The following is a 57,671-nucleotide window of genomic DNA, read 5'->3' on the forward strand; positions in this document are numbered from 1 at the left end:
GCCCCGGACACCGCGTCCGGGGCCTCGCCCGGCCCGTCGGCCGCGCGGATCAGGCGGGCTGCTTCACACAGGTGCCGACGACGTAGCCGGTGACGCCGTGCTTGGTGACCTTGACCCAGCGCGTGCTGTTGATACCGCACTTCTCGTACGCGCCGCCGTAGTACATCCTGCAGGGCGACGACGCCCTCTCCCCCTTGTTCAGCTGGGCGAGGGCCGTTCCGTTGAGGTTCGTCCGGTCGCGTATCACCACGGTCTCCAGGGCCAGTGCCGTGCAGCTCGCCGCGGACGCGTTCGTCTGGGCGACAGCCGGGCTGCCGACGACGAGCGTGGTCCCGAGCAGGGCGGCCGACATCATGGACGCGCCAAGGATCCGGCGTGCGCGCATATCTGATTCTCCCGTTGTCGATGGACGCGGGCATGCTGCCCGCGGTGTGGGCTCAGCCTAGATCCTCTGGCGCGCGTGCATCATGCGCACCATGAACATCAAACGCCCCACTGACACCGCATGCTGAGTCAGCGTCAGCAACCCTGGCGCCGCATCCGCTTGGCCGCTCGACGCGCTGATCCCCCGGCTGGCCGCCGCTTACGGCGAGCCGCGACTGCTCAGGTTCCACTTGGACGACGTCGGGTCCGCCGCGGGCCGCGCCGCCGAACTCGCCCGCGAAGACCTCCTGGACGACGTGTCGCGCGATGTCCGCCATCACAGGGTTGGTCTCCTGGTAGTAGCGCAGTTCGTCGAGAGCGATCGACAGCGCCCAGCCACGCCCTCGAGCCCACGTCGCGTCGTCGACCTCCAGAGCGGAACGGAAGACCCCACGAGCCGCGGCCGGGAGCACGTACCACGCCACGATCAGGTCCACGGCGGGATCGCCCACGCCGAAGCATCCGAAGTCGATGACGGCGCTGAGCCGCTCGTCCGCGATCAGCAGATTTCCCGGCTGCAGGTCCGCATGGAGCCAGACCGCCGTGCTGGGCTGCGCTGAGGCGTGCAGAGCCGCCTCCCATACGGCGATCGCCATGTCGGCGTCGACGATGCCGCTCAGTTCCTCGATCGCCGTGCGTGTGCTGGCGTCTCGCGTCGTCAAGGGCCCGCTGCGGTAGGAGGCGGGTCCGTCAGCGGGGTCGATACGGCGCAACGCGGCGATGAACTCCGCCAGGTCCCCGGCGAGCCTGTCGGGTTCCGCGATGCGCCCGACAGCCGGGTTCTCGCCCTCGAGCCAGCCGTAGACGGACCAGCGGAAGGGATAGCCCTCAGCAGGCTCCCCCTGGCCCAGCGGCGTGGGAACGGCAGCGGGCAGCGACTGGGCCAGGCGCGGAAGCCACCGGTGCTCCTTCTCCACATCCTCGGCGGCGCCCGCGACCCGGGGCAGTCGCACCACCATGTCCTCGCCGAGGCGGTACATGGCGTTGGACGTGCCGGCGGAGTCGACCTGCGCCAGGGGAAGGTCCGCCCACTGGGGGAACTGCGCGGCGATCAGCCGATGTACGAGGGGCACATCGAGGTCCACCTCGTCGGGATGCATCTTTCCAGCGGGCATGAGCACCTTTCCAGGCTGTGGGGGTCGTCGCTCGACGGCGATCCGTACGTCAGGGGCTTCGCCCGTCCGCCTCAGCTGTCCTCGTCCGTGGCTGTGTCCCAGGTCGGCAGAGCCTTTCCGGCGCCGGTCGTGATCTGGAGCACCTCGCAGCCCATGAGCCGGACGGCGGCGAAGAGGTTTTGCCGGACCTGCTGCTTGTCCTCGGGCGGGAAGCCGACGCGGATCTGGTGGGGGCGGGACATGTCGTAGGTGAGCAGCCAGTCGGCGGGCACGGTCGCGAAATGGTCCTGCCCTGCTTCGCCGTCCTCCGAGCGCCACGCTCCGCGGTCCGCGGTCGGGCCCATAGCCTCGCGGAGAGTCCGCAGGCGCTCGGGGTGGGCGAGCGGGCCTTCGGAGAGGCGCAGACAGCGGTGGGTGCGGGGCCGGAAGGCGTTGAACCAGGGGGCGAGGTCCGGCTCCATGTCGCCGAGCAGTCGGGAGCCGACTCGTCCGGTGGACCAGCCCTCGACGAAGTCGGTCGCGCTCATGGGCAGCGTCTCGTACCAGTTCTCGCGGCTGCACACCACGACGGGCCAGCTCTCGGGCGTCCCGGCGGTGAGCCAGCACAGGCGGTCGGTGTCCATGGTGGCGCCCCAGACGAGCAGCCCGCCCGGATCGGGGTGCAGCGGATACGGATAGCGCTCCGCGTCCCTCTCCGGCGAGCCCGACAGATGTGCGCGCTGCCATTCGAGGCCGTTGTACTGGCTCGTGCCGAACGGCGTACGGAGGTAGAGGTAGTCGCAGAACTCACCCCAGCCGTACGTCTGCGCCAACTGCTTGTAGTCGTCGGGCAGCCGCACGCCGAGCGCGGACTCCACATGGGTCCAGTCGCCACGGGCGTCGACGGGCGCAGGCGGCGGAGGTATGAGCCGCGTCAGACCGTCGTACGTCTCCTCATGAGGCATCCGGCCAGGTTAGGCGGCGCCGGGCCACGCGATCGAGGGGATTTCGGCGGCGATGGAGTTGCTCAAGGTCCGGCTGCGGCGCCCGCAGGGTTCTGGTCGACGGGGAGCGGCAGCGGTCCTGCCCGTGGAATGGCCGGGACGTCTTCGTGGGTCACAGTCCGCACTCCTTGTGGCACCACGTGAAGAGAGCCCTCGCGTCCTCGACCCACTGGTCCGCCATCGTCTGGAACGCGGGCTGCGTCATCTCGCAGGCCAGCGGCATCGTGCGGACACCGGCCAGATACGGGCGCGCGGTGCCGCCGAGGTTGCAGACCGAGAGCATGGGGACCAGCCGTTCGACGTTCCAGGCGTTGGCGGCGGCCGCTGCCAGGGCGATCTGGTCGTCCGCCAGATAGCGGTCGTCCGTGGCCAGCAGGAGCAGCAGCCCGTTGCTGGTGGTGGTGAAGGTCAGCGTGATGTCGCGCTGTGCCGCCGGGTGGGCGACGTCGACGGTCAGGGAGGCCGTGTCGGCCTCGAAGGGCCGGTGGTGGCCTGAGGCCCACTTGCCGACGAGCCGTCGCCAGTCGCTGGACAGGGCGAGCCCGTTCTGTCTCGATTGATCAGGTGTGGGCACGGCGTACCGCCTCCAGCACCATGCGGTCGGTCAGCCCCGCGTCCAGCAGGGCCCGGACACCGGCCGGCAGCGTGGCCGTCTGCCGTTGCCTCAGCCCCTCCCCCGGCGCGGGCGTGGTGTGCGGGGAGAGCGCGCCCGCCGCCAGCCAGGCGGCGCCGGTGGCCACCGCCAGCTCCGGCTCCGACACGTCCAGCACCGCCAGCCCCGAGCGGTCGGCCAGCACCTCGCCGACCATGGGGAGCCGGGAGCTGCCGCCCACCGGGACGATGAGGTCGAGGTCGCCCCAGCTCAGCCCATGGGACCCCAGGACTCGTTCGCACTCAGCGACGGTGTCCGTCAGCAGCGGGCGGATCGCCTCCCGCAGGTCCGCCTGCGTCAGCGTGACCTCGACCGGCGGGTCCAGCATGGTCAGCATGTCGGAGTGCTCGGAGGAGACGGACAGCTGCTGCTTGAAGGTGGTGCACGTCTCCGCGAGCTGCGTCCTGCGGCGCAGCGCCCTCGCGTCGTCGCCGGCTGAGCCGAGGGGGCGCAGGCAGTCGAGCGCGTCGGGGCAGCGGTCCCGTATCAACGACAGCACGGCCTGGTCGATGGCCAGTCCGCCGACGTCGGGCAGGCCCCCGGGGGAGCCGAGGACGGTGAAGCCGTCTCTGGTGCCCTTGGCGATGGCGAGGTCGAAGGTGCCGCCGCCGAGGTCGTAGACCAGGATGGTCCGGTCCCGGTCCATGCCGTGGTCGTGCAGGGCGTACACGGCGGCGGCCACCGGCTCGGGGTGGATCTCGACGGTCTCGGGACGGATGCCCGCGGCCTCCGCGGCGCCGAGCATGAGTTCTCTTCGGGCGCTCTCCCAGGTGGCCGGTACGGTGATGACCACCCGGTCGGGTTCGGCGCTGACGGCCCGTCGCGCCTGCTCCACGAGGAATCCGAGGACTCTGGCGGTCAACTCCTCCGTGCGGAAATGCTGTTCGCCGAGCCGGTGCGGGAGGGGTTCGCCGAACTCCCGCTTGAACTCGGAGCGGAAGCGCTCCGGGCGCTGCAGCCGCGAGTTCTGAGCGGCCTGCCCGACGACCATCGATCCGTCGGGGAGCAGGCAGACGGCGCTGCGCACGGAGGTCGCCCCGAGGGCGCTGACGGGATCGCGCACGGGCATCGGGGGCTGGCCCCGGCGCAGGATCACCAGGGCGGAGGTCCAGGTGCCGAAGTCGATGCCGTAGACCATGTCGCGCGTACGCGCCTCGGGGCCGGTCATGGCGTGTCGAACTGGTCGGGGTCGAAGGAGGCGCCGAGGGCCTGGTCGGGATCCACGGCGGGGCCGACGTCCGGCGGCTCCGGTGGGGCGTCGACCGCGGGGGCGGCGCTCACGACGAGGGGCTCGGGGTCGGAGTCCATGGGCTGGGGCGTCAGGCTGTCCGGGCCGGCGGCGTTCACGGCGCCGCCGGTGGCGGTGCTCTGGAGCGCCGCGTTGAGGGCGAGATCGACGGCCACGTCCGCGCCCAGAGCGGCGGCCGCCCCTGCCGCCGCGGCGGCCTTGGAGCGTGAAGGCGCACCCGTGTGCGGTGGCGCGCCGTGCGGCGGGGCGCCCGGTGTGCGCGTCGTCGTGCCGGGCTGGGGCGTGGGGCGCCGCTGGGCGAGGCGGTCCACCCGGGAGCGCAGCCGGTCGAGCTCTCCCTGGAGCCTGCGGTAGCTCTGCTGGCGGGCGAGCAGCTCGCCGCGCCTGCGGTGGAGGGCCTCCTTGCTCTGGCGGCCGGCGTCCTGGAGCCTGCGGCCGGACTCGGCGAGGGACTCCTGCTGGGCGGCGAGCTGGTCGTTCAGCTCCTTGATCAGGGACTGTGCGATGTCGCCGAACGCCTGGTTGAAGGACTCCGAGGCCTGGCGGCGGTTGGCGGCGATCTCCTGGCCGACCAGTTGGATCATGCGGGCGTCGCGTTCCTTCTGCGCCCGTTCACGCAGATCCTGCCGGTGGTTGCGGGCGCCGTGGATAAAGCCGGTGATCCCGAGGCCGATGGCCACGGCCGCGCCGCTGAACGGTTCGACGAACCCGACGACGGAGCCCATCCCGAAGCCCGCCGCCGCGGTGGCCCAGCTGGCGCGGAGCACGTCGAACCCACGGGAGGGGCGGACGTTGAGCGGCACCGTGGGCACCGCGATGGAGGGCGTGAAGGGCGGTCGGGGCGCCGTGGGCGAGGTGAGCTGGAGGCTGGTGCGCCGGGCGAACTCCTCCATGATGGCCACCGCCACGGCGGCCAGCTGCTCATGGGCCTCGGTGAGCGCCTGGTGCATGCCGGAGGCTGCCTCCCCGACCAGCTCGTCCGACCCGGGGTCGCCGCCCCCGGTCGCCTTCTCCTGGTACTGGCGCAGCGTCGCGTCGAACGCGCCCTGCAGAGCGGCGCGCGTGGCGCGGGTGTCGACTTCGAAGCGCTGGCGCAGCTCGGTGCGCCACTCCGCGCCCCCGGCGGACAGTCGTCCGAGCCGGGCGGTGGTCTCGGCGATCTCGACGCGAATCCGCTGCGCCGACTCGTCCGACTCCAGGGCGGCCAGCTCGTTGACCAGCGGCGAGCCGGCGGTGGCGATGGCGTCGGCGAGGCCGTCCAGGGCTCGGCGCAGCTGGAGGGCGCCGCCGCTGGCGGCCAGCCCCTCCCAGAGCTCGCGGTCGAGCTCCAGGAAGCCGGAGTCGGCGAGCAGTCGGTCGTCGGCTCGGTCCCGCAGCCATTTGAGCTTGCGGAAGGAGGAGACGGGCACGATCACCAGGCTGTCGGCCGCGCGGCCGGTGCGAGCGGCGATCTTCTCCCGGGCGCCGGCGACGACCGGGCGGGCGTCGCGGACCTTGTCGGTCTTGGTGACGGCGGTGATGACCACCTCGCACTTCTTCAGGGCCTGGCTGAGGAAGTCCAGTTCGTACGTGGCCAGCGGCTCGATCGCGTCGCAGACGAAGACCAGCCCGTCGGCCCGCTCGAGGAAGGCGTGGGTGGCGGCGGTGTGCGCCGGGTTGACGCTGCCGACGCCGGGGGTGTCGACGACCACCACTCCGCCCTGCAGCTGCGGCACCGGCGCCTGGATCTCGACCAGCCGGACGTCCTTGCGGTTGCCGGGGTTGCCTTGCTCGGAGACGTACTGGGGCAGGTCGGCGAGGGAGATCTCCTGCTGCCGGACGGCGCCGGAGCCGGGGTCCCCGAGGTGTACTACGGCGCGCTCCCGATCGCCCCAGGCGAGGGTGGAGACCACGCAGGTGGCGACGTCGACGTCGACCGGGAAGCAGCCGTGCCGTTCCACCAGCGCGTTGAGCAGCGACGACTTTCCCCGCTTGAACTCGCCGACGACGACCACATGACAGGTCCCGGCTTCCAGGCGCCTCCTGGACTGGACGAGCAGTTCGCGCTGCCGGGGGCCGAGTTCGTCGGCGAGCTCGGCGACGACCGCCGGGAAGGCTGCCAGGACGTCGCTGCGCAGACGGCTGAAGGCGTTGTCGCGCATGGTGGTTCACCCTTCGTCGGTCGGTCGGCTGGCGGGCAGGTATCTCTGGAGGAACTTGGGGGCGAGCCGCCGGTAGCAGGGGATCAGGCCGGGCTCCAGCAGTCTGCCCAGGTGGTCCGAGAACGCGGCGGCCGTCGCGTCGTCGGGCGCTCGCCCGTGCGACAGATCGGCGAAGAGGTCGTCGTAGAGGGTGAAGAGCCGGGTGCGCTGCGCTCGGTACTGGGCGGCGGTCAGCCCCTCGACCGCGGCGTGGGGGAAGCGGCCGGCGGGGTGCGACCACTCCTCCCGGGAGCGGTGCGGCTCCTTGAAGCGCAGATCGGTGTACTCGACGAGGCGCCGCGTGGACCAGTCGAGGGCAGCCGTCGCGAACGGCGGGAACAGGTCGGCGCCGCCGGCCGGGTCGGCGCGCAGTACGTACAGCGGCAGCCGTACGTAGAGGCGGGGCTCGCCGTCCTGGAGCACGGGGATCGGCACCGGCCAGCCGACGGCGCACTCCATGGGGGCGACTTCGCGGAAGGCACGGGAGCCCCGGAACGACTTCGCGAGGGCCTCGGATCGCGGCACGCCCAGCTCGGTGTCAGTCATGGCACGCTCCCCTGTTCGCTTCGCCCATCTCGCCGCCCATCTCGCCGGCCATCTCGCCGGCCATCTCGCCGGCCATCTCGCCGCCGCGCTCTTCGTCGCGCACGTCGCCGTTGTCGTCGCCGTAGTCTTCGCCGCGACCGTCCGGCGGCTCCGCTCGCGGATGGACCGTGGGCGCGGGGCGTATGTAGGCGATGACCTCCTGCGGGCGCAGCAGTCCCCCGTCCCAGCGGTAGCCGGGCCGGACGGTCTCCGCGATGCAGTCGCTCAGCGGGGCGCCGGGGGCTTGTTCGCGCGTGGCCACGACGTTGTGCCGGGCGGGGTCCACCGGGCCCGTGTCCTCGATCGGCGTGACGCCGAGCGCGGCGAGCGCCGCGAGGACGCTGCGGCGCACCCAGTCCAGCACCTGGCCGTCGGGCTGTGCGCCCGCGTCGGCCAGGCCCGCCAGCCGGTCCAGCAGCCCGATCAGCGGCGCCGCGGCCTGTGGCGTCGGCGGTGCGGGCGGCGGGAGCGGCGCCCGGACGGCATCCGCTGCGCGCTCGGCCTCCGACGCGCCGTCGGCTCCGGCTTGGGCTTCCGCATCCGCTTCAGGTGCGCGGTCGGCGAGGCGGCGCGCGTGCTGGGCGCGCAGGTCCTCGTCGATGCGGTCCCGCTCCGCCATGAGCCAGGCGGCGCACTGATCGGCGAGGTCGGCCAGCCGTGCGTCCGGCCTCGCCCGAGCGTCCTCGTCCAGCCGTCCGGCGCTCATCGCGCCGCCGTCCCGGCGCCGCCGGCCGACACCAGCAGGTTGCCGGAGTCCTGCCAGGCGCCCATGAACTCGTCCAGCGGCACGGCGAGGCCCTGACCGTCGGGGTGGCCCGAGTCGTTGAGAATCACCATCGGGTGAGCCGGGTCGCTGTTGTCGAAGCCGGTGACCCACACGGCGTGGTCGGCGTCCTGGCCCGCGACCCCCGGCACCATGCCGACGGGCTCGTCCGACGGGTCGTGCCCGGCGGTCCAGATCTCGCTGGAGTCGACGCCCACGATGGCGGCTCCGCCGCCCGCGACCACCTGCTGCAGCTGCTCGAGGGACGCGCCCTCCACATGCTCGACCGGGACGCCGTGGTACTCCAGCAGATTGCCGACGTCGTCGGGCGAGGTGCCGGACGACACGTCGAACCAGCCCATGCTCGCCGCCTCCTGGGTGAGCTGCTCCTCGCTGAACTCCTGGCCGGTGAGGTACTCGAGGACCATGCCCTGCGCACCGATGGCGCAGGCGTTGTCGCCCGTGTGCTGCTGCCATGTCTCCATCGCCCCGCCGGGGTCGCCGAGGACGGCGGAGGGGTCGCTCAGCGCCGGGTCGAAGTTCGGCAGGTCGGGGACGCCGTCGAGCGACGGATCGACGTACGGCTCCGCGCCCGTGCCGTCGTAGGGGTCCCCCGTGCCGTCGTAGGGGTCCGCCAGACCGGTTGGGTCCGTCGGATCGCCCACCAGCGCCTGATCCGTCGGATCGACCGGCGACGACGGGTCCGTGTACTGCGTGAGATCGATGTCGGACCCCGGGTCGAATCCGGTGTCCACGCCCGGATCGTACGATTCCCAGCTCACTGGCTCGTCCCTTCGTCGTCGTCTCCGTACAGCAGGTCCCGCGCCCGCCCGATCTGGTCGGCCACCCGCTCGTAGGAACGGAGCACCACGCGCGCCACGGCGGACGTGGGCCGGTCCAGGAGCGGGTCGGAGCAGATGCCGGCCCACTGGTCGGCGCGGCGGCGGGCCGTCGTCAGCAGTAGGTCGACGGGGGCGTCGGCGGGCAGGCCGAGCCGGGCGACGCAGCTGGCGCCCCGCTCGCCCGTGACCGCCAGCAGCTGGGCCTCCTGCTCCCCCGTCAGGTGGATGCGGCCGTTGTAGTACGCGCCCAGCGCGGCGAGTTCCGACGGGCCCGGGTCGGTGACCCGCATCCGCTCCAGCAGTCCGGCGACCCGGTCCGCGGCGGCCGGCGCGGGACGGCCGGCGAGCAGTGCCGCGGCGCGCAGCCGGGACACCTCGGCGGCGATCTCGCGCTGGCCGTGGTCGAGCTTGATCAGCGCGGCCCTGTTGCCGAAGTGCCGCGTGATCAGATCCCGGAGCGCGGGCACGCCGCTGCGCTCCAGCAGGGCCTGGCGTACCGCGTCCTCGCCCATCCCGTCGCGCAGCAGGCCGCAGGCCAGGAACACCCCCCACGCCCCCATCCGCTCGACCAGATCGGCGCGGACGGCGGCCGGGACCAGGAGGCCGGGGTACTCGCGTTCGCAGAAGAGGTTGACGTCCTCCATGAGGTCCGCGAGCCGCCGGGGCTCCGTCTTGGCCAGGTCCGCCAGCGGGTCGAAGGCGTTCGACGGCATGCACTGGGCGGCGACGCCGAGCAGGCCCGCGACGGGCACGACGGTGCGGAACACCCTTCGTACGGCGGGTCGCTCCATGTACGACTCGGCGATGCGGCGCGCTCTGGTCATCGGGTCGTAGTCGAGGGGGTCGGCGGGCATCCCGTCGGGGCCGGTCTCCTCGACCGGAGGCCAGTACTGGTCGCTGCGGGAGAGCACCCCGAACGCCTTCAGCGGGCTCACCACCGCCCCGTACGCCCCGGCGAAGCTGTCGACGGCCTGCTGGTCGGCGCGGCCCAGTCCGCGGCTGAAGACGAAGACGACGGCGTCCGCCCGGTCCATCTCGGCCGCGCTCTGGGCGTGTACGGACTGGGCGTCCTCGCCGAGTTCCGCCAGCACCCGGACGGCGTCCTCGCGCTCCACCGGGTCGGCGATGCCGAGGAAGGACAGGGTGTTGTCGGCGTCGGTTCCGTGCACGCTGCCGAGACCGGGGGTGTCCACGATCCGGAAGCGGCGCAGCAGCGGGCTGGGGCGGCCCACTTCGAGCTTGCGGATCGTGCGCAGGCGTCGCAGTCCTTGGCCGCCGCGCACGGCGAGCCGGGACAGGGCGTCGGCCGGCCACTCCTCGGCCGGCCGGCCGTCCTTGAAGTGGACCAGCAGCCTCGGGTGCTCCGCGTGGTGGAACTCGCAGACGTTGAAGGTCAGCTCCAGCTGCCCGGTGTCGGCGACCTCCGCACCGAGGAGCGCGTTGACCAGCGTCGACTTGCCGCGCTTGATCTGGCCGGCCACGGCCACCCGCATCGGCTGCGCCATGCGGGCGCGGGCGGCGTCCACGATGGCGGGGAGGTCTCCGGCCGCCGGGTCCGTGGGGCCCAGCTCCCGGGCCAGCTGGGCGAACACGCCGCTGTGGGCGCCGGCTGAGGTCGCGCGGTCCAGTGAGTCCGTCATGCCGTCACCACTGGCTGATCCAGTAGCGCACGATGAACAGCAGCAGCAGGCCGCATCCCACCATGACGATCTCCTTGACCGCCTCGAAGCACCTCTTGACCGTCTCCGCCAGCTTCGGCCAGGGGTCGGGCAGCGACGGCGGCGGCGTCTGCGGAGGGCGCGGCAGCACCCGCCCCTGCGACGGCGGAACGACGGGCACGGGCGGCGCACCGGGCGGCGGGGGCAGCTCGGGGCCCGGCGGCTCTGGCGGCGGCAGCGGGTCCGGCGCCGGCGGCGCGTTGAAGGCGTCGTGCCCGGTCGCCTCGGCCCGGTCGCACCAAGGGCACTGCGTCAGATGCGACCCGTAGGCGTGCCGGGCTCTGCGCGGGCAGACGGTGATCGCGCCCTCGGCCCGCGCCTCCTCGAGCGCCTCAAGCCACTGCAAGGACGTCGGACGCTGCGCCGCGTCCTCCACACCGGGTCCGAACGCCTGCCGGGCGAGGGCCAGCAGGGCGGGCGGGAGCACGGTCGGGTCGAGCATGCCCCGGGGTATGACCACCGACTCGGGCCGCACCACGAACGAGCGGCTGGCGGTGATGTTGTCCGAGATCTGGACGTCGTCCTCGCTGTCCCGGGGCACCCCGCCGAAGGGGTGGTATCCGGCGGTGAGCACCTGGTAGATGAGCACGGCCAGCGCGAAGTCGTCGCTCTGGACGGTTCCTGGGCCGCCGCGCAGCCGCTCCGGCGCGGCGTAGTCGGGGGTGTGCAGCGTGGCCAGGAACGGCTCGCGGGTGTCGGGATCGGTGAAGCCGATCGAGTCGCAGTCGAGGAAGGTGGCGAACCCCCGCTGGTCGACGACCACGTTCTTCGCCGAGAAGTCGCCGATGACCAGGCCCTTGTGGTGCAGCCGGGCGGTCATGAACGACAGGTTCCAGCAGATGCCGAGCAGGAACCGCCAGTCGGCGTCGGGCGGGAACCGGCGCAGTCGCTGGTCCCGGCTGAACAGGCCGGTGAGCTGGATGTGCGCGGGATCGGCGAAACGCGACATGCCGTACCCGAGGAACGCGCCGTCCTGCCCGTGCACGAGGCCGACGGGCCAGGCCAGTTCGGGCGGCTGGCCGCCGTCCACCGGCTGCCCGGCCAGCGGATCGAGTGCGAGCATCCGCTGCAGCCGGCGCTCGCGGGCGTCGTCGGGCTGGTAGTACACCTTCACCACCAGGTCGTCGGCCCCCTCCACCGGGTGGACCCCCGCCTCCAGACCGGTGCCCAGGGGCGGGTCCAGGAGGACGACCGGCTTCCCGTCGAGCAGTACGCTCCGCCCCGTCATCGCCGATCGCCTCCTTCCGCGGGTCCCGCCGTGCGCACCGCGCGCACCAGGGTCTTGTCGTCGCCGTTCAGCGCGGTGAGCCGGTCCGACAGCAGCAGCGCCTCCAACTCCCGTGCGTCGGCCCGTGGGTCGGGGCCGGGACGGTCCAGCGCGCGCAGCACCGAGGAGGCGAAGGAGCGGTTGGCCGTCGGCGCCGGGCCGTGGGCGCGGGACAGGGCGGCCTGCGCCAGCCCGTCCGTGGACAGCAGCACGCCGTCGATGCCGTCGTCGCGTACGCAGGCGACTCTCACCCGCAGGGAGGCGTCCGCCGAGCTGAGGAACGTCGTCTCGTTGCCGTACTCCCCCGCCTGCTCCGGCTGCGGCAGCAGATGGAACTGCCGTTCCCCGTCCGCCTCGCCGGCCCGGAGCACGACGAAGCCGTCGCCCAGCGAGGTGTAGCCCAGCCAGCCGGGGGCCAGCGCCACCACGGTGAGCGTGGTGGCGAAGTCGGCCGGGCCGCCGCTCGCGCCCCCGCCGCCGCCTCGGTGCCCGGCGGGAGCGCCGGCCAGCGCCCAGGTCTTGTCGAGGAACTTGTCCAGCACCTCCTCGAAGGCCTCGCGCTGGAGGGCGCGGAGGTCTTCCGCGTCGCCCTGCCACCCGCTCTGCCAGCCGCCCAGGCGCGCGCCGAAGACCGATGTGGCCAGCTTGACCGCTAGTTGCGCCCCCTCCTGGGAGCGCGGTCTGCTGCCCGCTCCGTCGGCCACGGCCAGCACGATCACCCGGGCGTCGGCCGGACCGGTGTGCAGCTGACCCCAGGCGTCCTGACACGGCAGCCCGTTCTGGGCGTGCCGGTACCCCTGCACGCTCACTCCGTGCACCCGCCACGCCCAGCTCTGGACGTGTCCGCTCTCCACAGCCCCCGCCACGTCGCTCTCCCCCGCCGCTCAGGAGTCCCACGCGGGACGCTGCGTCTTGAACCGGTTGAACAGCTGCTCGAAGGTCTCTTCCTCCGCGCCCCGCTGTTCGGCGCTCGCGCTCGCGGACATGGTCTGGAGCAGGTCGCGGAAGGGGAATCCCTTGAGCGTGGCGTGGTACTTGGGCGCCAGCTCGCGCAGCACCTGCTGTCCGCGGTCGCTGATGCCGCCGATTCCGAAGGCGTAGAAGCGGAAGCGCTTGGCCTTCTGCTCGGCGGTGAGCGCGGGGATCAGCCGTTGCCAGGCGTCCGTGGCGTGCCCTCGCTCGTCCGTCGGCAGACCGTCGGTCACCAGGCAGATCTGCGGGCGGTAGTACTGCAGGCCCAAGCGGCGCAGCTCCGCCTTCCGGGCGGCCACGAGGCTCATCGACGTCTCCACGGCCTCGGTGAGCAGGGTGACGCCGGAGGCCTGGAGCCGCGGCGGCTGGAATCGGCGGGCGGACACGAAGGGGCTGGCCTTCGTGTGCGGGTCGAGGAGATGCGGGCCCTGCCAGACGCCGATGCCCTGGCCGCCGAAGGTGACCAGGGCGATCTCGACGCTGTAGCTGAGGGCCAGGTCCTCCTGGATCTCGCGCCCCCAGCCGGACAGCGCCTCGTTGAGCAGTCGTATGGGATTGCCCGCCATGGAGCTGGAGATGTCCAGGCACAGCAGCAGCGGCAGTCGCTGGGCGTTGTTCTCGAAGTCGATGTCGGCGTAGGCGGTGGGCACGTCCTGCTGTGGTGTGACCGGCCAGTCCTGATGTCCTGGATTCATGGGATCCAGACCCCCCTGTTCTGTTTCCGTGCGTGTCGTCGTGCGGTGGCTGCGCGGCGCCGCCGCCGGGTGGGCGGGGTCCGGGAGCCGGTGTGCGAGAGGTGTGCGGGCGTCTGTGTACGCAGGAGCCGCCGTCCGTCAGTCGGCGGGCTGGTCCGTGTAGGCGGCTTCGTCGGCGAGGGCGTGGGGCGCGTAGGCGAGCAGGTCGTGGGCCGGGCGTCCGGCGACGTCGACCCTCTCGCCGGGGCCGGGCGGCTCCAGGTGCGGTTCGGCCCAGCTGGCCCGGTAGAGCCAGCCGTCCAGCTCGACGTATCCCTGTGGGTGGAGCCGGGTGCACACGGTCGCCGGGCGGACGGGGCCGCTGGGCCGGGTGCGCGGGGCGGTCCGCGGTCGGTGCGGCGGCCGTGGGGGCGGCAGGGCGGCGCCGGTGGGCGCGGTGTACGAGGTGTGCGGCGTGCGCGGGGTGTGCGAGGTGTGTGGGGCGGGTGCGGTGTGTCCGACGAACCCGCCGAGCCCGCCGTGGTCGGGACCGGGGCCGACGCGCCTGCCGGGGCCGCCGGTTGCCAGGGGTGCGGTGGCGACGGCGGGCACGGTCCGGTTCCTGGTCAGCAGGACGGCCAGGGCGAACAGCACGGTGCCGGCCGCGAAGACGGTCAGCAGGATCCCGCCCACTCCGAAGCCGGAGTCGTCCGATCCGGGCGAGCCGCCCTCCGGCAGCTGGAGCCGTCGTGGTTCGGCGCCCTTCAGATGGCCCACCCTGTCGAGCGCCGCCGCCTCGTCGTCCGCCCTCCCGGGAAGGCCGGACGCCTTCGCCGCCTGCTTCTTCCCCTGCCCGTCCAGCTGCTGGCACAGAAGTCGCCGGTCCCCGGCGCAGAGCCTCAGTTCGCGTGCGGCTTGGATGATCTCAGGAGCCAGCGGGCCGACCGCGCCGTCCTTCGGCGCCGTCCACGCGTCGGCGAGCAGCAGGAGCACGGCGCCGGTCTCGCCGCTGCCGCGATCCTTCAGGACGACGACCAACCGGCTGCCGGGAGCATCCTTCTGTACGTCGGCGACCTGCCGCAGACCTTGTCGTACATCGCCCTTGCCGAGGCGCGACGGTTTCGTCACGGTGACCACGAGGGTCCCCTTGCCCTTCAGGGCCGAGATGCCGCTGGCTGTGTCGGCCAGCTCCGCAGGAGCGCCCGGGCCGCTCGGCGACGCACCCGCCAGGGTCGTCACCAAGAAGAGCACCGCCGTCAGTGCGGCCAGGGCATGGGCGACTCTCCCCGTTCGACCTATCGCTGACGCTGTCGCCGCAGGCTGCCCGCACATGTCTCTCCCCCGCCATGCAGTGTTTCGACGCCGCCCCCGGGCGTAATCCCACCCCTTGCCCTTCGGCCCGACCAGAGTGGCAGGGCGGAGACGACCGCGGGACTGATTGCTGAATACCTGGCCGTCACTCGGGTGGGTGAGGCGCACAGTGGGGGCGCGCGGGATTTGCATTGTGCGCCGGGGCGACGCCCGACCGCAGAACCGTTGCAGCCACCCACAAGCTCCCCACTTGCTGGGACGGGGCGAACATGCCACCGTCCCGCAGCGGACAACCAGTCACATTGCGGGATCGACACGCGGGGTTGTGCGGTATCCACGTTGTCGTGTGGAGTCACCGGCTCGTCATGGGTGCATGCGTGACGGAAGTTCACCTTGATAAACCACAGAACCAATGACCGAGGTGCACCTTTGGCGAGCACAAATATCGCCGAGACGCGTCAGCTAATGACCGATCACTGATGAATATCTTCCAGGAGATGCCTGGGAACTCCACCGGCGTGGCTCATTCAGCAGATACGCCGCTACGGTCGCACCCGGCGTTCCGCCCGGCGCGGAATTCCAGGAAGAGGGGGAAACCGTGGCTGACACCAGCCCAGGGGCGGTGGCCGGAGCCGGAGGCTGCGAGCAGCTGATCGATCTGCTCCTCGTCGAGCGGCGGGGAACCGACCCCGCGGCGTGGCGCTCCGGGACACCGGACGCCCCGGACGCGCAGACGGAGGCCTGGCATGAGACGGCGGCGGCCCTCGCCGCCGGCGAGCCCAAACGCGCACTCGCCGTTCTGGACGCCTCGCCCGCGCCGAGCCCCGGGCCCGCCGCCCATCGGGGAACGCACGATCAGACAGGGCTCGCAGTGGCTCTGCGGACCGCCGCCCTCGCCATGGACACCCACTGGCAACCCGGCCTGACGCCCGTCCGCCTCCAGACGAGCAGCACAGGCAGCACAGGCAGCTCGGGCACACCGAAGGGCGCCCCCACGTCGGACGGAGCCGGTCCGGGATCCGAGCCCACCCTCGCATCGGCCGCCGACCCGGCCCTGCGGCTCTGCACGCACCTCGCAGGACACCTCGTCCCCACGCTGCTCCGCGTCCGTATGACGCTCGGCCACGGCGGGACCTCGATCGCCGCCCTGGCGGACGCGGTACGACACGGCGCCCAAGTCCCATGGTCCGAGGAGGAGCTGGCCGCGGATCTCCAGGCGCCGCTGGAGTGGTTCGACGCGCTCTACGAGAAGCTCATGGACGCCGGCCACCCGGACGCCCTGGCCTACCACCTGCTGCTCGCGGCGGACCTGCGCTTCCGGGTCGGCGACCCTCAGACGGGGAGAGCCCTGCTCCGGCAGGCACGGCAGTACGCCGTCGGTCGCCCCGCCACCGCCGGCTTCGCCGCACTCCTCGCGGGCGACTGGCGGCTCAGCCCTCTGGGAGCGGCGGAGCAGTGCGGCGCCCTCGCGGAGACGCCGGACATCCGACCGCTGTCCCTGGCGGCCCAGCACTACGCGCGAGCCGAGGCGGCGTACGCCTCGGCACACTCCCAGGCCGGGCGGGCGGCCGCTCTGCTGCGCATCGCGCACATCCGTCGGCTGGAGGGCAGCGCTGCCGAATGCCGTGACCTGCTCGGCCTCGCCCTCGAGGCCGCCGTCTGTGCCGGGGACGGCGGATGCACGGCGCTGATCCGAGTCCACTCGGCGCTCGACCTCATCGAGGCGGGCGAGGCCAAGGACGTGGAAGGGGAGACGGCCGAAGCCGTCGTGAGCTGGGCCACGTCCGTGGGAAGCGCCTCGTGGCTGCGGGGACTGCACCGACTCGTCGTGGACCGCGCCCAGTTCTGGAGCGGGCAGGGATACACCGTCGAGTCCGGACGGGCCTCACGGCTCGCGTCCCTGCTGTCCGCGGACGCGGACGGCGGGCCCGGACACCCCGCGCCCGGCCCGGCGGCGGTCGACCGTCACCGGGCTAGCCATCGACTGGCCGCGCTCGTCCAGACGGACCTGGAGCACCAGGAGCACCTCGACCGCGTCCAGCAGTGCGTCGTGCGCGGCGAGCCGCCGGCACGGGCCGACTGCCTGGGAGTGGTCGAGAGCGCCAAGGTCCTGCACGACCAGGCCTCCCTGCTGCGGGACCCGGATCTGATGGCCGCCTCGCTCTCCTCGACCCGGGCGGCACTCCGCATCGGGGCGAGGCTGCTGACGGACTGGGGCACAGGTACAAGTACAGGGACAGGCGTCGACGCGGCACCGGTGCGGATCGTGCTCGGCATGATCGAGTCCGACCTCGCGTCCTGCCGTCCTCAGGAGCTGCTGTTCCGTTCCCGGCGCGCCCGATCGGCGGGCTTGGAGACGGAGGCCGACCTCCTGGCCCAGGAGGCCCTGGAACAGGCGGAGTCGATTGCGGACCCGCTCTTCCAGCGCCTCGTGCGGCGCACGGCGTACGCGGACCTGCGCCGCATGGACGAGGCCAGAGCGGAGGCGACGGCGGTCGAGCCGCATATGACGGCCATTCAGGCCGCTTCGCTGTGGCTGCGCGTGGGCGAGCCCGAGCGGGCGGCGCCGCATGTGCGGCGCATCGGCGTCGACGGCCCCGGCCCGGCGCAACCGTGGGAGCTGCCCGCGATCCTCGCCGATCTGGAGCTGGCCCGCGGCGCCCACGCCGAGGCCGCGGACCACGCACTGCACGGACTGGCCGCGTTCGAGAAGCACCGCGTCCGGCTGGCCCGCGACGGGCTGCGCGCCTCTTTTGCCGACGACCCGGTGGTAGCCGGTCTCCACCACGCCGCTGTGCTGTCCCTGCTGGAACTCGGCTCGTCCGCGGCCGCGTTCGACCAGGCCGAGCGCAGCCGCGCCGGATTCCTCGACGCCGTCCGCGCCCTCGACTCCGCCGGCGAGGACCAGGACACGCGGACCGCGGTCAGGACCTGGCTGGCCGCCGAGGTGCGGTGGTCCGCGGAGTACGAGGAGCAGGCGGCGGCCCTCCGCCGCGCAGCCGGACCGCGCCGGACGGACGGCCGACGGCGAACTGTTCTGGCCCAGCAGCGCAGACGACGGATCGCCGAGGTGGAACAGGGTCTGGACGCGGCCGAGTCGGCGGTACGAAGGCTCGCTCCCGCCGCGCTCAGCGCCTCGTACGGCCCCGAGCTGCCCGACGCCGACGCGGTCGCCGCCGCCCTGCCCCCGGACGCCGTTCTGCTCACCTACCACCTCTACGACGACGACCTCGTCGCCTGGGCGATGACCCGCCGGACGCTCTGCGCCCAACGCCACAGCCGGTGGGCGCACAGCGTGGTGGCGAGCGCACGCCGCTTCCGCGACTGGTGCGCCGGCAGGGACGGCGGCGACGGGGAAGCCGACGGACACGCACTGGCAGAGCTGCTGCTCGGCGACTTCCGCCGTGAACTCGGCGAGCACAGGCGGGTGATCGTCGTCCCCCCGGCCGGACTCGCGCAGCTGCCCTTCCACGCGCTGCCGTGGTGCGGCGACGTCCTGGCCGCCGGCCACGAGGTGTCGTATCTCCCCGCCGCCTCGCTCCTCACCCGGCTCCGCGGGCTGCCGCCGGAGCGGCCCTGGACAGATCTCCAGGCGCTCCTCGTGGGCTCGCCCGCCACCCACCCCCGTCACAGCATGCCGGACCTGCCGGGCACCGCCGCCGAGGCCGTGGAGCTCGCCCGGCTGCTGCCGCGCAGCCGACTGCTGACCGGCGCCGACGCCACCCTCGCCAACGTGCTGGAGGCGGCGGGGAACTGCGAGCTCCTCCACTTCGCGACCCACGGCGTGATCGACGATCTCGCTCCGCACCGCAGCCGCCTCCCCCTCGCGGGCGACGACCGACTCGGCCTCGCCGACCTGCTGGTCGCGGGCCGCGCCCCGCAGCTGCTCACCCTGTCGGCGTGCGACACCGGGCGCGGCGCCGCCACAGCGGGCGGCGACGTCCTGGGGCTGACGCGGGCGGCGCTGATCGCCGGGGCACGGCACGCCATCGTCTCGCTCTGGCCGGTCCGCGACAGCACCGGCTGCCTCGTCGTCGCCAGGACCTACCGCCGCCTCGCCGCGGACGCGACGGCCTCGGTGGGCACGGCGCTCGTCAGCGCGCAGCGGGAGGTGCGCGAGATGTCCCGCGCGGAGCGGAACGAGGAGTTCCGTGCGCTCACCGCCCAGGCCGGTCTGCGACCGGCCCCTGACGGCCGGGACCAGGCCCGGTCCTGGTCCCAGTCCCCGTCCCGGGACAGCGAGCAGCTGCGTTGCGAGCACGACGACGACCGGCACCCGTACCACTGGGCGCCCTTCATCCACGTAGGGGTATGACATGACGCTGCGCGCGGTGCTGATCGGCGCCCAGACCTTCGGCCTGACGGGAGTGCACACCGATATCGATGTGATGCAGGGAGTCCTGGCGAGGCGCGGCTTCACCGACGTCCGGGTCCTCGTGGAGGACGGGGCCGGCTACGCGGGCATCAAGCAGGCGTTGCGGCAGCTCCGCCGGGACGCCCGCTCCGACGACGGCGTCGTCGTGTACTTCTCCGGACACGGGTCGCTCAGCGGCGATCTCCAGTATCTGGTGCCCGTCGACATCGCGCGCAGCACGCCCTCCGACTTCCGGGGCTATCTCGCCGCGGAGCTGACCGCCGAGATGCGGGCGCTTGCCTCCATCACCCCGAACGTCACCTGCGTCCTCGACTGCTGCCACTCCGGCGGCGCGGTGCGCGAGGCCGCGTACGAGTCGGGCCGCTGGCGGCTCAAGTCGGTGGAGCTGCCGAGAGTCCCGCCGCAGGACGGGCTCGCCCGTGCGGCGGAGCTCGCCCGCCCGGCGCACCCGCTGGTCCAGGACGTCGTCCGGCTGGCGGCATGCCAGCAGGACGGCTCGGCGTACGAGACCGAGATCCGGACCGGCGCCGGCCGCCAGGGAGTGTTCACCGCGGCGCTGGCCGAGCTGCTGGAGGGGCCCGCGGCGCTCTCCATGACCTGGTCGACGCTGATCGCCCGGGTGCGCGACCGCGTCAAGCAGCAGCAGGTGCGGCAGCGGCCGGACGCGGGCGGGCCCTCCGGGCGGCTGACGTTCCGTCTGGAGGAGCCCGCGGAGCCGGAGCGGCTTCCGCTGGAACGGCGGGACGGCCGGTTCGTCGTGCCTGGCGGCGCGGTGTTCGGCCTCGGCGTCGAGGACCGTGTGCGGATGGTGTTCCCCTCCGACTGCCCACAGGAGACTGGACCCGAGACAGGGCGGGAGGCAGGTCAGGAGAGCGTGTCGGCCACCGTGGCGGCGATGGCCGCGGGAGACGCCCTGCTGAGCCCGTCGCCTCCTGCCCACGAGGGCGGTTCGTCCCCAGCGGGATCGCTCCTGGCCGACCTGGCCACGGCGGAGCTGCCGCCGGGCTCGTACGCGCTGCCGCTCCAGGTCCACGACCGGCGCCTCGTGCGCATCGACGGCCAAGGCCCCTTCGTCGACGAACTCCGCAGGAAGCTCGCCGACTCCCCCAGGCTCGCAGAGACCGAGGCCGAGGCCGAGCCGCTCACCGAATCCGGGACTGCGGCCGGGACTGGAACCGAATGCGGGACGGGGGCCGAGACCAGGCCCAGGACCGGGACGTGGACAGCGGCCCCGGCCGGCTCGCTCTTCGCCACGGTTTGCGTGCACAACGGCGAAGCCACTGTGCTGAACCCCGACGGTCTGCCCTTCCGCGAGTCGCTCGAAGCGACGCCCGCGCACGCGTCCCGCCTCCACGCCCTGCTGGAGGAACTGGCCCGGGGCGAGCGTGTGCGCAGCCTCGACAGCCCTGTAGGCGAAGGCCTCCTCCAGGCAGAGGTGGACGTACGGTTCGAGGTCGAGGACCCGGCCGGCGAAGGCTCATGGCGCGTACTGCGACCCTCGCACGACAGCCTGTACGACGGGGATCGCTACCGCGTCAGCGTCGCCAACCACTCCGGGGAGCCCCTGTACTTCTGGGTGCTCGGCGTCGGCCTGAGCGGCCGGAGCGCTCTGGTGACCAACGACCAGCCCAGCGGCTACCGGCTGGAGCCCGCCGGCGCGCCCTTCCGCAGTACGCGTACGACCCCCTCGATCAGGATCCGGTGGCCCAAGGACGTACCCGGCGATGGCCCTCGGCTCGAGACGGTCCATCTCCTCGTGGGCGATCGCATGATGGACCTGAGCGGGCTGACCTCCCGCGAGGCCCGCGACCGGGACGCGCGCGGACCCGACCGGGCCCTCGGGTCGCTGCTTCAGGAGGTGTGGGACGGGGTGCGCGATCAAGAACAGGAGAAGGCCGAGGAGTTCCGCTACCGCCTCTGGACCGTGCACGCCGACGCGTTCGCGAGTCCCCGGCCGGGTCGCCCGTGATGCTGCCGCCGCCGGGCGGAGCGCTGACCGCGGGCGGACGAGGCTCAGGCTCTCGCCGCCTGCGTCCAGGGTGCAGGGGACCCGGTCTCGGCGAGCAACGACGGGGACCCGGTTGCCGCCTCCGACCGGGTCCCCGTCCGCCTCCCCCGGCGCAGCGAGCATGCACCTTCGATTCCGCGTCATGTCCGCAGCAGTGCGGAATGTTCAACTTCCTTGTGGAAACCGGACGTTCGCGGTCGAGTGCGCGCGTTACGATGCCGTACAACACACGTGTCGGGCAGGGCACGGGGCTTGGGGAGGTGCCGTGACGCCGGAGAGGTACGCGGAGAGCCCCGAGCCGGCGGACCGCTGGCCGCCGGGCACCTTCCTGGCTGAGCTGTCCGGTGCCCGCGAGGCCGCGAAGGTCCTGCTGTCGCTGGGAACGCACCGGACGTATGAGGCCGACGAGATCCTTCTTGCCGAGGGCGGGCGCGAGACGTTCGTCCTGCTGCTGCTGAGCGGCGTAGCCAAGGTCACGGCCATCTCGGAGGACGGCGACACCGCGCTCCTGGCGGTACGGCTGGGCGGCGATCTGGTGGGCGAGTTCGCGGCGCTCGACAACCAGCCGCGGTCGGCGACGGTCACCGCCGCCGGGCCGGTGAGCGTCCGGCGCATCGGGCAGCATGAGTTCCTCGGCTGTCTGGACGGCTATCCCCCGGCCGCTCTGGCCGTCAGCCGCATGCTGGTACGCAAGAACCGCTGGTCGGTGCGGCGCCGGGGCGACTTCGGCAGCTTTCCGGTCGGCACCCGGGTGGCCCGGGTCCTCGTCGACCTCGTCGAGGACTACGGACAGCCGCAGCGCGGCGGCACGCTGATCGGGCCCCGCCTGACCCAGGCCGAGATCGCGGGCCTGGTCGGCGCGAGGGAGCGCCGGGTCCACCATGTGCTCGGCGAACTGGCGGAGCAGGGCGTCATCCAGGTGGGATACAGCCGGGTGACCGTCGTGTCGCTGGAGGGACTGCGCGCCGCCGCCCGGCTCCCGCAGACGGACGACTGACCGCGGCAGCCGGCGAGACCAAGGGGAGTCACGATCGTGAGCGACAACTGGACGGACCCGACGGGGCCGGACGAGGCCGGCGAGCACGGCGAGGCGGGGGCCTTCGCCTACGAAGACATCCTGGCCGTCGCCGACTTCTTCGCGGGCGACGCCGCGGTGCCCAGGGGCGGAGAGCTCGTACGCGACCGGGTCGGCGGCGCCTCCCTGGGCAGCCCTCTCGTCTACGACCTCCCAGCGGGTTCCGGCGACGGCGTCGTCGAAGCGGAGCGGGCGCAGCGCGACGTCCTGGTCTGCTTCCCCTTCGACCTGGAGCGGCTGCCCGGCGGCCGCGGCTACCACGAGGTGACCCTCACCGTCGCGCTCGACCCTGGCCCGCGCGCCCTCGCCCTGCATCCCGCGCCGGGCACGACCGCGGCCGACGGGGCGGAGGTCGCCGCGTTCGGGCTCGGCAAGGACCGGCTCCAGTGGGTGTTCCGGGCGCCGGGGCGAGGCGGAGCGCTGCGCCCCGACGGGCGGTGGGCCCAGGCCGTCGTACGCCTGCCGGCCGCCGCGACCGAGTTGACCGGCAGACTGCGGCTGAGCGCGGTGACCGTCCAGCCGATGCTCGGCGGGGCGTTCCGCCGCCGGGAGGCGGAGACCTCGCACGACACTCCGTTCCGGCTCTCGACGGCCGATCTGTGGTCGGCGGGCGCTCCGCTCGCCCGCGACGAGACCGTGCCGGGGGCCTGGGCGCTGTCCGCCTTCGAGGAGGCCTTCTCGGCGAGCCGCGACGAACTCCCGCCGGGCCGAAGGCGGTTGTGCCTCGCCGTCGACATCGAGAAGTACAGCGCCCGCGACAACGCCGACATGGTCCGGCTCCAGCGGGCGCTGCTGCGGACGCTGCACACGGCCTGCGCACAGGCCCGCATCGCCTGGCAGAGCTGCGGCCGGCAGGCGCAGGGCGACGGCTATCTGCTGGTGTTCGAGCCGGGCATCGACGAGACCCGGGTCGTGCCCGGTCTGCTGCGCGGGCTGGGCGAGGGGCTCGCCACCGCGAACGCCGCGCTCCCCGAGGCGGAGCGGGCGCCGGGCGCGGACGGACCGGCAGAGCCTGCCGGGCAGCGGACTCGGAGCATCCGTATGCGGGCGAGCCTGCACCAGGGCATCGTCCATGAGGCGGACAGCGGTTACGCGGGCTCGGCCGTGGTCACGCTGTTCCGCAACCTGGACTCCGGCCCCCTGCGCGGGGCCCTCGCGGACGATCCCTCCGCCCACCTCGCGGTCGCGTTCTCCGACACGCTCTACGAGGACCTCGTCGCCACCGGCTACGACGGCCTCACGGCCACCGGCTTCCGGCGCACGGAGGTGCACATCGAGTCCAAGGACTTCAGGAGCGTGGCATGGATCAGGGCGCTGCGAGCGTGACGTCGTTCCTGTGACGGCAGGCGTCCGACGGCATACGTCCGACGGCGTTCGTCCGGCAACCCGGCCGGAGGGCGGTCAGCGGCAGCGGCGGTGCTCGATCCGGTGCTGCATCGACACGACGACGTCGTAGACCGGCAGCGGACCGGGGTGCTCGCGGGGGCTGCCGGGTCATGGCGAGGACGGCGCCAGGCCCGCTCTGTACGCGGTGATCACGAGCTGGACACGGTCGCGGGCATCGTTTGTTCGGTCAGCAGCCGCGCCACATGGGTCGTGGCCGTGGCGTGACCGATGAACAGCTCGGCCGCGCCTGGCCGCCGCCCAGTGGCCGACTCGCCGTGCCGCCCGCCTCGACGTGCTGGACAGCGTCACCGCGGACTGACGGCCTGGCCAGCTAGCCGGACCTGCGTCGGCGCGCGCCGCGCAGGTAGTCGCTGGTCTGGGTGAGCCACTGGCCGTACGCCCAGCTCACGACCGGGCTGGGCGTCAACCGGTCGACGATCGGCGGCCGGTAGCGGTAGGTGTACTCCGTGGCGGCGAGCCGCGCGATCGGCGCGACCCTGCGGCGCCGGGCGCGTTCGTAGCCGCGGAGCGTCCGGGACGTGCCGTCGAGGTCGCGGGCGGTCGTATCGGCCAGGGCCGCGGTGAGCGCCCACGCGTCCTCCAGCGCCTGGTTGGCGCCCTGCGCGACGACGGGCGGCATGGTGTGGGCCGCGTCGCCGACCAGGGTGGCGCGGCCCGTGCCCCAGCGGGGCGGGACCCGGTGGGTGTAATGCGGGAACATCTCGATCTCCGCCTCGTCGACCTTCTCCAGTACCAGCGGCGCCGGATCGGCCCAGGCGCCGAAGCGGCGGCGGAGCGCCGGCAGGTGCGGGCCGCTGCTGTCGGTGGTGCACGGGTAGCTGAACCACCATTGCAGCAGGCCCTCCCCCGCCGGCATCAGGCCGCAGAATCCGCTCCGGCCGTTGATCATGATTCCGTGGCGGGGTCCTGTGACGTCGGCGAGGAAGGTCCCGAGGCCCTGCCAGGTGGCCCACCCGGCGGGCGTCGTGGGGTCGTGTCCCCAGAGCTGTCGGCGGACCGCCGAGCGGTGGCCGTCGGCGCCGATCAGGACGTCCCCGGTGGCTGTGGAGCCGTCCGCGAAGCCGACCGTGACGCGTCTCCCGTCGTCGGCGAAGCGGTCGAAGCACCGGCCGTACTCGACGGTTCCGGGCGGCAGCCCTTCGGCCATCCGCTCCAAGAGCGTCCGGCGCGGTACGGTCAGGCTCTCGTGGCCGAGTCGATTCGTCGATGCGAGGACGTCGATCGTATAGAGGCGTTCTCCGGCGTCGGTTCGGGCGTCGATGCCGTCGATGCGGGCGCCCGCGCCGTCGAGGCGCACGCTCGACTCCCGCAGGATGCCGACGCCTCCGGCCCAGACGGTGATCGCGGCGCCCGTGGTGCGCGGCTGCTCGGCGCGTTCGAAGACACGCACGTCATGGCCCGCGGCGAGGGCTCCACGCGCGACGGCCAGGCCGCCGACCCCTGCTCCGACCACCAGAAGTTTCAAGACACTCAGCCTCCTTTGCGGCCGATGAGGCCTTCTGGAAAGAAGCGAATCGCCCTGCCTACACTGTCGGACCGGCACATGTGTACCACTTTTCATGACAAAACGTCAGGAGTGGGTCTATGCACGTAGATACCCCGGATACGAAGCTAGTTCTGGAACGCGGCATCGAACGACTGCTTGCCCTGCAGGACGCCGACGGCTGGTGGTCGCGCTGCCCGGACGCCAACGTCATGGTCGACGCCGTCGACGTGTTCGTCCGCGAACTGCTGGGCGTACGGGACGAGAAGACCATTTCCGCGAGTGCCCGCTGGATCCGGTCGCAGCAGTCCCCGGACGGCGGCTGGGCCATCTATCCGCACGGCCCCGGCGATCTGTCGACCACCGTCGAGGCCTATCTCGCGCTCCGCCTCGCGGGAGACGGGCCGGACCTTCTCCATATGCGGGAGGCCGCCCGATTCGTCAGATCCCAGGGAGGGTTGGCGTCCTGCCGGCTGGAGGCGCGGATCTGGCTGGCCCTGTTCGGCCAGGCCTCCTGGGACAGCGTGCCCACGGTCCTGCCTGAGGTCGTGCTGCTGCCGCCCGCGGCGCCCATGTCCCTGTACAAGCTCTCCACATGGACCCGGCTCGCCCTCGTGCCGCTGGGCCTGGTCCATGACCGGCGGCCGGCGGTCGACCCGGGCTTCCGGCTGGACGAGCTTCACGCCGTGGGGCGCGCGTCGGCCGGGGCCACGCAGGGCTCCCCCGCCTCCCCTCCGCACCTCGCGCAGCTCCTGAACCAGGGCGCGCGCCGGCTCAACCGACTGTCGCCGGGCCCTCTCAGGCGGCGCGCGGTCCGCCGCTCCGTCCAGTGGATCCTCGACCGGCAGGAGGCGGACGGCGCATGGCTGGCGTGCAACGTCGCCTCGGTCTTCTGCCTGCTGGGGCTGTACGCGGCGGGCAGGGACGCGAAGGACCCGGACATCCGGCGGGGTCTGGAGGGCCTGGACGGCTTCGCGGTGTGGCTGGAGTCGCCCGAGGGCCCGATGCGCCGGATGAACTGCATGCCCACACCCGTGTGGGACAGCGCGCTGTGCGTCTGGGCGCTGCTCGACGCCGGGCTTGCGCCGGACCATCCCGCGCTGCTGCGGGCCGCCGACTGGCTGGCGGGCCAGGAGGTCCGCACCCACGGCGACTGGGCGGTGGCGAGGCCGGGCAGCGCGGCCGGCGGCTGGTCGGTCGGGTTCGTCGAGGAGAGCTATCCGGACTGCGACGACACCGCCGTGGTGGTCGAGGCCCTCTCACGGGTACGGCTGGACGACCCGGAGGCGGCCGCGAGCCGGCGCGGCGCGGTCAACCGGGGCGTCAACTGGCTGCTGACGATGCAGAGCCGGGACGGCGGCTGGGCCGCGTACGACGCCGACAACACCTCCCTGATCGCGACCAGGCTGGCGACGCTCGACTTCACCGAGATCACCGACCCGCCGTGCCCGGACATCACCGCCCATGCCCTGGAGTCGCTGGCCGCCCAGGGGCTGCGGGACGACCCGCGCGTCCGCAGAGCCGTGCGGTGGCTCCTGACCCACCAGGAGAAGGACGGCTCCTGGTACGGGCGTTGGGGCGTCAACTACCTCTACAGCACGGGCTCGGCCGTCACCGCTCTGCGCCGCGCCGGCGTTCCGCGGGACCACGACGCCGTACGACGGGCCGTCCGGTGGCTGACCGGCCGTCAGAACGCCGACGGCGGCTGGGGCGAGGACGTGCGGTCCTACGAGGACCCGGAGCGGCACGGACGGGGAGCGTCCACGCCGACCCAGACGGCCTGGGCCCTGCTCGCCCTGCACGCGGCGGGCGTCGCCGCGGCGGACGGCCGCGTCCAGCGCGCCCTGGCCTGGCTCGCCGAGACGCAGAACGCGGACGGCAGCTGGGACGAGGACGCGTTCACCGGAACCGTGCTGCCCCGGCAGTTCTATATGAGCTATCCCATGTACCGCCAGCTGTATCCGGTCATGGCAGTCGGACGTTATTCACGATCATTCTGAGGGGCGTCAGATGAAGAAAAGAATCGTCTCCGCCAACGATCTCACTCAGTACGACGACCTGGCGGACCAGTGGTGGAATCCCCGGGGGCCTTTCACCGCGCTCAGCTGGATCGCGGCGAAGCGCGGCCAGATGATTCCGCCGGCGGCCGGGCCGGGCGCCACGCTGGTGGACGTCGCCTGCGGCGGGGGCCTGCTCCACCCCCATATCCAGGGCAAGGGCTACCGCCATATCGGCGTGGACCAGTCCCAGCGGTCGCTGGAGGTGGCCCGCGCGCACGGCGTCGACGAGACGGTCCACACGGATGTCACCAAACTTCCCTTCGACGACGGGAGCGTGGACGTCGTCGTCGCGGGTCAGTGTCTGGAGCATTTCGACGAGCCCTATGCCGTGGTCGCCGAATGCTGCCGCATTCTGCGGCCCGGCGGATTCCTGCTGCTCGACACCATCGCCGACACACTGCTGGCGCGGATTCTCATCGTCACCCTCACCGAGAACCTCCCGCTGCCGGGCATGGCGCTGAAGGGCACGCACGACCACCGGCTGTTCATCGACCGGATCCGGCTGGCCCTGGTGGCCGAGCACCACGGCGTCCCGCTGCTGATGTACGGGCTCTGGCCCCGGGCCACCGATCTCGTCCCCTGGTTCCTCGGTCGCAAGAAGACCGTCCGCATGGCCACCACGAAGTCCACCAACGTCATGTTCCAGGCGGCCGGCACCAAGCTCGCGCTACCCGGCGAGAGGGGGCGGGCATGACGTCGGCGCAAGCCGCTCCCGGAGCACGTCAGCCCACCCTGGCCGCCTGGATCGTCGCCTCCGGGCCGCCCCTGCTCCTGGTCATCGTCCTCCAGGGCGCGTACGCGGTCTCTGCCGCCCACCACAGCGGCGACCTGTCGCCCTGGCGGGTCGCGCTGACCCTCCTCGTCCTGGTGCCCGACTGCGCCGGACGGCGTTTCGTCAACGACTACGAGGACTACGTACGCGGGCTCGACCGGCCCGACGGGGTGCGGCCGCAGAGCTCGCTCGCCCTGGGACTGGACATGCGGCGGCTGCGCACCGTCGGCCTCGCCTGCTTCGGCGTCGCCTGGGCCGGCCTCGCGGTGCTCGCGGTCACCACCAGCCTGTGGCTGCTGCCGTTGATCGCCCTGTGCTATCTGGCGTACTTCAGCTATGCGGGCGGGCCCCGGCCGCTCGGCCACCGGGCCATGGGCGAGCTGCTCGACTTCGTCGTGACGGGCGCCGGCGTCACCCTCGTCCTCGCCTGGCTGAACGTCGGGCACGTGGACGGCACGATCGTCCTGGCGTCGCTGGGCCCCGGGTTCCTCTTCGCCGGTCTGATGCTGCACAACAACGCGCGGGACGTCGACAAGGACCGGGCGGCCGGCAAGACCACGCTCCCCCACGTCGTCAGCCCCGCGGTGACCAAGGCCCTCTACGCCTGCTGCCTCCTCGGGTTCTACCTCGTCGTCCTCGCGCTGGCGCTCCGGCTGGACTCGGCGGCCCTCCTGCTCCCCCTGGCGACGCTGCCCTGGGCGGCGGGCCTGGTGTGGTCCGTGTCGCGGTCCCGTATCGGGCCGGAGATGATCTCGTGGGCCTGGCTCTACCACCTGATGATCGTCGACTTCGTGCTCTTCTCGGTCGGAGCGTGGCTCTGAGATGGGCGCCGAGAGCAGCCCGCCTGGGGCAGAGGACACCAAGCCGGCCGGGGTCGGCGACGACTTCCCCGCGCTGCGCGGCGATCTGGCCCGCGTCCACGACAGAGTGCTGGGGTCCCTCACGACGGGCGACCGGCGGATCGACGAGGCGCTGCGCCATCTCGCGGGACGGCCGGGCCGGTACCTTCGGCCGAGTCTGACCCTGGCCTCCGCGTATCTCGTCGCCGGCGAGGCGCCCGTGTCCGAGCGGACCGTCACCGCGGCGGCCGTCGTGGAGACGCTCCATCTGGCCACGCTGCACCACGACGATCTGTGCGACCGGGCCGCCGAGCGCCGCGGGGCGGCCACGGCCAACGCGCGCTACGGAGACGGTGTGGCGCTCGTCCTCGGCGACTATCTGCTGACGACCGCGCTGGGCCAGGCCGCCTCGCTGGGCGCTGAGGAGTCCCGGGCGGCGGTCAGGTGCGCGCAGCGCATCTGCGTGGGCCAGCTGATGGAGCTGCACGACGCCGGCTGCCCGGAACGCTCGGTGGAGAGCTATATGGCCTCGATCTCCGGGAAGACCGCCGAGCTGCTCTCCCTCAGCGCCCTGCTGGGCGGTCGGACGGCGGGGGCGAGCAGCCGCCAGACCAAGGTGCTGGCCTCCTTCGCGTTCGAGCTCGGCGTGGCCTTCCAGATCTGGAACGACGTACGCGACCTTCGGCCCCCGGCGGGCGCCGCGGCGCACAGCGCCGACCTCTCCAACGGCGTCTACACCCTGCCCGTCATCCACGGGCTGCACCGGGCGGGCGCCCGGCTGCGCCCTTTGATCGGGCCGGACGCCGGCCCCGAGGCCGTCGCGGAGGCGATCTGGGTCCTTCAGGACAGCGGCTCCGTGGCCAGAGCCGTGGCGAGTGCGGATCAGCATCTGCGGCAGTCCCTCGACGAACTCGACGCTCTGGACGGCGCGTTCTACGACGCTTCCCAGCGGATCCTGCGGACCGTGCGGCTGCTGCTCCCGGAGGTGGACGCCCTGGCCGGCCCCCGCCCGCACTCGCCGGACGTCCGCGGCACGGCCTGCTCCTCGTGGGAGGACGGCCGATGAGCCAGAGCATGCCCACCCTCTCCCCGCGCCGGGTGCTCCAGTTCGCCCTCGACCCCTTCACCGGGATGATGGACGCGTACCGCGCGCACGGCTCGGTGGTGGGCGTCGGATACGGCTCGCAGCGCACGACGTTCGTCTTCGGACCGGAGGCGAACGCCTTCGTCTTCGCCAACCCCTCGCTCTTCTCCTGGCGCGACTCGTTCGAGGTGATGCTGCCGGTCCTAGGCGACACCGCGCTGCTCGTCACGGACGGCCCGGACCACCACAGGCGGCGCCATCTGACGCTCCCCGCGTTCCACCGGCGGCGCATCGACGCATACGTCCGGCTGATGGCGCGGAACACGGCGGCGGCCGTGGAGACCTGGCAGAGCGGCCGCCGACTCGACCTCTACCAGGCGCTGCGCTCGGTGATCCGCTGCAATACGGTCGAGGCCCTCTACGGCGCCCGGCTGGCGGCGGACAACCAGATGATCGGCGCCCGGCTGCAGATCGCGCTCGACTCCACGGACCTCCCGCTGGGCATGCAGCTCTTCCTGGCGGGGATCCCCAACCCCATGACGGCCAGGGCGAGAAGGGCCCGCCGGCAGGTGGCCGCGAGGGTGCAGGCCGAGATCGGCCGCCGTCGCGCCCGAGAGGCGGGGGCGGCGAGGGCGGGAGGCTGCCCGGTCGACGGAGGCGAGGGAGGCGACGGGCTGGCGATGCTGCTGGCCGCGCGGGACTCCGAGGGCCGCAGCCTGGCCGACCGCGAGCTCGAGGATCAGGTGATCAGCCTGATCGTCGCGGGGTACGAGACGACCAGCGCGGCCATGGGGTGGACCGTGCACGCGGCGCTCAGCACCCCTGGTGTGTGGGACGACGCCCGCAAGGAGGTCGACTCCGTGCTCGGGGACGCCGAGCTCACCGGCGAGGCGCTGGAGCGGCTGCCCTATGTGGACGCGGTCGTGCAGGAGGCCCTGCGGCTTCATCCGCCGGTCGTGGTCCTGCCCCGGGTCGCCGCCCAGGACTTCGAGTTCGCCGGGCACACCATCCGGGCCGGCCGACGGCTGGCCATCAGCCCGTACGTCACTCACCGGATGCCCGAAGTGTGGCCCCAGGCGGCTCAGTTCCTGCCCGAGCGCTGGAGTCCCGGGCACCCCGCGCACCGCCCGGCGACGCCGTCGACGTATCTGCCCTTCGGCGGCGGCGCGCACCGGTGCATCGGCTCGCCGTTCGCGACGGCCGAGCTGAAGACGATCCTGATCGAGCTGCTGCGGCGGACCGAGCTGCGGCTGGAGGCAGAGGCGACTCCGGCCAGCATCATGGCCATGCGGCCCCGCCGAGGAGTTCCCGTTGTCGTGCGACGCCGAACGTGAGGGGGACAGTTGAGAATCATCGTGGTGGGTGGTGGGATCGCCGGTCTCGTCACCGCTCTGAGCCTGCACACGGCGGGGTTCGACCCGCTCGTCCGCGAGTCCGCCCGAGAGATCCACGCGGTCGGCGTCGGCATCAACCTGCTGCCCCACGCCGTACGCGAGCTGACCGAGCTGGGGCTCGGCGACGAGCTGGCCGCCATCGGACTGCCGCCGAGGGAGCTGCTCTACTGCGACCGGGCAGGCGAGCGGGTGTGGTCGGAGCCTCTCGGCGTCGTCGCCGGCTACCGCTGGCCGCAGTACTCGGTCCACCGCGGGCGGCTGCAGATGATGCTGCTGGCGGCGGTACGGCAGCGGATGGGCGAGGACGCCGTCCGCACGGGCATGTCGTTCCAGCGCTTCGAGCCGCGCCCGGCCGGCGTGCGCGCCCACTTCGTGGACCGCCGGTCGGGGGCGGAGTGCGTCGAGGAGGCGGACGTGCTGATCGGCGCGGACGGCATCGACTCGGCGCTACGGGCCCAGCTGCACCCCGGCGAGGGGGCCACGCACTGGAACGGCGTCCATATGTGGCGTGGCGTCAGCGAGTACCCGCATATCCTCGGCGGACGCACGATCGTGGTGGCGGGGGGCCGGCCGGGATCGAAGTTCGTCGCCTACCCCATCGTGGACCCACCGGGCCAGGGCCAGAACGCGCTGATGAACTGGGTGCTGGAGATCCGCAGGGAGGACGGTCCGGGAGCGCTCGACCGGTCCAACCGCCCGATCCGGACCGGCGAGGCGCTCGAGCGCCTCGCCGACTGGAAGCTGCCGTGGATCGACCTGCCCGCCCTGATAGGCGCGTCCACCGGGATCTACGAGTACCCCATGCTCGACCGGGATCCGCTCCCCCGGTGGAGCTTCGACCGGGTCACACTGCTCGGCGACGCCGCGCATCCCATGTTCCCGATGGGCATGAACGGCGGATCGCAGTCGATCGTCGACGCCCGGGTGCTGGCCTGGTGCCTCACCCGGCAGGCCGACCCGGCCCGGGCGCTGCTGCGCTACGAGGCGATGCGCCGGGAGCCGCTGAACCGACTGGTGCTGGCCAACCGGCAGCTGGGCCCGGAGAAGATCATCGCGCTGGCCGAGGAGGTCGGCGGGGAGCTGCCGCGGGAGCGGGCGGAGAGCGTGTCGCGGGAGTACAAGCGGCTGGCCGGCTGCACGGCCGAGGGGCTCAACGACCGGCACTCCTGGTCGACGTCGCCGGTCAGGCTCCGGTGAGCGAGGCGTGGCGGCGGCGCGGGCCTCGGGCGGCGCGGCGCCGCGAACTCGTCGAACGGCGTTGCGCGAGCGGCTAGGAGGGACGAGAGTCGGGTGTCGGCCGACCGCGTCGCGACAGCGGCTCGCCCGTGATACCGGACAAGAGAGGGCACGCTCCGATGCGCAGCGTCTACGTCATCGCTCACCCGGAGGCGGCGCACCATGTCGAGGGGGTGGTCGGCGGGTGGCACGATTCGCCTCTCACGCCCGGCGGCAGGCGCGCGGCCGCCTCCATCGCCCAGGCGCTGCGGTCCGAGATCCCCGAGGGCGCCGAGGTGGAGCTGTTCTCCTCGGACTTGCGGCGTGCCCAGCAGACGGCCGACGCGGTGGCCGGTGTGTTCGGAGTACGCGCGATCCTGGATCGCAGACTGCGGGAGAAGTCCTACGGAGAGGCGGAGGGAAAGCCGCAGGAGTGGCTGGCTGGACCGGCGGTTCGTCCCGCCGCCGGCGGTCGGGGACCGGATGGGACACCACGAGGGTGTGCGGGGCGCGGAGACGCGCGGGGCGTGCGCGCGGCGCGTCTACGCGGCCATGGGCGAGATTCTGGGGCGCGCAGGCGAGCAACAGGTCATCGTGACGCACGGTTTCGCGCTGACCTTCGTCGTGGCGTCCTGGATCGGGATGCCGTTCGAGTCGGTGGGCTCCGTCAGCTTCCGGGCGCCCTCCGGCAGTATCACGCTGCTGCGCGAGGACGACTTCTTCCACAATCGCCAGGTCGTCAGCGTCGGCGACACCCGCCATCTGGCGGGGTGAGCGGGCTTCCCCGCGCGCGTCGAGAGGACGGCGATCGCCGCCCGCGCCCCTGTGACCTGCGCCTCCACACCCCCTCCCGGGGCTAAATCAGTACGCGGCACAGCCTCCCGCACGTGACAATCAAGGCTCACCAACGGGAGGAACCCATGAGCCAGGCATCCCTGACTCTCCACGACCTGCTGCCGCCGCAGGAGCTGGCGGCGGCCCTCGACGCGGGGCATGTCACGCGCAAGCCGCACCCCGAACTGCCGCTGTCCATCTACACGTACACCAGGACATGCCAGTACGAGCGGGTGTGGAACCGGGTGACCACGCGCTGCCGCGGGCTGGTCGCCGACGACGCCACCGGCGAGATCGTCGCGCTGCCGCTGCCGAAGTTCTTCAACGTCGGCGAGCACGAGGCCGGGCAGCCGTACGCGGCGCCTCTCCCGGACGAGCCGTTCGAGGTGTACGACAAGGTCGACGGGAGCCTCGCGGTGGTCTTCCACTACGCGGGCCGGTGGCGGGTCGCGTCCAAGGGGTCGTTCATCAGCACCCAGGCCACCTGGGCGCAGCGCCTGCTCGACGGCAAGGACACCTCCGCGCTGACGCCCGGGACGACCTACCTCGCCGAGATCCTGTACCCGCAGAACCGGATCGTCGTCGACTACGGCGACCGCCGGGACCTAGTGCTCCTCGCCGCGTTCGCCAAGGACGGCACCGAGGTCCCGCTGGGCGAGGCCGCGTCCGGCTGGAAGGGCATCGGCTCGGTCGTCACCGTCTGGCCGGCGATGCCGCTCGCCGAGCTGCTCGCCCTCGCCGAGTCCAACCAGCTGCCCGGCGGCCTGGCCGCCACGGGCACCGACGCGGAGGGCTTCGTGCTGCGCTTCGCCTCGGGCGTACGGGCCAAGGCCAAGCTGTCCGAGTACGTACGGCTCCACAAGGTGCTCACCGGAGTCACCGAGCGGGACGTCTGGCGCGGTCACGGTATTCAGCGCTTCGCCTCGCTGCCCGCCAAGCAGGTGGCCCAGGCGCTCGGCTGCTCGGCGGCGGACGTCGAGGAGTCCGGCGGCAAGCCGCTGGACCGGCTGCTGGAGCAGGTGCCCGACGAGTTCGACGCCTGGGTGCGCGAGGTGATCGCGCGGATCGAGGCCGACGTGGCCCGCCAGGAGCGGGCGATCGACGAGGCGTACCAGTCGCTCGTGCATCTCGCCGGCGACCGGGGCGCGTTCGCCCGTGCCGCGCGGGCGCTGCCCGACGCCGCCGTACGCCCCGCCATGTTCCTGCGCCTGGACGGGCGGCCGACCGAGCTTGTGACGTACCGTTCCGCCCGGCCTGAGGCGGCCGACCCGTTCACATCCGACGAGGAGAACTGACCGTGCCCGTAGTACACGTCATGACGGGGCTGCCCGCCTCGGGGAAGACGACGGCGGCGCGCAGGCTGCAGGCGGAGTCCGAGGGCCGAATGCGCCGCGTCAGCCTCGACGACCTGCGGGCGATGCTCGACGTCCCGGCCCCCGAGCGCGGCCGCTCCTACAAGCACGAGCAGACCGTGCTGGCGATCCAGGACGCGGCGGTGCGGGCGGCCGTCGACGACGGCTTCGACGTCGTCGTGGACAACACGCACCTGACGCCCCACATCCCCAAGCGCCTGAAGGCAGCGGTCGCCGGACAGGCCGTCTTCGTGGTGCACGACTTCACCGACGTGCCCGCCGAGGAGTGCGTCCGGCGCGACGCGGCGCGCGAGCGGACGGTCGGCGAGGAGATCATCCAGATCCTGGCCGACAAGCACGCGAAGTCCCGGCGGGGCGGCTGGCGGCTCACGGCCGCGTGGCTGAACGACGAGCCCTCCGTGGAGCCGTACACCGCCGATCCGGCGCTCCCCTCGGCGGTCATGTGCGACATCGACGGCACGCTCGCGATCCGCGGCGACCGCGGTGCGTACGACTTCACCCGCTGCGACGAGGACGTCCTCAATGAGTCGGTGCGCGGGGCCCTGCGCTCCTTCCAGCGTGCGGACGGCGACGTCGTCGTCCTGCTGTCGGGCCGGGGCGAGGAGCACCGGCCGCTGACGGAGGCCTGGCTGGCGCGGCACGAAGTCCCCTACGACGAACTGTGGATGCGCGCGGCGGGCGACCAACGCCGCGACGACGTCGTGAAGGCCGAGCTCTTCGACCGGCACGTCCGCACCCGCTACGCGGTGCGCGTATCCCTCGACGACCGCGACCGCGTGGTCGCCGTCTGGCGCCGTATGGGCCTGCCCACCTGGCAGGTCAACTACGGCAACTTCTAAGGGAGTTCCCGCCGGGTTGGCCCCTGCGGCGGCGGAGCGCCCGCTCCGCCGCCGCAGCGCCCGCCCGGCCAACCGCCCGCCCGGCCGCAAATAATCGCGTGCCGTCGTCGGGACCGAGTCATACACTCGCCTCATCGCGCACGGACATCCGTCCGGGGCGCGCTTCGACAAGCGAGGGGAGCCGACCGTGCGTTACCGCACCGCTGTCGTCGTTCCCCCGTCACGGTACGACGTGATTCTGATGTCTCCGTGCTTCCAGTGCCGGCTGCGCGGCCGCCGCTGGACTCCGTGACGAACGTCTGTCGCCTCACTTCACGCTCTGACCGGGTGAGCAGTTCGGCCGGGTACGCCCCGACGCCGTCCTGAAACACTCCCTGCCGCAGCCGAAGTCGACGCTGCGTCAAGGGGATGCCTCCCCGCTCGGCCGCAGTCCGTTCCGTCCGTGAATCGCGCCGCCCTGTTCTCCTCGTCCTGAAAGGCCTCGGGCCGTGCGCACCGACCTGCACCGTCGTCCCACCACTCCACTGACCAGCGTCCGCAATCTGGGCATCCTCGCCCACGTCGACGCCGGCAAGACCACCGTCACGGAGAGGATCCTCTTCCTCACCGGCGCCGTCCACAAGCAGGGAGAGGTCCACGACGGCACGACCGTCACCGACTTCGACTCGCAGGAGCGCGACCGTGGGATCACCATCTTCGCCGCCGCGGTGAGCTGCGACTGGGACGGTCACCGGATCAACCTGATCGACACACCGGGCCACGTCGACTTCTCCGACGAGGTCGAGCGCTCGCTGCGGGTTCTCGACGGCGCGATCGCGGTGTTCGACGCCGTGGCCGGCGTCGAGCCGCAGAGCGAGTCGGTGTGGCGGCAGGCGGACCGGCACGGCGTGCCGAGGATCGCGTTCGTCAACAAGCTGGACCGCGCCGGCGCCGACCTCGACGCGGCGGTCGCCTCGATCCGGGAGCGGCTGCACACGGTCCCGCTCGTGGTCCAGATGCCGATCGGGCAGGAGGACGGGTTCACCGGGGTGGTCGATCTGCTGCGCATGCGCGCGCTGGTCTGGGCGACCGGCCGCGACGCGTACGAGGAGGGCCCGGTGCCCGACGGTCTGCTCGACGAGGCGCGCCGGCGCCGCCGTCGCCTCGAGGAGGCGGTGGCGGAGCTCCATCCGGTCGCGCTGGAGGAGTTCTGCGAGCAGTCGACGGTCTCGGCGCAGACCCTGTCCGCGGCGCTGCGGGATCTGACCGGCAGCGGCGAGGGCGTGGTCGTGCTGTGCGGGTCGGCCTACCGCAACCGCGGGATCGAGCCGCTGCTGGAAGCCGTGGTGGCCTACCTGCCCTCCCCGTCGGACGTGCCGCCGGTGCGGGGCACGCTGGGCGACACGGTCCAGGAGCGGGCCGCGGATCCGGCGGCGCCGTTCGCCGGGCTGGTCTTCAAGGTGAACTCGACCGCCACCGGCCGGCTCTCCTATCTGCGGGTGTACTCGGGAACGGTCCGCAAGTCAGACACCGTCCTCGACGCGGGAACGCGCCGCACTGAGCGGATCGGGCGCATCCTGCGGGTGCAGGCCGACCGGCACGCGGAGGTCGACCAGGCGAGCGCCGGGGACATCGTCGCCGTGATCGGGCTGAAGACCGCCCGCGCGGGGACGACGCTGGCCGCGCCCGGCGCGCCGCTGGTCCTCGAGCCGCCCACCACGGCGGATCCCGTCGTCTCCGTGGCGATCGAGGCTCGCAGGAGCCTCGACGTCGACCGGCTGGCGTCGGCTCTGGCGCGGCTGGTCGAGGAGGATCCGTCCCTGGTGGTCCGGACCGACTCCGAGACTGGGCAGACCGTCCTGTCGGGCATGGGCGAACTGCACCTCGAGGTCGCGGTGGAGAAGGTCCGGCGCGCCCACGGGCTGGACATCGGCGTCGGCCGGCCGCGGGTGTCCTACCGCGAGACGGTGGCCGCCGGTGTGACCGGCCTGGTGTACCGGCACGTCAAACAGGAAGGAGGCGCAGGTCAGTTCGCTCATGTCGTCGTGGACGTCGAGGCGCTGGAGCCCGCGGCCGACGCGTCCGACCCCTCCGGCGTGGCCGGGGACGGCACGGGCGGCGGCGCGGAGGGCTTCGTGTTCCGCTCGACCGTCACCGGCGGCCGGGTGCCGCAGGAGTACGTCCGCGCGGTGGAGGCCGGATGCCGGGACGCGCTCGCCGAGGGTCCCCTCGGCGGTCACCCGGTGACCGGCGTGCAGGTCACGCTGACCGACGGAGCGACCCACTCCAAGGACTCCTCGGAGATGGCGTTCCGCACGGCGGGCCGGTTCGCGCTCCGGGAGGCGCTGCGCGCCAGCGCGATGGTCCTTCTGGAACCGGTGGTCGAGCTCACGGCCACCGTGCCGGAGGACGCCGTGGGCGGCGTCCTCGGCGACCTCGCGGCACGCCGCGGCCGGGTCTCGGGCCAGACCGTGCGCGCCGGCACGGCGGTGATCACGGCGAACGTGCCGCTGGCCGAGCTGTTCGGCTACGCGTCCCGACTGCGCGGCCGGACCCAGGGCCGCGGCACGTTCACCACCCGGGCCACGGGCTACGCCCCGGTCCCGGCAGGGGTGTCCGACGGCATCCTGTCGCGGTAGCGCCCGACGGCGGCCCCGCCCTCCTCTGGGCGGGGCCGCCCCGTCCGTGCGGGGAGGTCCCGTCGGCGCCGGGCTCTTCGGGAGCCGCGCGTCCGTGCGGCCGTTATGGCTCGCTGCGATCAGCGGGCAGGATCTGGGTCCATGAGGCTTCTGGTGCTGGGCGGCACATGGTTCCTGGGCAGGCACATCGCGGAGCGCGCGATCGGCCGCGGCTGGGATGTGACGACCTTCAACCGCGGCCGCTCCGGCGTGGACGTGCCCGGCGTCGATCGGGTGCGCGGCGACCGGACGGTCGTCGACGACGTCCAACGGCTGCTGGCCCACGGCCGCTGGGACGCCGTGGTCGACACGTCCAGCACGGACCTCTCGCCGCGGGACGTGCTGCTGGCCGCCTCGACGCTGCGGGACACGGCGGGGCGCTGGGTGCACGTCTCGACGGTGTCGGTGTACGCGGGCTGGCCCTGTCAGCCGCTGAGCGAGGAGTCCGAGCTGCTGGAGTGCCCCGCGGACGCGGACGAGATGTACGGGGGCGCGGGCGAGGACGGCAGCCCCACGCCGTACGGACTCCACCAGGCGGTGCCGTACGGGCTCCACCAGGCGGGCGCGGAGCGCGCCGTCGAGGAGGCGTTCGGCGAGCGCTCGGTCTTTCTGCGGCCGGGCGTCGTCCTGGGCCCCGGCGAGTATCTGGGCCGGCTGCCCTGGTGGCTCAACCGGGCGCGCAGGGGCGGCCGGCTTCTGGCGCCCGCCCCCGCCGACCGGCGCATCCGGCCGGTCGACGTCCGGGACGCGGCGGCGTTCGCGCTGGACCAGGCAGCAGGCGCCGCGAGCGGCGGCTTCAACCTCGTGCACCCTGAGGGGATCGCGTTCGGGGACTTCGTCGCCGCGTGCCTCAGCGTGACGGGCGGCGCAGGCGGGGCCGGCAGGGCAGACGGCGCGGGCGAGCCCCAGTGGGCGCAGCCCGAACTGCTCGCCGAGCACGGCGTGCGGCCGTGGACCGAGCTGCCGCTGTGGCGTACGGAAGCGAGCGCCTGGGCGGTCGGCTCCCGCCGCGCCGTCGCGGCCGGGCTGCGCTGCCGCCCCGTCGCCGACACGATTCGGGACACCTGGTCCTGGTGGGAGGGCGGCGGCCGTCCCGTCGGCCATCCGCGGTGGGCGGAGCACGGACTCGCCCCGGACAAGGAGGCGCGGATCCTCGCCGCTCTCTGATCGGGTACGCCGAGCGGTCGTGCCGCGGGCGTGGCGAGGCCCCGCCGTGCGCAGTGCGGGCGGGGTCTCGCAGCATGCGGTGCGCAAGGGGGGAGGTGCACCGCGGTACCGGCGAGCGGGTGCCGGCGAGTCGGACAGTACGCGCCGAGCTGGCCGAAAAGGAACCCTTGTGCAGGGGTGGGATTCGGCGGGTTCCGGGGCGGCGGCGCACCGTCGCCGGGACCGGGCCCGACCGCCGTCGCCGACGCCCGTACCGCGGCTGCCCGGCGGGTCCGGCCGGCGTCAGCGAGCAGCCGACCGGTCGCGCCACCGGCCGATGCTCCACCGGCCGCGGAGCTTGTCCACGAGGGGGTACTTCTCCCGTTGTTCGCGGGTCTGACGGTCCAGCTCCTCGCTGAGCCGCTTGAAGCGCTGGTCCACGTCCAGCTCGTCCAGGATGCGGTCGATCTCGGCCAGCAGGGCGCCGTGCAGCTGCCACTGGCGCGGATGCTCCCGCACGCCGTCGAGGAGCAGATGAGCGACGATCTCCCGGCTGTCGCGGCTCTCGGCGAGCTCCTGTGCGAGCTGCTCCTCGGCCTCGTCCGCGTTGGCGCTGACCTGTGTGGTGATCAGTTCCGCGAAGCTCTCGACCGCGCGGGCCATGTGCGTGAGGAGCTCCTGGAGGGCGGCCGCTGTCTCCTCGTCGAAGAGCGGCTCCTGCGTGCGCTTCTTGGCGAGGTCGGTCAGGGTGCGGCACACCGTGCGCAGGACGACGGCGGAGATCTCGAGGGTGTCCAGGCCGGTGCGCAGCACGACGCGGTAGAGCAGGCCCTCCTTGACGCGGGGATTGAGCCGGAGGCTGTCCTCCGCCTGGCGCAGCGCCGCGTCCACTTGGACGATGTCGTGGTCCAGCCGCCGCGCCTCGTGCAGCCGGGCGGCGGCCTCCTCGACCGACGTATGGCCGCGCACCTCCTCCGCGAGGCTCAGCAGCAGCCGCCGCATACGGCCCGCGAGGTCCTCGATGGCCTCGCTGGCGGGCTGCACCCATACCGGAGGCACGAACAGGACGTTGAACAGGAGTCCGACGACGGCTCCGATGACCGTCTCCAGCACCCGGTCCCAGGCCGTGGCCGCCACCCGGGTCACGCCCAGTACCAGCATGGCGCTGATCGCCACCTCGGGCACGAACTCGCCCGCGCGCACGAAGCGGCCGATCACCAGGGAGGCGAGGATGACCAGGCCCAAGCTCCACCAGGTGAGGCCGACCAGGGCGCTGAACCCGATGGCGATCACCACTCCCGCCACCACCGAGTTCACCCGTCGGATGCCGGTGGTGAGGGTGGTGTAGAGGGTCACCTGCACGACCAGCAGCGCGGTCAGTGGGGCCGTCAAGGGCGCGGGCTCGCTGCTCAGCAGCAGGGCGATGACATACGCGACGACGGCGGCCAGGGTCGATCTGACCGTCTGAACGACCACGGGCTCTTTGCCCCGCCGGACGAGATTCAGCAAGGGGTCGGCGACTTCACGCACCCTTGGTCCCTTCCCTCTCGCCCGCACCGCAGGCGCCATCGGCCGCACGGTCACCCGTGCGCCCGCCGATGCGTCCGCGACGGGTCCCGATGAGTCCACGACAGGCCCCCGACAGGTCCCCGACGCGTCCGTCGTCCGTCCCCCGTGCGGGCCGGCGCGTCGCGCAGCGCACGGATATCCCCGTGCGCGCACCCATGGCGCCCTGCGATCCTCGGGTCCATGTCCACGTTCGAAGATCTTGTAGCCGAAGGCGAGTCCGTGCCGACCGAGGGCTGGGACTTCTCCTGGTTCGCCGGTCGCGCGACCGAGCAGCGTCCGTCCTGGGGGTATGCGGCGCTGCTGGCCGAGCGGATGGGGAAGGCCGAGGCAGGGCTCGACATCCAGACGGGCGGCGGCGAGGTGCTCGCCTCGGTCCCCGTCGCCCCGCCGGTGCTGGCCGCGACGGAGTCCTGGCCGCCGAACGCGGAGATCGCCCGGCGCAATCTGAGCAAGTTCAACGCCACCGTCGTCGAGGTCGAGGACACGGCGGACCTGCCGTTCCCGTCGGCGTCGTTCGATCTCGTGGTCAGCCGTCACCCGGTGGTCGTCCGCTGGGACGAGGTGCACCGCGTCCTGCGGCCGAACGGCACGTACCTCGCTCAGCACATCGGCTCGGGCTCCGTACGCGAGCTGACCGAGTTCCTGATGGGCCCCCAGCCGGCCCCCGCTCCCCCGCCCCCGTTGACCACCGTGCCCAGCTCGACCGCGATGACGGCGGCGGCCGAGGCGGAAGCGGCGGGTCTGGACGTCGTCGACGCGCGCCAGGAAGCGCTCAGGATGGAGTTCCACGACATCGCCGCGGTCGTCCACTTCCTCCGCAAGGTGATCTGGATCGTCCCCGGCTTCACCGTGGACGCCTACCGCGACCGCCTGGCGGAGCTCCATCGGTTCATCGAGCGCCACGGCGCCTTCGTGGCCTATGCGCAGCGCTTCCTCATCGAGGCGAGCAAGCGCGCCTGACCACGCGGTATCCGCGCCCCGCCCGCCCCATCTGAGTACCTCCCTGAGTATCCGCGCTCAGGGCGGCGCCGGTCGAGAAGAGAACACTGGGACCATGACCCTGTCACCGCCCGCCGGTCCTCCGCAGTTTCCGCCGTACCCGCAGCACCCCGCGCCGCTTCCGCCAGCACGCCGGCGAGGCGGTCGAGCGGCCGCGGCGGCCGGGGCGGGGGCGCTGGTCCTCGCCCTGATCGCCGGCGGCGCGTGGTGGCTGACGCGCGACGAGGGCGCGCTGGCCGGCCAGCCCCGGGTGACGGACGAGGCGGCCGGCCTCTCGTACGCGATACCCGACGGCTGGGAGCAGCACGAGAAGGGCGACCTGGTCTCCGCCTTCACCTCGTCGATCTCCCAGACGAGCGACTCCGAGACGAGCGACGCCCCGAGCGACGGCGGCGCGAAGGACCGCGACGAGGACGAACAGGGCGGCGTCGTCCTCGCCGGCCGGGCCGGGCCCCTGCGGGAGTCCGAGCTGAAGCAGCAGACGGAGAGGGCCGCCAAGTCCAACGCGGTGTTCTTCTACCCGGATGGAAGCTCCAGCGTCGAGGAGTCCCGGGCGACGAAGGTGAGCGACCGCCCCGCCCACGCGGTGACGATGAAGGTGGACGACGGCGACGGCAACACCAGCCGCCTCCGGATGACCGTGGTCAGGGTGAGCGACAGCCGCTCGGCCTTCCTGATCGGCATCGCGCCGGACGGGACGGCCGAACAGGACGAGGTAGTCGCGGTACTGGAGAGCGCCGCGGTGAGCTGACCGGCGCAGGCGAACGCCCGCGCTCCGCAGGCCAGGCACCTGGGCGAGGTCGCTGGGCCAAGTCAGCCGGGGCCAGGTCGCGGGGTCAGGTCAGCCAAGCCAAGCCACCGAGCCAGGCGAGCCGGGGCCAGGTCGCCGAGCCGGGCCGCCGAGTCAGGTCAAGTGGGCCAAGCCGCCGGGCCGAGTCAGCCGGGCCAGGTCGCCAGGCCAAGCAGCCGAGGCCAGGCCCAGCCAGGCCACTGGGCGTGCCGTCGACCAGCCGCTCGTCACGGCGGCTCCACGCGCCGCCCCCGCCCAGCTGCTCCAGCAGGGCCGCGCGGGCGGCGGCGCCGCCGGGCACCAAGGCGACTATCGCCCAGCCCCGATCGTCAGCCAGGGCCAGGTCGCCGAGCCAGGCCAACCGAGCCAGTCCGCCCCGCCAAGTCAGCCCCGCAGCGGCCCCGCTCATCCGCACGGGTGCACTGTCTCGGCTTCGCCGTGGGCAGGCTCCCCAGTGCTCCACGGCGCCCGAGCTCACGCGGAGGGCAACCGGCCCGCGAGCGGCCCCCGCGCCCTCGGGGACGGCGGTCGTCCCGCGCGCGGACCGCGCGAACGTGCTCCGTCGAGCCGTACACCTGCACACAGCGGACGACACAGGAGTAGGCCATGACAGCGGACCGGCACGGGCACCCGATGAGCGAGACGAGCGCCGACGCCCTTGCCCACTATGAACAGGCCGTGGAGGACCTGCTGTTCTTCCGGCCCGCGGTCGTCGACTCGACGCAGTCGGTGCTCGCCGACTCGCCGCGCTCCACGATGGGCCAGGTGCTGGCCGCCTATCTGGCCGTGCTGGGCACCGAGGAGAAGGACGCGACCGAGGCGCAGCGGGTCTTCGCCGCCTTCCGGCGCGGTCTCGACGAGGAGTCGCTGACGGCCAGGGAGCGTATGCATCTGGCCGCCGCGACCGCGTGGCTGGACGGCGACGTCCACCGCGCCGGCGGGTTGCTCGGCGATCTCACCGTCGCCTACCCGCGCGACGCGCTGGCGCTGTTCGCGGGCCACCAGCACGACTTCCTCACCGGGGACGCCACCCGGCTGCGCGACCGGGTGGGAGGGGCGCTCGGCGCCTGGCCCGAGGACGATCCGCACCGCGGGCCGCTGCTCGGCATGTACGCGTTCGGCCTGGAGGAGACCGGGTACTACGAACGGGCCGAGGAGGTCGGTCTGGCCGCCGTCGAGCGTCATCCGCACGATGTGTGGGGCATCCACGGCGTGGTGCACACCTACGAGATGCGCGGCCGCTTCCACGACGGCATCCGCTTCCTCGACGCCCGCACCGACGACTGGTCCGCGGGCTCCCTGCTCACCGTGCACAACTGGTGGCACTACGCCCTCTACACCCTGGAGCTCGGCGACACCGCCCGGGTGCTGGACATCTACGACTCCGCGCTCCACCACGAGCGGTCGGCGGGAGCGGCGATGGAACTCCTGGACGCCGCCGCCCTGTTGTGGCGGCTCCACCTCGCGGGCGACGTCCACAGCGCACGGTGGGACCTGCTCGCCGACGCCTGGGAGAACCGCGAGGACGGCCCGTACTACGCCTTCAACGACGCGCACGCCGTCATGGCGTACGTCGGGGCCGGCCGCATCGCGCAGGCGGAGCGCCTCGTCCACGACCGGCAGGAATGGCTGGCCACGGCGCGCCCCGGGCTGTCCAACCGCGCCATGACCGCGGACATCGGGCTGCCGGTCTGCCGGGCGCTGATCGCGTACGGGCGCGAGGAGTACGGCCGGGCCGTCGATCTGCTGATGCCGCTGCGGCTGCGTCTCCACGAGTTCGGCGGCAGCCACGCGCAGCGCGACGCGGTCCAGCGCACCCTGATCGAGGCGTGTCTGCACTGCGGCCGCACGGACTTGGCGCGGACGCTGCTGAGCGAGCGCATCCAGCTGCGGCCCGTCTGCCCGTACAACTGGTCGGCCCAGGCACGTCTCGAAGAGCGGCTCGGCGATCCGGCGCGGGCGGCGCTCGCCCGCGAGCGGGCCGCGGCGCAGGCCGCGCGCTGACGCCTCGCCGGGGGCTGGATACATTCTCGGCATGGAGCAGATGCGCAGGACGCTGAGGTCCGAGGACGTCGTGGCGAAGATCCGGAGCGATATCGCCGACGGGGTGTACGCGCCGGGCGACCGGCTGCCCAGCCCGGACGTGCTCGCCGGCGAGCTGCGCAAGCTCGCCAGGGCGGTCGAGTCGGCGTACCGGCAGCTGATCGAGGACGGGGTGCTGGTGGAGGGCCTGTTGGAGCCGGGCGTGTTCGTGGCCGATCCGGGGACGGATCCCGCCGTCCGCGATGTCGTGCGGGCGGTGCACGGGCTGCACGTCCAGCTCCAGCAGCTCGACCGGCGGCTCGGCGAGCTCGCCGAGCGGGTCGGGGCCGTGGAGCGCGGGCTGCGCGAGGCGCGCCGCGAGGGCGGCGGAGGGCTCGGCCAGCTGCTCTGACCGCCCGGGGAGGCGGCGGGGCGGTGCGCGCCTCGCCGGCACCGTCCAGACGGGCCGCGAGGGCCGCCGGGGTCGGGGGCTCGAAGACCGCGCGGACGGACAGGTCCGCGCCGAGCGCTGCCCTGATCCGGCCCACCAGGCGGGTGGCGAGCAGCGAGTGGCGCCGGTCGCCTCGACGCCCGGGCAGGTGCCGGGCGAGCCGTCGGACCGACCGGCGCCCTTCCCCGGACGTCGGGCCACTGGGCAACTCGCCCTATTCCAGCGAGAGTTCATACCGTGCACACCGGGCCATCGTCTGCGGTACGCCCGGTCGCCACCGCCCGCCACCAGGCTCACCCGAGTGATCGTCATGTCCCGACATGAAGGAGCGCATCCGTGAGCAGAGCCCGTTCCGCCCGGACCACCCCCCTTGCCCTCTCCCTGGTCACGACTCTCGCGGTCGTCGCCGTCGCCGTGCCCGCGCAGGCGCGCACCCAGAACTCCGGACGGCTGCCCGCCGTCACGCCCAAGGCGGAGGCGCCCACGCTGTACGACGACGAGGCCGGCGGCAACGCCAACGCCGACGACCCGGCGATCTGGCGCAACACCGCCGACCCGGGCCGCAGCCTGGTGGTCGCGACCGCCAAGGAGGGCGGACTGCGCGTCTACGATCTCGACGCCCGCCCGGTGCAGTCGATACCGGCGCCTCCCGGGCCCGGGCCGGACGACGCGCCCGGCCGCTTCAACAACGTGGACCTCGTCCACGGGCTGCGGCTGGGCTCGGGGCGCGCCGACGTCGCCGTGACCACCGACCGCGGCAACGACCGTCTGCGCGTCTACCGCATCGACCGCGACCGCCCCGGCGGCCCGCTCGCCGACGTCACCGACCCGGCCGCGCCGCCCGTGTTCTCCTCCGGCCAGGACGAGATCAACGACCAGAAGACCGCCTACGGCCTGGCCACCTGGACGGACCGGGCGAGCGGCCGCTCGTACGCCGTGGTCAGCCAGCGCAACCGCACCCGCGTCGCCCTGCTGGAGCTGATCCCCGCCCCCGACGGCACGGTCGGCTACCGCTCGGTGCGCACGCTGGACCTCCCCTCGTCCTTCCGCCTGCCGAACGACTCCTCCTGGAGCCCGTGCGCCGAGCCCGGCGAACTGCCCCAGGTCGAGGGCATGGTCGTCGACCCGGCCAATGGAACGCTCTACGCCGGCCAGGAGGACGTCGGCGTCTGGCGGATCCGCGCCGACCTCACGGGTAAGCCCGAACTCATCGACAAGGTGCGGGAGTTCGGAGTTCCGGGCGTCTACGACGAAGGCACCGAGGAGTGCGTCCCGGGCGCCGACCCCGGATTCGGCGGCGAGCGGCTCTCCGCCGACGTCGAGGGGCTGACGCTGCTCGAGGAGCCGGACGGCGACGGCTACATCCTGGCCTCCAGCCAGGGCGACGACACCTTCGTGATGTACGACCGGGAGCTGGACGACGACAACGAGTACGAGGGCGGCTTCCGCGTCACCGCAGATCGGGACGTCGACGGATCCGAGGAGTGCGACGGCGCGGCCGTGCTCAACGCGCCGCTCGGCAAGAAGTACCCGCACGGTCTGCTCGTCGTCCAGGACGGCCACGACACACCTGGGGAGGGCGAGCGGGAGGCCACCGGCTTCAAGTTCGTCGACCTGGAAGAGGTGATGGACGCGGTCGACGACTGAGTCCCGCGGACAGGGCCCGGGCCCGGTGTCCGCGGTGCGAGAGACCCATGGCAGGAAAGGTGGGCTTCTCGTCATTGCGGACACCGGCGGCGGTCTGAAGAATCGACGCCATGACACGGAGCCCGCACACGACCGGAAAAGACGTCCTCGTCGTCCTCTTCGACGGAGTGCTGAGCCTTGACGTCACCGGCCCCGTCGAGGTCTTCGTCGGCGCCGGCATGTGCGTCGGGGACCCCGGCGTCTACCGCGTGCGCACCGCGTCCCTCGACGGCGGCCCGGTCCGCACCTCCAGCGGGCTCACCCTCGTACCGGACCTCGCCCTCGCCGACGCGCCCGTGCCGCACATCCTGCTGGCGCCCGGCGGGCCCGGCACCCGCGATCCGGATCCCGCGCTGATCGACTGGCTGCGCGCGCACGCTCCGGAGGCCGAGCGCCTCGTCTCCGTCTGCACCGGCGCGATCCTGCTGGCCGAGGCGGGGCTCCTCGACGGCCGCCGGGTCACGACCCACTGGGCGTACTGCGACACGCTCGCCCGCGACCATCCGGCCATCGAGGTCGACGCGGATCCCATCTACGTACGCGACGGCCATATCGCCACCTCCGCCGGCGTCACCGCGGGCATCGACCTCGCGCTCGCCCTGGTCGAGGAGGACATGGGCCGCGACGTCGCGCTCGCCATCGCCCGGCATCTGGTCGTCTTCCTGCGCCGCCCGGGAAACCAGGCGCAGTTCAGCGCCCAGCTGGCCGCCCAGACCGCGCAGCGCGAGCCGCTGCGCGAGGTCCAGCAGTGGATCGCCGAGCACCCGGACGACGACCTGTCCGTCGCGTCCCTCGCCGAGCGCGCCCGCCTCTCCCCACGGCACTTCGCGCGCGCCTTCCAGGCCGAGACCGGAGTGAGCCCGGGGCGCTACGTCGACCGGGTGCGCCTGGAGCACGCCCGCAGGCTCCTGGAGGACACCGCCGACAGCGTGGAGGAGATCTCGCGCGCCTGCGGCTACGGCACCTCGGAGGCGATGCGCCGCGCCTTCGCCAAGGCGCTGGACTCGGCGCCGGTCGAATACCGGCGCCGCTTCCGCGCGGCGCCCGTGCACTGACCCAGTTCCACTGACCCGGCCGCACTGACCCAGTCGCACTGAAGCGGCGCCCCTCGCCCCACCGCATCTCGACGCACTCGGCCCGCCCACGACAGGACGCGCGCCGAGCACCTCCGCCATGCCCGTCCGTCTGTCCTCGTCCATCGCTCAGAAAGGGACACCATGCAGATCGCGATCCTCCTCTACGACAACTTCACCGTCCTCGACGCCGTCGGCCCGTACCAGACGCTCGCCCCGCTCCCGGGCGCCGAGACCGTCTTCGTCTCCGAGCAGGCCGGCCCGGTCACGGACGACAACCGCACCCTCTCCCTCGTCGCCCACAAGTCGCTCGCCGAGGTCGCCCGGCCCGACATCGTGGTCGTCCCGGGCGGCCCGACGCCGGACCTCGAGAACGAGGCGGTGCTCGACTGGCTGCGCACCGTCGACGCCCACGCCACCTGGATCACCTCGGTGTGCACCGGCTCGCTGCTGCTCGCGGCCGCGGGACTGCTCAAGGGCCGCCGGGCCACGTCCCATTGGACGGCTCTGGACCAGCTCAAGGAGTTCGGGGTCGAGCCGACCGAGCAGCGCGTCGTCTTCGACGGCAAGTACGTCACCGGGGCCGGTGTGTCCGCCGGCATCGACCTGGGGCTCACCCTCGCGGGCAAGATCGCCGGCGACAGGCACGCGCAGGCCGTGCAGCTGGTGATGGAGTACGACCCCCAGCCGCCGTACGACGCCGGCTCGCCGAGCAAGGCGCCCGCCGAGCTGGTGGAGATGTTCAGGGCCGCGCCCGACACCCGCGCCTAGGCCCGCACGACGACAGGAGTCCCACACATGGACCGCAGAGACCTGCTTCGCGCCACGACGGCGGCGGGCGGCGCCTCGCTGGCCGCCGGCCTCCTCGCCGCAGCGCCGGCGACGGCAGCGCCGACCGCGGCGCCTCGCCGACGGCCGTCGGCGAAGAAGCCCCTACGCGTGCACGTCGTCCTGTTCGACGGGGTCGAGGAGCTGGACTTCGCCGCCCCTTACGAGGTGTTCTCGGCCGCCTCCCACCACAGCGACCGCGGGGTGGAGGTCCGTTACGTCTCGGCCACGGGCGCCACGTCCGTGCGCGCCGCCTACGGATCCAGGGTCCGGATCGAGCATGCCTGGGCGCCGCGTCAGGCGGACGTGCTCGTGGTGCCCGGCGGCGGGTACGCCCGCCGCGAGAGCCCCGGCGTATGGCCCGAGATCGATCGCGGCACACTCCCCCAGGCGCTGGCCGCCGCGGCTCGCACGGGCCTGACCATCAGCTCGGTGTGCACGGGCGCCATGCTGCTCTCCGCCGCCGGGCTGACCCAGGGCCGCCCCTGCACCACCCATCACCGGGCGCGCGCGGACCTCGAGAAGCAGGGCGGGGTCCTGAAGAACGCCCGTGTCGTCGACGACGGCGACCTCGTCACGGCCGGCGGCATCACCTCCGGACTGGAGCTGGCCCTGTGGCTGGTGCGCCGCGAGCTGGGGGCGGACGCGGCGACGGGGTTGGAGGCGATGCTGGAGTACGAGAGCCGGGGCACGGTGTGGACGTCGTCGCCGGCGTAGCAGCCGAGGCCCCCTCGTAGGTCCGACCGCGATCCCCCAGGGGCGCACCCGCTGAACGACAGGGCGCTCGACCACCCTTGTGCCGCAAGGGTGGTCGAGCGCCTTTCTCGATCGCGCGCCGCGGCGCTGGCTCAGCGGCGCGTCCTCAGCGTGCGAGGGCTTCGCGCGCCGCCTCGCCTGCCGTCTGCCGGTCGTGGGGGACCAGGCCGATACGGGTGCGGCGGTCGAGGATGTCGGACTCGTCGAGGGCGCCTTCGTGGCGCACCGCCCACAGGAGTTCGGCGCCGGTGACCGGATGGCCGGGTACGACGGGCTCGGCCAGCTGAGGGTCGGCGAGGCCGAGTTCGTGGACGGCGGGCGCCTCGGATCCGTAGCGGCGCACCAGACGCCGGGGCGCCGGGAGGGCGTTGAGCGTCGTGGGCGCCGCGGCGCCCACGAGGGGAATCGACGCGGTCCGGCTGCGCGGTGCGTTCAGGCCGCTGGCGGCGACGGCGGCGTCGACGGCGTCCTGGGCCATCCGCCGGTACGTGGTGAGCTTGCCGCCGACGACCGTGGTCACGCCGTCGGGGGAGGTGAGCACGGCGTGCTTGCGGGAGATGTCGGCGGTGCGGCCCGTGCCGGCGGCCGTGGTGGTGTCCAGCAGCGGACGCAGTCCGGCGAAGGCGCCCACCACCGAGTCGCGGTCGAGGGACACGTCGAGGGCGGAGCCCAGGACGTCGAGGAGGAAGCCGATGTCGGTCTCGGGCGCCTCGGGAACGTCCGGGATGTCTCCGTCGACCGGCTCGTCGGTCAGTCCGACGTACACCCGGCCGTCGCCCTGGGGCAGGACGAGGACGAAGCGGTTCGACTCCCCCGGGATCGGGATGTGCATGCCGGCGGTCAGGCTGCCCAGCTCCTCCGCGCGGAGCACCAGATGCGTGCCGCGCGACGGGCGCAGCCGTACCTCGCCGGCCAGGTCGCCGGCCCAGACGCCGGTGGCGTTGACGACCGTGCGGGCGCGGATGTCGAACTCCTCTCCGGTGAGCTCGTCGCGGGCGCGCGCCCCGGAGCCGGAGAGCGACAGCGCTCGGGTGCGGGTGAGGACGCGGGCGCCGTGCCGGGCCGCGGTGCGGGCTATCGCGGTCACCAGGCGTGCGTCGTCGGTGAGCTGGCCGTCCCAGGACAGCAGTCCGCCGCGCAGCCCGCCGGGACGCAGCGCGGGCACCATGTGCCGGGTCTCGACGCGGGAGAGGGTGCGGGGCGCCGGGAGGGTGGAGCGCGAGGTGCGGGCGGAGGCTCGCAGGACGTCTCCGGCCCTGAAGCCGGCCCAGGCGAGCGCGGACTGGCCACGGGAGACCAGCGGGGTGAGGGGCAGTACGAAGGGCTGGGCGCGCACCAGGTGGGGCGCGGTGCGCTCCATGAGGACTCCGCGTTCGACGGCGCTCTCGTGGGCGACGTCGAGCTGGCCGGTGGCGAGGTAGCGCAGTCCGCCGTGGATGAGCTTCGAGCTCCACCGGGAGGTCCCGAACGCGAGGTCGTGCGCGTCGATCGCGGCGACGGTCAGTCCGCGCGACGCCGCGTCCAGCGCGGCTCCCGCACCGGTCGCGCCGAGGCCGACGACCAGGACGTCGACGCGGGCGCCGTCGGCGAGCTCGCGGAGCTCACGGCTTCGCCGTGCCGCGTTGAGGGAGGCGGAGGCCGGTGGGCGTGAGGGGCTCATGGGGCGAGGGTCCTCTCCAGAATGGTCCGCAGCTCTTCGAGGAAGGCCGCGTCGTCGAGCTCGGGGTCGCTCTCGTCGGTCATGGTGCGCAGCGAGAGGGTGAAGGACTGGACGACGAGCAGCAGGGCGCGCGCCTGGCGGTCCGGGTGCATCTGCCGTACGGATCCGTCCGCGTGCCCCTCTCGCAGCGCACCCGTGATCAGACCCAGCAGTGCGTCCTGGCTGGCGCCGCGGCGGTCGAGCACATAGGGCAGCAGCAGCTCGGGGTCCACATCGATGATCTTGCGGAACAGCGGGTGGTCGCGGAAGGCGGCGGCGCCGGCGACGAGTCCGCCCACGATCCGCTCCCGGGTGGGGATGCCGTCCTTCTGGTCGGGCATCGTCGCGACGGCGAGGCCGACCCACTCACGGGTCATGACGTCGCCGACCAGGGTCCTGACGTCCGGCCAGCGGCGGTAGAGCGTCATGCGGGACACCCCGGCGCGACGGGCCACGTCGGTCAGGGTGGTGCGGCGTACACCGACAGCGAGGACACAGTCGCGTGCGGCGTCGAGAACGGTGTCTCCGTCCGAGCGGTTGTGACGAATGGGCGTCATCTGTCACAGTGTAATGCCTCGGGGGCCGTGCGACACGACGACCCGCAAAAAACGAAACGGTGAGGTTCCAAGTGGACATGTTGTGGAGCGGCTGGGGCGACCCGGCCAAGGCGGCGCCGCTGCCGGACTCGGTGACCGGCCTCCTGCGCGATCTGCTCGGCGTCACACCCGGCAAGAGCGCCCCGGCCGGCATCGACGCCGTCGCCGCGCCCGAAAGCCCCCTCGACGACGCGGCCCGCACGGCGCTCGCGGACGCCCTGGGCGGCCCCGCGCAGCTGCTGGTCGACTCCGAGGCCCGGATCCGGCACACCCGCGGCAAGTCCACCCCCGACCTGCTGCGCATCCGCGCCGGCGAGGTCGACGACATCCCCGCGGCCGTCGCGCTGCCCGCCACCCACGACGAGGTGCTGGCGGTGCTCCGCGTCTGCGCCGAGCACGGCCTGTCCGCCGTCCCGTTCGGCGGCGGGACCTCGGTCGTCGGAGGCCTCGCCCCCGAGCGACGACGGCCCTTCGTCGCCCTGGACCTGCGCCGTCTGGACGGCCTGGTCTCCGTCGACGAGGTGTCCCGCACCGCCGTCCTGCAGCCCGGTCTGCGCGCGCCCCAGTGCGAGGCGCTCCTCAACGAACGCGGCTTCACCCTGGGCCACTTCCCGCAGTCCTACGAGTGGGCCACCGTCGGCGGCTTCGCCGCCGCCCGCTCCAGCGGCCAGGCGTCCGCCGGGTACGGGCGCTTCGACGACATGGTGCTGGGCCTGACCGTCGCCACCCCCGAGGGCACGCTGGAGGTGGGCCGCGCACCGCGGTCCGCCGCCGGCCCAGACCTTCGTCAGCTGATCCTCGGCTCAGAGGGCGCGCTGGGCGTCATCACGGCCGTGACGGTGCGCGTCCGCCCGCTGCCGCAGACCAAGGTCTACGAGGGCTGGCGCTTCCCGTCCTTCGAGCAGGGCGCGGCCGCCCTGCGGACCATCGCGCAGAGCGGCCCGCAGCCGACCGTGCTGCGGCTGTCCGACGAGACGGAGACGTTCGTCGGTCTCGCCCAGCCGGACGCCATCGGGCAGTCGGCGGCGCAGCAGTCGGCCGGATGCATGGCCATCGCCGGCTACGAGGGCACGCCCGAGGACACCGCGGACCGGCGCGCCCGCGTCGCGGACATCCTGCTCGCCTGCGGCGGCGAGCTCATCGGCGAGGAGCCCGGCGAGCGCTGGGCCCACGGCCGCTACAACGCCCCCTATCTGCGGGACTCCCTGCTGGACGCCGGGGCGTTCGCCGAGACCCTGGAGACAGCCACGTTCTGGTCCCGGCTGCCGGAGCTGTACACGGCGGTGCGCGAGGCGCTGACCGGCACGCTGACCGAGGCGGGCACCCCGCCGCTGGTCATGTGCCACATCTCGCACGTCTACGAGAACGGCGCGTCCCTGTACTTCACCGTGGTCTCCGCCCAGGGAGACGACCCGGTCGCCCACTGGGCCCCGGTCAAGCACGCAGCCAACGACGCCATCCTGGCGGCCGGCGGTACCATCAGCCACCACCACGGGGTCGGCACCGACCACCGCGACTGGTACACGCAGGAGATCGGCCCCGTCGGCGTGCGCATCCTGCAGGCAGTCAAGAACGAGCTCGACCCCGCCGGGGTTCTCAACCCCGGCGTCCTCATCCCCGTCCGCTGACCTGCGCGGTGCCATCCGGAGGCGCATCCATGCGACATTTCACCGCCATCGTCAACCCCACGGCGGGGGGCTCCAGCGGCACGGCTGCCCTGCTTCCGCTGGGCCGGCTGCTGCGTGAGGCCGGGGCGAGACTCGACACCGAGTACAGCCGCAGTCTGCAGCACGCGCGGGACCTGGCCCTGGAGGCCGGCGCGCGCGGGCACGTCGTCCTCGCCGTGGGCGGGGACGGAATCGCCGGCTGCGTCGGCGGGGCCCTGAGCGGCACCGGCACGGTCTTCGGCATCGTCCCGGCCGGCCGGGGCAACGACTTCGCCCGCGCCCTGGGCCTGCCCGACGACGCGCAGGCGCTCGCGCGGCTGCTCGTCGAGGGGGTGCCGCGCGCGGTCGACACCATCGAGCTCCAGTCGGCGAAGCACGCCGGGACATGTGTCCTCGGCAGCGTGTACGCGGGCGTCGACGCCGTCGCCAACCAGTACGCCAACACCTCCCGGGTCTTCGGGGGCGCCGCCGCGTACTACACGGGAGGCATGCGGGCGGTGCTGAACTGGAAGCCCGCGCACTACACCATCACCGTCGACGGAGAACGCCACGAGATGAGCGGCTACACGGTCGTCGCCGCCAACTCCCGGTTCTACGGCTTCGGCCGCCAGATCGCCCCCGGCGCGACGCTCGACGACGGGCTGCTGGACGTGGTGGTGATCCGGCACGCGCCCAAGCGGCTGTTCTTCACGATCATGAACGAGCTGAAGACGGGGGCGCATGTGCTCCGCCCGGAGGTGGAGGTCCTCAGAGGCAAGGAGATCCGCATCGAGGCCGACCGCGCCATGCCGTACGGGGCGGACGGCGAGATCGAGGCGTCGCTGCCCGTCGTGGCGACGGTGCGGCCCGGATCGCTGCAGGTGATCTGCTGACCGCTGGGGCCGAGCCGGGCCGGGTCGGGCTTCTCGCCCGGCCCGGCGGCCCCCGCGGGTGCTACCAGGCCCGCCCCTCGGGAAGGCTGCCGAGGCCGGGCGAGGACAGGTGCAGCACCTCATAGCGCTCGGTGGCCGACTCGTCCGGCGCCGCGGAGTCCCGCCACAGGACGAACCGCATCAACTGCCAGCGGCAGGGATCGAATGCGAGCGCGGCGGTGTGTACGTCGCCGCGCCGGGCGAGCTCCCGAAGCTCTTGGACCTCCGTCTCGACGAGCGCGGCCAGAGCCAGCCCGGCCGCGTCGGGGCCGAGGTCGGCGGCTATGGGCGTGAGGCGGCGCGAGGCCGCCCTGGGGCTCGCCGCGCGGGCGGGCCCGGCGTGGCAGGCGATGCCGGTCCAGTGGCGCACCATCGGACGCCCGAAGTCCCGGACGATGTTCTGGAATCCGCCGCCTCCGACGAGGAACCGGGCCATGGCGCCGGTGTCGTTCCACAGGTAGAACGGCGCGTACTGGTTGACCGGCGAGCCCTCGACGCCGCGCTCGCGGACGACGTACGCCTTCAGGCCCAGCCCGGCGCGATCGTCGAGGACGTGGCCCCCGTCGGCCACCCGCTTGCGGACGACCTTCATGTCGTAGTCGGCGGGCAGGGTGATCTCGTACTGCTTGGCGTACACGAAGGTGCTGCCTTCCCGGTGAACGGTCGGTGGGTCGCAGGGCCGTTTGGGGCGTAGCGCACCCATAGGCTGCGCGTGTACATACTAGTAGGTACAACGCGCTGCGCGAGGTGGCAGCTGTACTGCCACCGGGCCACGCCCGTCCCGGTCGAAGTCCGCGTAGCCGCCGCGCGACAGCTAGCGCGCCTGGGCCGCCATCACGGCGGGCGGCAGCGACGGGTTGGCGGCGGCCGCTTCGACCACTTCGCCGTCGTCGTCGGCGAGCAGCTCCACGACGACGGCCGGGGGCAGGGCCGGGTGGCCGGCGGCTAGGCGCCGCGCCCGCGGGTCCTGCAGGCAGGCGAGCAGCGAGGCGGCCGTCGCGTTGCGGTGCTGGGCGATCTCGCGGAGCGCCTTACTCACCGGCGGTTCACGGCGGGCCAGTTCCTCCAGCAGCGCCGGGGACGCGTCCGGGTTGGCCGCCGCCCTGGCGGCGACCTGCGCCCCGAAGCGGTCGACCATGGCGCGCAGTCGGGCATCGGACAGACCGGGGTGCGGCGCGAGGGACTTGGCCACTTTCGCGTCCCGGTCGGCGGCCAGCGCGTCGCGGATCTCCGCGGGCAGATCGCGCCGTTCGGCCAGGAGCATCCGCAGGGCCGGCTCATGGGACGCCGCCAGTTCCTTGACCTCCTCAGCGGTCGCGGCGGCGATGCGCGGCAGCAGCGTAGGGCCGATCTTGGCGGCGCCGGCCAGGAAGGCGAGCACGTCGAGCGGTACGCGCGGGTTGTGCGCGAGCCTGCGCCGCACGTCGTCGCCTCGGTCGGCGGCCAGCGTGCGGAGCAGGGCGTCTTCGATCGCGGGGTTCTCGGCGAGGTCGGCCCGGACGCCGGGGACGGGATCGACGGCGAGCCGGCTCGCCGCCCGCGACGGCAGGCTGGGGTGGCCGGCGAGTCGGCAGCGCAGCATCGTCGAGGGGTGGTCGGCGAAGCCGACGAGGGCTTCGGCGGGCAGGGCCGGGTTCGCCAGCGCCGCGTGCTGCGTCTCGTGGACGGTGGACTCGTGGGAGCCGTCGCAGGAGGCGCCCGCCCGCAGATCGCAGTCGCGCCGCGGGCACTGCGGATCGTGCGTGAACGGCGTCTCCTCGCGGTCGCAGACCAGGCACCGCCGTGCCGGGGGCAGTCCCTCGCCGGTGACCAGCATCGCCAGCACGGCCGGCGGCGTCGCCTCGTTGCACGCCACCGCACGGCGGACCTCGGCATGGGGATGCCGGGCGAGCCTGGCCGCCATGTCCGGCGTCGTCCACCGCGCGAGCTCCGCGACGACCTCTACGTCCGGGTCGGCGGCGAGCGTCTCCATGACGTCGAGCGGAAGGCCACGGCAGCCGGCCAGCCTCTCCCGGCGCTCGACGAGCGGATCCGCGGCGAACAGGCGCGCCCACTCGGGCCTGCCGGCGCCCTCGTCGAGCAGCGCGAGGGCGGCGTTCGGCTGCGCGACGGGATCGACGTCGGCGGCGGTGAGCCGGCCCTCGTAGGCGAGTTGCACAGCGGTCCCCTCGCCGCGCGAGGCCAGCGCGAGCACCTGCGCACGGCTGAGGTCCGGGCGGCCGGCGAGACGCCCCGCGACGTCGTCGTCCGCGCCGGGTATCAGCCGGTCGACCAGCTCGGGAGGCAGCGCCGGGTTGGCGGCGAGCCCGCGCAGGAGGTGGTTCGCAGCGGCGTCATGCCCGTCGGCGTCGTAGACGGTCACGAGAGGGGGGCGCGGAACTCGGCGTGCGGCATACGGGGATGCTAGCCACGCCGTCCGGGAGTCCGCTGCCGCATTTCCCCGACCCTTACCTTCTTCCAGGCCCTGACCTTCTTCCCGGCCCTGATCTGCCGAGCGGGCCCTCCCCGACGGCGAACGCGACGACGGCCCCGGCCTCACCGTGTGAGGCCGGGGCCGTTCCGTCCACCCGACGGCGGGCAGGGCCGGACGCAGGGCACGCATGTCGCCTGCCCGCTCCGGCCCCGCGCCGCCGCCGAGTTCACGCGTGCCGCGTGGCTCGGCGCCGCAGCCGCGGTCAGCCGATCTCGATGAGCAGATCGCCCGCCTCGACCTGCTGGATCCTGCCGATGGCCAGCCGGCGGACGGTGCCGCCGCTCTGAGCGGTGATGGACGCCTCCATCTTCATCGCCTCGATCGTGGCGACCGTCTGGCCGGCGGACACCGACGCGCCCTCCTCCACCTGGAGCGTGACCACGCCCGCGAACGGGGCCGCGACATGGCGGTCGTTGCCCCGGTCGGCCTTCTCCGCCGCCTTGACCTCGGTGGCGACGGACTTGTCGCGTACCGACACCGGCCGCAACTGCCCGTTGAGCGTGGCCAGCACCGTGCGGAAGCCGCGCTCGTCGGCCTCGGAGATGGCCTCCAGCTCGATCAGCAGCGTGACGCCGGGCTCGAGGGTGACCGGGTGCTCGGTCTCCGGCTCCAGACCGTAGAAGAAGTCCTGCGTGGGCAGTACGGAGGTGTCGCCGTAGGCCTCGCGGTGGGCGTCGAACTCCTTGGTCGGGCCGGGGAACAGCAGCCGGTTCAGCGTCGCCCGGCGCGACTCCTTCAGACCGCCGCGGTCCTCCTCCGAGAGCGTCGGGGTCTTCGCCTGCGTGGGACGGCCGTGCAGCGCGCGGGTGCGGAACGGCTCGGGCCAGCCGCCGGGCGGGTCGCCCAGCTCGCCGCT

General features: G+C 73.2%; 45 protein-coding genes and 4 pseudogenes (1 of these 49 running past the window's edge). 27 read left to right on the forward strand and 22 right to left on the reverse strand.

Going from position 1 to position 57,671, the window contains the following annotated elements; genetic code table 11:
* Window positions 1-49: 49 nt before the first annotated feature.
* The gene (locus AB0M39_RS20685; RefSeq protein ID WP_365366338.1) at window positions 50-385 is read right to left on the reverse strand and encodes a hypothetical protein; all 336 of its coding nucleotides are present in this window, start codon (window positions 383-385) and stop codon (window positions 50-52) included.
* 163 nt (window positions 386-548) lie between these two features.
* Between AB0M39_RS20685 and AB0M39_RS20690 the strand changes: the two are divergent.
* Window positions 549-659, forward strand: a pseudogene (locus AB0M39_RS20690) (maleylpyruvate isomerase); the annotation flags it as partial.
* Between the two features lie 108 nt (window positions 660-767).
* On the opposite strand, the pseudogene AB0M39_RS20695 reads toward AB0M39_RS20690, so the two are convergent.
* From AB0M39_RS20695 to AB0M39_RS20755, 13 genes and pseudogenes are all read right to left on the reverse strand, one after another.
* Window positions 768-1,538, reverse strand: a pseudogene (locus AB0M39_RS20695) (aminoglycoside phosphotransferase family protein); the annotation flags it as partial.
* A gap of 71 nt (window positions 1,539-1,609) precedes the next feature.
* Complete coding sequence (locus tag AB0M39_RS20700; protein WP_365366340.1) at window positions 1,610-2,482, reverse strand: SMI1/KNR4 family protein; 873 nt, start codon at window positions 2,480-2,482, stop codon at window positions 1,610-1,612.
* A 151-nt stretch (window positions 2,483-2,633) separates the two neighbouring features.
* Entirely contained in the window at window positions 2,634-3,095 is a 462-nt protein-coding gene (locus AB0M39_RS20705) for a hypothetical protein (protein WP_365366342.1), read from the reverse strand.
* The gene (locus AB0M39_RS20710) at window positions 3,082-4,341 is read right to left on the reverse strand and encodes an Hsp70 family protein (protein WP_365366344.1); all 1,260 of its coding nucleotides are present in this window, start codon (window positions 4,339-4,341) and stop codon (window positions 3,082-3,084) included. The genes AB0M39_RS20705 and AB0M39_RS20710 overlap by 14 nt, the downstream gene beginning before the upstream one ends.
* Entirely contained in the window at window positions 4,338-6,563 is a 2,226-nt protein-coding gene (locus AB0M39_RS20715) for a dynamin family protein (RefSeq protein WP_365366346.1), read from the reverse strand. The genes AB0M39_RS20710 and AB0M39_RS20715 overlap by 4 nt, the downstream gene beginning before the upstream one ends.
* Before the next feature lie 6 nt (window positions 6,564-6,569).
* The gene (locus tag AB0M39_RS20720; RefSeq protein WP_365366348.1) at window positions 6,570-7,148 is read right to left on the reverse strand and encodes a hypothetical protein; all 579 of its coding nucleotides are present in this window, start codon (window positions 7,146-7,148) and stop codon (window positions 6,570-6,572) included.
* Complete coding sequence (locus AB0M39_RS20725; protein WP_365366351.1) at window positions 7,141-7,893, reverse strand: hypothetical protein; 753 nt, start codon at window positions 7,891-7,893, stop codon at window positions 7,141-7,143. Before AB0M39_RS20725 ends, AB0M39_RS20720 begins: the two co-directional genes overlap by 8 nt.
* The gene (locus AB0M39_RS20730; RefSeq protein WP_365366353.1) at window positions 7,890-8,705 is read right to left on the reverse strand and encodes a C39 family peptidase; all 816 of its coding nucleotides are present in this window, start codon (window positions 8,703-8,705) and stop codon (window positions 7,890-7,892) included. The genes AB0M39_RS20725 and AB0M39_RS20730 overlap by 4 nt, the downstream gene beginning before the upstream one ends.
* A 23-nt stretch (window positions 8,706-8,728) precedes the next feature.
* On the reverse strand, window positions 8,729-10,432 hold the full coding sequence (locus tag AB0M39_RS20735) for a dynamin family protein (protein WP_365366355.1): 1,704 nt from the start codon (window positions 10,430-10,432) through the stop codon (window positions 8,729-8,731).
* A 4-nt stretch (window positions 10,433-10,436) separates the two neighbouring features.
* Window positions 10,437-11,738 (reverse strand): hypothetical protein, encoded by a 1,302-nt coding sequence (locus tag AB0M39_RS20740; protein WP_365366357.1) that lies wholly within the window; start codon window positions 11,736-11,738, stop codon window positions 10,437-10,439.
* A complete protein-coding gene (locus tag AB0M39_RS20745) occupies window positions 11,735-12,643 on the reverse strand; it encodes a PP2C family serine/threonine-protein phosphatase (protein ID WP_365366359.1) in 909 nt (302 codons plus the stop codon). The genes AB0M39_RS20740 and AB0M39_RS20745 overlap by 4 nt, the downstream gene beginning before the upstream one ends.
* An 18-nt stretch (window positions 12,644-12,661) precedes the next feature.
* Entirely contained in the window at window positions 12,662-13,444 is a 783-nt protein-coding gene (locus AB0M39_RS20750; protein ID WP_365366361.1) for a hypothetical protein, read from the reverse strand.
* Between the two features lie 138 nt (window positions 13,445-13,582).
* Window positions 13,583-14,662, reverse strand: coding sequence for a hypothetical protein (locus AB0M39_RS20755; RefSeq protein ID WP_365366439.1), 1,080 nt, complete (start codon window positions 14,660-14,662; stop codon window positions 13,583-13,585).
* A gap of 670 nt (window positions 14,663-15,332) precedes the next feature.
* Between AB0M39_RS20755 and AB0M39_RS20760 the strand changes: the two genes are divergently transcribed.
* The 4 genes from AB0M39_RS20760 to AB0M39_RS20775 all read left to right on the forward strand — a co-directional run bounded on the left by AB0M39_RS20760 (window position 15,333) and on the right by AB0M39_RS20775 (window position 23,518).
* A complete protein-coding gene (locus AB0M39_RS20760; RefSeq protein ID WP_365366363.1) occupies window positions 15,333-19,049 on the forward strand; it encodes a CHAT domain-containing protein in 3,717 nt (1,238 codons plus the stop codon).
* Between the two features lies 1 nt (window position 19,050).
* Entirely contained in the window at window positions 19,051-21,078 is a 2,028-nt protein-coding gene (locus AB0M39_RS20765; RefSeq protein WP_365366365.1) for a caspase family protein, read from the forward strand.
* Window positions 21,079-21,382: 304 nt separating this feature from the next.
* Window positions 21,383-22,114 carry a Crp/Fnr family transcriptional regulator gene (locus tag AB0M39_RS20770; RefSeq protein ID WP_365366367.1) on the forward strand — a complete coding sequence of 244 codons (732 nt, stop codon included), beginning with the start codon at window positions 21,383-21,385 and terminating at the stop codon, window positions 22,112-22,114.
* Window positions 22,115-22,150: 36 nt separating this feature from the next.
* Window positions 22,151-23,518, forward strand: a complete 1,368-nt coding sequence (locus AB0M39_RS20775; RefSeq protein WP_365366369.1) for a hypothetical protein — start codon at window positions 22,151-22,153, stop codon at window positions 23,516-23,518.
* A gap of 391 nt (window positions 23,519-23,909) precedes the next feature.
* Here the strand turns inward: AB0M39_RS20775 and AB0M39_RS20780 are convergent, their stop codons facing one another.
* Complete coding sequence (locus AB0M39_RS20780; protein WP_365366371.1) at window positions 23,910-25,064, reverse strand: NAD(P)/FAD-dependent oxidoreductase; 1,155 nt, start codon at window positions 25,062-25,064, stop codon at window positions 23,910-23,912.
* A 119-nt stretch (window positions 25,065-25,183) separates the two neighbouring features.
* Here AB0M39_RS20780 and shc point away from each other — a divergent pair, with 119 nt between their 5' ends.
* The 12 genes and pseudogenes from shc (at window position 25,184) to AB0M39_RS20840 (ending at window position 39,316) form a co-directional block, all read left to right on the forward strand.
* Entirely contained in the window at window positions 25,184-27,082 is a 1,899-nt protein-coding gene (shc, locus tag AB0M39_RS20785; RefSeq protein ID WP_365366373.1) for a squalene--hopene cyclase, read from the forward strand.
* A gap of 10 nt (window positions 27,083-27,092) precedes the next feature.
* Complete coding sequence (locus AB0M39_RS20790; protein ID WP_365366375.1) at window positions 27,093-27,836, forward strand: methyltransferase domain-containing protein; 744 nt, start codon at window positions 27,093-27,095, stop codon at window positions 27,834-27,836.
* Entirely contained in the window at window positions 27,833-28,735 is a 903-nt protein-coding gene (locus AB0M39_RS20795) for a UbiA family prenyltransferase (RefSeq protein ID WP_365366376.1), read from the forward strand. Before AB0M39_RS20790 ends, AB0M39_RS20795 begins: the two co-directional genes overlap by 4 nt.
* A gap of 1 nt (window position 28,736) precedes the next feature.
* Entirely contained in the window at window positions 28,737-29,819 is a 1,083-nt protein-coding gene (locus tag AB0M39_RS20800) for a polyprenyl synthetase family protein (RefSeq protein ID WP_365366378.1), read from the forward strand.
* Window positions 29,816-31,171 carry a cytochrome P450 gene (locus AB0M39_RS20805; protein WP_365366380.1) on the forward strand — a complete coding sequence of 452 codons (1,356 nt, stop codon included), beginning with the start codon at window positions 29,816-29,818 and terminating at the stop codon, window positions 31,169-31,171. Before AB0M39_RS20800 ends, AB0M39_RS20805 begins: the two co-directional genes overlap by 4 nt.
* A 9-nt stretch (window positions 31,172-31,180) precedes the next feature.
* The gene (locus AB0M39_RS20810) at window positions 31,181-32,428 is read left to right on the forward strand and encodes a flavin-dependent oxidoreductase (protein WP_365366382.1); all 1,248 of its coding nucleotides are present in this window, start codon (window positions 31,181-31,183) and stop codon (window positions 32,426-32,428) included.
* Window positions 32,429-32,586: 158 nt separating this feature from the next.
* Window positions 32,587-32,826 (forward strand): annotated as a pseudogene (locus tag AB0M39_RS20815) (phosphoglycerate mutase family protein); the annotation flags it as partial.
* A 103-nt stretch (window positions 32,827-32,929) separates the two neighbouring features.
* Window positions 32,930-33,220 (forward strand): histidine phosphatase family protein, encoded by a 291-nt coding sequence (locus AB0M39_RS20820; protein WP_365366384.1) that lies wholly within the window; start codon window positions 32,930-32,932, stop codon window positions 33,218-33,220.
* Between the two features lie 146 nt (window positions 33,221-33,366).
* Window positions 33,367-34,575 (forward strand): RNA ligase, encoded by a 1,209-nt coding sequence (locus AB0M39_RS20825; protein ID WP_365366386.1) that lies wholly within the window; start codon window positions 33,367-33,369, stop codon window positions 34,573-34,575.
* Between the two features lie 2 nt (window positions 34,576-34,577).
* Window positions 34,578-35,492: an AAA family ATPase gene (locus AB0M39_RS20830; RefSeq protein ID WP_365366388.1), complete on the forward strand. Its 915-nt coding sequence runs from the start codon at window positions 34,578-34,580 to the stop codon at window positions 35,490-35,492.
* A 488-nt stretch (window positions 35,493-35,980) separates the two neighbouring features.
* The gene (fusA, locus tag AB0M39_RS20835; protein ID WP_365366390.1) at window positions 35,981-38,110 is read left to right on the forward strand and encodes an elongation factor G; all 2,130 of its coding nucleotides are present in this window, start codon (window positions 35,981-35,983) and stop codon (window positions 38,108-38,110) included.
* Between the two features lie 141 nt (window positions 38,111-38,251).
* The gene (locus AB0M39_RS20840) at window positions 38,252-39,316 is read left to right on the forward strand and encodes an NAD-dependent epimerase/dehydratase family protein (RefSeq protein WP_365366392.1); all 1,065 of its coding nucleotides are present in this window, start codon (window positions 38,252-38,254) and stop codon (window positions 39,314-39,316) included.
* Window positions 39,317-39,598: 282 nt separating this feature from the next.
* Here the strand turns inward: AB0M39_RS20840 and AB0M39_RS20845 are convergent, their stop codons facing one another.
* Window positions 39,599-40,825, reverse strand: coding sequence for an aromatic acid exporter family protein (locus AB0M39_RS20845; protein ID WP_365366394.1), 1,227 nt, complete (start codon window positions 40,823-40,825; stop codon window positions 39,599-39,601).
* A gap of 219 nt (window positions 40,826-41,044) precedes the next feature.
* Between AB0M39_RS20845 and AB0M39_RS20850 the strand changes: the two genes are divergently transcribed.
* The 4 genes from AB0M39_RS20850 to AB0M39_RS20865 all read left to right on the forward strand — a co-directional run bounded on the left by AB0M39_RS20850 (window position 41,045) and on the right by AB0M39_RS20865 (window position 45,087).
* Window positions 41,045-41,824, forward strand: coding sequence for a class I SAM-dependent methyltransferase (locus AB0M39_RS20850; protein WP_365366396.1), 780 nt, complete (start codon window positions 41,045-41,047; stop codon window positions 41,822-41,824).
* Between the two features lie 94 nt (window positions 41,825-41,918).
* Window positions 41,919-42,614: a hypothetical protein gene (locus AB0M39_RS20855; RefSeq protein WP_365366398.1), complete on the forward strand. Its 696-nt coding sequence runs from the start codon at window positions 41,919-41,921 to the stop codon at window positions 42,612-42,614.
* Window positions 42,615-43,259: 645 nt separating this feature from the next.
* Window positions 43,260-44,657: a tetratricopeptide repeat protein gene (locus tag AB0M39_RS20860; RefSeq protein WP_365366400.1), complete on the forward strand. Its 1,398-nt coding sequence runs from the start codon at window positions 43,260-43,262 to the stop codon at window positions 44,655-44,657.
* 31 nt (window positions 44,658-44,688) lie between these two features.
* Window positions 44,689-45,087: a GntR family transcriptional regulator gene (locus tag AB0M39_RS20865; RefSeq protein ID WP_365366402.1), complete on the forward strand. Its 399-nt coding sequence runs from the start codon at window positions 44,689-44,691 to the stop codon at window positions 45,085-45,087.
* A 58-nt stretch (window positions 45,088-45,145) separates the two neighbouring features.
* Here the strand turns inward: AB0M39_RS20865 and AB0M39_RS20870 are convergent.
* Window positions 45,146-45,334 (reverse strand): annotated as a pseudogene (locus AB0M39_RS20870) (phosphopantetheine-binding protein); the annotation flags it as partial.
* A 128-nt stretch (window positions 45,335-45,462) separates the two neighbouring features.
* Between AB0M39_RS20870 and AB0M39_RS20875 the strand changes: the two are divergent.
* From AB0M39_RS20875 to AB0M39_RS20890, 4 genes are all read left to right on the forward strand, one after another.
* Window positions 45,463-46,773 carry a phytase gene (locus tag AB0M39_RS20875; RefSeq protein WP_365366404.1) on the forward strand — a complete coding sequence of 437 codons (1,311 nt, stop codon included), beginning with the start codon at window positions 45,463-45,465 and terminating at the stop codon, window positions 46,771-46,773.
* Between the two features lie 110 nt (window positions 46,774-46,883).
* Entirely contained in the window at window positions 46,884-47,867 is a 984-nt protein-coding gene (locus AB0M39_RS20880; RefSeq protein WP_365366407.1) for a GlxA family transcriptional regulator, read from the forward strand.
* Between the two features lie 162 nt (window positions 47,868-48,029).
* Window positions 48,030-48,656: a DJ-1/PfpI family protein gene (locus tag AB0M39_RS20885; protein ID WP_365366409.1), complete on the forward strand. Its 627-nt coding sequence runs from the start codon at window positions 48,030-48,032 to the stop codon at window positions 48,654-48,656.
* A 27-nt stretch (window positions 48,657-48,683) separates the two neighbouring features.
* Window positions 48,684-49,430: a DJ-1/PfpI family protein gene (locus tag AB0M39_RS20890; protein ID WP_365366411.1), complete on the forward strand. Its 747-nt coding sequence runs from the start codon at window positions 48,684-48,686 to the stop codon at window positions 49,428-49,430.
* Window positions 49,431-49,575: 145 nt separating this feature from the next.
* On the opposite strand, the gene AB0M39_RS20895 is transcribed toward AB0M39_RS20890, so the two are convergent.
* Window positions 49,576-51,129 (reverse strand): glycerol-3-phosphate dehydrogenase/oxidase, encoded by a 1,554-nt coding sequence (locus tag AB0M39_RS20895; RefSeq protein ID WP_365366413.1) that lies wholly within the window; start codon window positions 51,127-51,129, stop codon window positions 49,576-49,578.
* The gene (locus tag AB0M39_RS20900) at window positions 51,126-51,725 is read right to left on the reverse strand and encodes a TetR/AcrR family transcriptional regulator (RefSeq protein WP_365366415.1); all 600 of its coding nucleotides are present in this window, start codon (window positions 51,723-51,725) and stop codon (window positions 51,126-51,128) included. The genes AB0M39_RS20895 and AB0M39_RS20900 overlap by 4 nt, the downstream gene beginning before the upstream one ends.
* Before the next feature lie 71 nt (window positions 51,726-51,796).
* On the opposite strand from AB0M39_RS20900, the gene AB0M39_RS20905 reads away from it, so the two are divergent.
* Both AB0M39_RS20905 and AB0M39_RS20910 read left to right on the forward strand, forming a co-directional pair.
* A complete protein-coding gene (locus AB0M39_RS20905; protein WP_365366417.1) occupies window positions 51,797-53,392 on the forward strand; it encodes an FAD-binding oxidoreductase in 1,596 nt (531 codons plus the stop codon).
* Window positions 53,393-53,421: 29 nt separating this feature from the next.
* Window positions 53,422-54,303, forward strand: a complete 882-nt coding sequence (locus tag AB0M39_RS20910) for a YegS/Rv2252/BmrU family lipid kinase (protein ID WP_365366419.1) — start codon at window positions 53,422-53,424, stop codon at window positions 54,301-54,303.
* Between the two features lie 61 nt (window positions 54,304-54,364).
* On the opposite strand, the gene AB0M39_RS20915 is transcribed toward AB0M39_RS20910, so the two are convergent.
* The 3 genes from AB0M39_RS20915 to AB0M39_RS20925 form a co-directional block, all read right to left on the reverse strand.
* The gene (locus tag AB0M39_RS20915) at window positions 54,365-54,979 is read right to left on the reverse strand and encodes a DUF4865 family protein (RefSeq protein WP_365366421.1); all 615 of its coding nucleotides are present in this window, start codon (window positions 54,977-54,979) and stop codon (window positions 54,365-54,367) included.
* Between the two features lie 177 nt (window positions 54,980-55,156).
* Window positions 55,157-56,704 (reverse strand): hypothetical protein, encoded by a 1,548-nt coding sequence (locus AB0M39_RS20920; protein WP_365366423.1) that lies wholly within the window; start codon window positions 56,702-56,704, stop codon window positions 55,157-55,159.
* A 313-nt stretch (window positions 56,705-57,017) separates the two neighbouring features.
* Window positions 57,018-57,671: the final stretch of a pyruvate carboxylase gene (locus AB0M39_RS20925; RefSeq protein ID WP_365366425.1), read on the reverse strand. 2,724 nt of this gene lie beyond the right edge of the window; the window shows 654 of its 3,378 coding nt (coding positions 2,725-3,378); the start codon falls outside the window, past its right edge; it ends in the stop codon at window positions 57,018-57,020.

Origin of the sequence: Streptomyces sp. NPDC051907, assembly GCF_040681075.1 — a bacterium.
Classification (GTDB): Bacteria; Actinomycetota; Actinomycetes; order Streptomycetales; family Streptomycetaceae; genus Streptomyces.

Excerpts from the sequence above, each read along its gene's own strand:
- AB0M39_RS20685 (WP_365366338.1), bottom strand. The coding sequence starts at position 385 with ATGCGCGCACGCCGGATCCTTGGCGCGTCCATGATGTCGGCCGCCCTG.
- AB0M39_RS20700 (WP_365366340.1), bottom strand. The coding sequence starts at position 2,482 with ATGCCTCATGAGGAGACGTACGACGGTCTGACGCGGCTCATACCTCCG.
- AB0M39_RS20710 (WP_365366344.1), bottom strand. The coding sequence starts at position 4,341 with ATGACCGGCCCCGAGGCGCGTACGCGCGACATGGTCTACGGCATCGAC.
- AB0M39_RS20715 (WP_365366346.1), bottom strand. The coding sequence starts at position 6,563 with ATGCGCGACAACGCCTTCAGCCGTCTGCGCAGCGACGTCCTGGCAGCC.
- AB0M39_RS20720 (WP_365366348.1), bottom strand. The coding sequence starts at position 7,148 with ATGACTGACACCGAGCTGGGCGTGCCGCGATCCGAGGCCCTCGCGAAG.
- AB0M39_RS20725 (WP_365366351.1), bottom strand. The coding sequence starts at position 7,893 with ATGAGCGCCGGACGGCTGGACGAGGACGCTCGGGCGAGGCCGGACGCA.
- AB0M39_RS20735 (WP_365366355.1), bottom strand. The coding sequence starts at position 10,432 with ATGACGGACTCACTGGACCGCGCGACCTCAGCCGGCGCCCACAGCGGC.
- AB0M39_RS20740 (WP_365366357.1), bottom strand. The coding sequence starts at position 11,738 with ATGACGGGGCGGAGCGTACTGCTCGACGGGAAGCCGGTCGTCCTCCTG.
- AB0M39_RS20750 (WP_365366361.1), bottom strand. The coding sequence starts at position 13,444 with ATGAATCCAGGACATCAGGACTGGCCGGTCACACCACAGCAGGACGTG.
- AB0M39_RS20765 (WP_365366365.1), top strand. The coding sequence starts at position 19,051 with ATGACGCTGCGCGCGGTGCTGATCGGCGCCCAGACCTTCGGCCTGACG.
- shc (WP_365366373.1), top strand. The coding sequence starts at position 25,184 with ATGCACGTAGATACCCCGGATACGAAGCTAGTTCTGGAACGCGGCATC.
- AB0M39_RS20790 (WP_365366375.1), top strand. The coding sequence starts at position 27,093 with ATGAAGAAAAGAATCGTCTCCGCCAACGATCTCACTCAGTACGACGAC.
- AB0M39_RS20795 (WP_365366376.1), top strand. The coding sequence starts at position 27,833 with ATGACGTCGGCGCAAGCCGCTCCCGGAGCACGTCAGCCCACCCTGGCC.
- AB0M39_RS20800 (WP_365366378.1), top strand. The coding sequence starts at position 28,737 with ATGGGCGCCGAGAGCAGCCCGCCTGGGGCAGAGGACACCAAGCCGGCC.
- AB0M39_RS20805 (WP_365366380.1), top strand. The coding sequence starts at position 29,816 with ATGAGCCAGAGCATGCCCACCCTCTCCCCGCGCCGGGTGCTCCAGTTC.
- AB0M39_RS20820 (WP_365366384.1), top strand. The coding sequence starts at position 32,930 with ATGGGACACCACGAGGGTGTGCGGGGCGCGGAGACGCGCGGGGCGTGC.
- AB0M39_RS20825 (WP_365366386.1), top strand. The coding sequence starts at position 33,367 with ATGAGCCAGGCATCCCTGACTCTCCACGACCTGCTGCCGCCGCAGGAG.
- AB0M39_RS20840 (WP_365366392.1), top strand. The coding sequence starts at position 38,252 with ATGAGGCTTCTGGTGCTGGGCGGCACATGGTTCCTGGGCAGGCACATC.
- AB0M39_RS20850 (WP_365366396.1), top strand. The coding sequence starts at position 41,045 with ATGTCCACGTTCGAAGATCTTGTAGCCGAAGGCGAGTCCGTGCCGACC.
- AB0M39_RS20855 (WP_365366398.1), top strand. The coding sequence starts at position 41,919 with ATGACCCTGTCACCGCCCGCCGGTCCTCCGCAGTTTCCGCCGTACCCG.
- AB0M39_RS20860 (WP_365366400.1), top strand. The coding sequence starts at position 43,260 with ATGACAGCGGACCGGCACGGGCACCCGATGAGCGAGACGAGCGCCGAC.
- AB0M39_RS20865 (WP_365366402.1), top strand. The coding sequence starts at position 44,689 with ATGGAGCAGATGCGCAGGACGCTGAGGTCCGAGGACGTCGTGGCGAAG.
- AB0M39_RS20880 (WP_365366407.1), top strand. The coding sequence starts at position 46,884 with ATGACACGGAGCCCGCACACGACCGGAAAAGACGTCCTCGTCGTCCTC.
- AB0M39_RS20885 (WP_365366409.1), top strand. The coding sequence starts at position 48,030 with ATGCAGATCGCGATCCTCCTCTACGACAACTTCACCGTCCTCGACGCC.
- AB0M39_RS20890 (WP_365366411.1), top strand. The coding sequence starts at position 48,684 with ATGGACCGCAGAGACCTGCTTCGCGCCACGACGGCGGCGGGCGGCGCC.
- AB0M39_RS20895 (WP_365366413.1), bottom strand. The coding sequence starts at position 51,129 with ATGAGCCCCTCACGCCCACCGGCCTCCGCCTCCCTCAACGCGGCACGG.
- AB0M39_RS20900 (WP_365366415.1), bottom strand. The coding sequence starts at position 51,725 with ATGACGCCCATTCGTCACAACCGCTCGGACGGAGACACCGTTCTCGAC.
- AB0M39_RS20910 (WP_365366419.1), top strand. The coding sequence starts at position 53,422 with ATGCGACATTTCACCGCCATCGTCAACCCCACGGCGGGGGGCTCCAGC.